Annotated in this window: 49 protein-coding genes and 2 pseudogenes (2 of these 51 cut by a window edge); 19 read left to right on the top strand and 32 right to left on the bottom strand. The window is 45.0% G+C overall.

Going from position 1 to position 57,671, the window contains the following annotated elements:
• Positions 1-2,340, bottom strand: the 5' portion of a protein-coding gene (locus tag FC652_RS12150) for an ATP-binding protein (protein ID WP_176298782.1). 6 nt of this gene lie to the left of the window's left edge; the window shows 2,340 of its 2,346 coding nt (coding positions 1-2,340); it begins with the start codon at positions 2,338-2,340; its stop codon lies beyond the left edge, outside the window.
• A gap of 223 nt (positions 2,341-2,563) precedes the next feature.
• Between FC652_RS12150 and FC652_RS12155 the strand changes: the two genes are divergently transcribed.
• A complete protein-coding gene (locus FC652_RS12155) occupies positions 2,564-4,156 on the top strand; it encodes an ABC-F family ATPase (RefSeq protein WP_011080431.1) in 1,593 nt (530 codons plus the stop codon).
• 109 nt (positions 4,157-4,265) lie between these two features.
• Here FC652_RS12155 and FC652_RS12160 read toward each other — a convergent pair whose 3' ends face one another.
• Positions 4,266-6,128, bottom strand: a complete 1,863-nt coding sequence (locus FC652_RS12160) for a methyl-accepting chemotaxis protein (RefSeq protein ID WP_176298783.1) — start codon at positions 6,126-6,128, stop codon at positions 4,266-4,268.
• A 126-nt stretch (positions 6,129-6,254) separates the two neighbouring features.
• A complete protein-coding gene (locus FC652_RS12165; RefSeq protein WP_101956958.1) occupies positions 6,255-7,082 on the bottom strand; it encodes a formate dehydrogenase accessory sulfurtransferase FdhD in 828 nt (275 codons plus the stop codon).
• Positions 7,083-7,366: 284 nt separating this feature from the next.
• Between FC652_RS12165 and FC652_RS12170 the strand changes: the two genes are divergently transcribed.
• The 11 genes and pseudogenes from FC652_RS12170 (at position 7,367) to cobB (ending at position 18,633) form a co-directional block, all read left to right on the top strand.
• Positions 7,367-7,825 carry a DUF3305 domain-containing protein gene (locus tag FC652_RS12170; protein WP_176298784.1) on the top strand — a complete coding sequence of 153 codons (459 nt, stop codon included), beginning with the start codon at positions 7,367-7,369 and terminating at the stop codon, positions 7,823-7,825.
• Complete coding sequence (locus tag FC652_RS12175) at positions 7,815-8,390, top strand: DUF3306 domain-containing protein (protein ID WP_176298785.1); 576 nt, start codon at positions 7,815-7,817, stop codon at positions 8,388-8,390. The genes FC652_RS12170 and FC652_RS12175 overlap by 11 nt, the downstream gene beginning before the upstream one ends.
• 229 nt (positions 8,391-8,619) lie before the next feature.
• A complete protein-coding gene (locus FC652_RS12180; RefSeq protein ID WP_176298786.1) occupies positions 8,620-10,278 on the top strand; it encodes a 4Fe-4S dicluster domain-containing protein in 1,659 nt (552 codons plus the stop codon).
• A gap of 9 nt (positions 10,279-10,287) precedes the next feature.
• Positions 10,288-10,908 (top strand): molecular chaperone, encoded by a 621-nt coding sequence (locus FC652_RS12185; RefSeq protein WP_176298787.1) that lies wholly within the window; start codon positions 10,288-10,290, stop codon positions 10,906-10,908.
• Positions 10,909-10,970: 62 nt separating this feature from the next.
• Positions 10,971-11,171, top strand: coding sequence for a twin-arginine translocation signal domain-containing protein (locus tag FC652_RS12190; RefSeq protein ID WP_011080438.1), 201 nt, complete (start codon positions 10,971-10,973; stop codon positions 11,169-11,171).
• 12 nt (positions 11,172-11,183) lie between these two features.
• Entirely contained in the window at positions 11,184-14,039 is a 2,856-nt protein-coding gene (locus FC652_RS12195; RefSeq protein WP_101956954.1) for a formate dehydrogenase subunit alpha, read from the top strand.
• A gap of 11 nt (positions 14,040-14,050) precedes the next feature.
• Positions 14,051-14,659 (top strand): formate dehydrogenase FDH3 subunit beta, encoded by a 609-nt coding sequence (gene fdh3B / locus FC652_RS12200; protein ID WP_011150292.1) that lies wholly within the window; start codon positions 14,051-14,053, stop codon positions 14,657-14,659.
• Between the two features lie 95 nt (positions 14,660-14,754).
• Positions 14,755-15,732 (top strand): annotated as a pseudogene (locus FC652_RS12205) (formate dehydrogenase subunit gamma); the annotation flags it as partial.
• Positions 15,716-16,144: a membrane protein gene (locus tag FC652_RS12210; RefSeq protein WP_017420117.1), complete on the top strand. Its 429-nt coding sequence runs from the start codon at positions 15,716-15,718 to the stop codon at positions 16,142-16,144. The pseudogene FC652_RS12205 and the gene FC652_RS12210, both read left to right, overlap by 17 nt.
• 356 nt (positions 16,145-16,500) lie before the next feature.
• The gene (locus FC652_RS12215; RefSeq protein ID WP_130193625.1) at positions 16,501-17,721 is read left to right on the top strand and encodes an ammonium transporter; all 1,221 of its coding nucleotides are present in this window, start codon (positions 16,501-16,503) and stop codon (positions 17,719-17,721) included.
• 174 nt (positions 17,722-17,895) lie between these two features.
• Positions 17,896-18,633 carry a Sir2 family NAD+-dependent deacetylase gene (gene cobB, locus FC652_RS12220; RefSeq protein WP_045596902.1) on the top strand — a complete coding sequence of 246 codons (738 nt, stop codon included), beginning with the start codon at positions 17,896-17,898 and terminating at the stop codon, positions 18,631-18,633.
• A gap of 58 nt (positions 18,634-18,691) precedes the next feature.
• On the opposite strand, the gene FC652_RS12225 is transcribed toward cobB, so the two are convergent.
• The 5 genes from FC652_RS12225 to potA form a co-directional block, all read right to left on the bottom strand.
• Entirely contained in the window at positions 18,692-19,729 is a 1,038-nt protein-coding gene (locus FC652_RS12225) for an extracellular solute-binding protein (RefSeq protein WP_043877169.1), read from the bottom strand.
• A gap of 161 nt (positions 19,730-19,890) precedes the next feature.
• Positions 19,891-20,922, bottom strand: a complete 1,032-nt coding sequence (locus FC652_RS12230) for an extracellular solute-binding protein (RefSeq protein ID WP_011080449.1) — start codon at positions 20,920-20,922, stop codon at positions 19,891-19,893.
• 103 nt (positions 20,923-21,025) lie between these two features.
• A complete protein-coding gene (gene potC / locus FC652_RS12235) occupies positions 21,026-21,796 on the bottom strand; it encodes a spermidine/putrescine ABC transporter permease PotC (RefSeq protein WP_011150281.1) in 771 nt (256 codons plus the stop codon).
• A complete protein-coding gene (potB, locus tag FC652_RS12240; RefSeq protein WP_176298789.1) occupies positions 21,796-22,653 on the bottom strand; it encodes a spermidine/putrescine ABC transporter permease PotB in 858 nt (285 codons plus the stop codon). The genes potC and potB overlap by 1 nt, the downstream gene beginning before the upstream one ends.
• Entirely contained in the window at positions 22,637-23,770 is a 1,134-nt protein-coding gene (gene potA, locus FC652_RS12245; protein WP_176298790.1) for a spermidine/putrescine ABC transporter ATP-binding protein PotA, read from the bottom strand. Before potA ends, potB begins: the two co-directional genes overlap by 17 nt.
• Before the next feature lie 374 nt (positions 23,771-24,144).
• On the opposite strand from potA, the gene FC652_RS12250 reads away from it, so the two are divergent.
• Genes FC652_RS12250 through FC652_RS12260 form a run of 3 tightly spaced genes read left to right on the top strand, consistent with a single transcriptional unit; the run spans position 24,145 to position 26,407 of the window.
• A complete protein-coding gene (locus FC652_RS12250; protein ID WP_176298791.1) occupies positions 24,145-24,942 on the top strand; it encodes a hypothetical protein in 798 nt (265 codons plus the stop codon).
• The gene (locus tag FC652_RS12255; RefSeq protein ID WP_176298792.1) at positions 24,935-25,726 is read left to right on the top strand and encodes a glucosaminidase domain-containing protein; all 792 of its coding nucleotides are present in this window, start codon (positions 24,935-24,937) and stop codon (positions 25,724-25,726) included. The genes FC652_RS12250 and FC652_RS12255 overlap by 8 nt, the downstream gene beginning before the upstream one ends.
• 18 nt (positions 25,727-25,744) lie before the next feature.
• Complete coding sequence (locus FC652_RS12260) at positions 25,745-26,407, top strand: DUF2987 domain-containing protein (RefSeq protein ID WP_176298793.1); 663 nt, start codon at positions 25,745-25,747, stop codon at positions 26,405-26,407.
• Positions 26,408-26,476: 69 nt separating this feature from the next.
• On the opposite strand, the gene ttcA is transcribed toward FC652_RS12260, so the two are convergent.
• The 11 genes from ttcA to ccoN form a co-directional block, all read right to left on the bottom strand.
• Positions 26,477-27,409 carry a tRNA 2-thiocytidine(32) synthetase TtcA gene (gene ttcA / locus FC652_RS12265; RefSeq protein ID WP_176298794.1) on the bottom strand — a complete coding sequence of 311 codons (933 nt, stop codon included), beginning with the start codon at positions 27,407-27,409 and terminating at the stop codon, positions 26,477-26,479.
• Positions 27,410-27,524: 115 nt separating this feature from the next.
• On the bottom strand, positions 27,525-28,472 hold the full coding sequence (uspE, locus tag FC652_RS12270) for a universal stress protein UspE (RefSeq protein WP_176298795.1): 948 nt from the start codon (positions 28,470-28,472) through the stop codon (positions 27,525-27,527).
• A 132-nt stretch (positions 28,473-28,604) separates the two neighbouring features.
• Complete coding sequence (locus FC652_RS12275) at positions 28,605-29,351, bottom strand: FNR family transcription factor (RefSeq protein WP_176298796.1); 747 nt, start codon at positions 29,349-29,351, stop codon at positions 28,605-28,607.
• A gap of 85 nt (positions 29,352-29,436) precedes the next feature.
• Positions 29,437-30,114 carry a sulfite exporter TauE/SafE family protein gene (locus FC652_RS12280; protein ID WP_176298797.1) on the bottom strand — a complete coding sequence of 226 codons (678 nt, stop codon included), beginning with the start codon at positions 30,112-30,114 and terminating at the stop codon, positions 29,437-29,439.
• Positions 30,111-30,284, bottom strand: coding sequence for a cbb3-type cytochrome oxidase assembly protein CcoS (gene ccoS, locus FC652_RS12285; protein WP_176298798.1), 174 nt, complete (start codon positions 30,282-30,284; stop codon positions 30,111-30,113). The genes FC652_RS12280 and ccoS overlap by 4 nt, the downstream gene beginning before the upstream one ends.
• A 2-nt stretch (positions 30,285-30,286) precedes the next feature.
• Positions 30,287-32,656, bottom strand: coding sequence for a heavy metal translocating P-type ATPase metal-binding domain-containing protein (locus FC652_RS12290; RefSeq protein WP_176298799.1), 2,370 nt, complete (start codon positions 32,654-32,656; stop codon positions 30,287-30,289).
• 4 nt (positions 32,657-32,660) lie between these two features.
• Positions 32,661-33,137 carry a FixH family protein gene (locus tag FC652_RS12295; RefSeq protein ID WP_176298800.1) on the bottom strand — a complete coding sequence of 159 codons (477 nt, stop codon included), beginning with the start codon at positions 33,135-33,137 and terminating at the stop codon, positions 32,661-32,663.
• 86 nt (positions 33,138-33,223) lie between these two features.
• Entirely contained in the window at positions 33,224-34,201 is a 978-nt protein-coding gene (gene ccoP, locus FC652_RS12300; RefSeq protein ID WP_176298801.1) for a cytochrome-c oxidase, cbb3-type subunit III, read from the bottom strand.
• On the bottom strand, positions 34,201-34,374 hold the full coding sequence (locus tag FC652_RS12305) for a cbb3-type cytochrome c oxidase subunit 3 (RefSeq protein WP_176298802.1): 174 nt from the start codon (positions 34,372-34,374) through the stop codon (positions 34,201-34,203). The genes ccoP and FC652_RS12305 overlap by 1 nt, the downstream gene beginning before the upstream one ends.
• Positions 34,375-34,384: 10 nt before the next feature.
• Complete coding sequence (gene ccoO, locus FC652_RS12310; RefSeq protein WP_176298803.1) at positions 34,385-35,005, bottom strand: cytochrome-c oxidase, cbb3-type subunit II; 621 nt, start codon at positions 35,003-35,005, stop codon at positions 34,385-34,387.
• Positions 35,006-35,018: 13 nt separating this feature from the next.
• Positions 35,019-36,446 (bottom strand): cytochrome-c oxidase, cbb3-type subunit I, encoded by a 1,428-nt coding sequence (gene ccoN / locus FC652_RS12315; RefSeq protein ID WP_176298804.1) that lies wholly within the window; start codon positions 36,444-36,446, stop codon positions 35,019-35,021.
• Between the two features lie 725 nt (positions 36,447-37,171).
• Here ccoN and FC652_RS12320 point away from each other — a divergent pair.
• Positions 37,172-38,386 (top strand): FIST signal transduction protein, encoded by a 1,215-nt coding sequence (locus FC652_RS12320; protein WP_176298805.1) that lies wholly within the window; start codon positions 37,172-37,174, stop codon positions 38,384-38,386.
• On the top strand, positions 38,358-40,085 hold the full coding sequence (locus FC652_RS12325; protein WP_176298806.1) for an ATP-binding protein: 1,728 nt from the start codon (positions 38,358-38,360) through the stop codon (positions 40,083-40,085). Before FC652_RS12320 ends, FC652_RS12325 begins: the two co-directional genes overlap by 29 nt.
• A 145-nt stretch (positions 40,086-40,230) precedes the next feature.
• On the opposite strand, the pseudogene FC652_RS12330 reads toward FC652_RS12325, so the two are convergent.
• The 5 genes and pseudogenes from FC652_RS12330 to matP all read right to left on the bottom strand — a co-directional run.
• Positions 40,231-40,338: pseudogene (locus FC652_RS12330) on the bottom strand (DUF3693 domain-containing protein); the annotation flags it as partial.
• A gap of 49 nt (positions 40,339-40,387) precedes the next feature.
• Entirely contained in the window at positions 40,388-41,605 is a 1,218-nt protein-coding gene (locus FC652_RS12335) for an HDOD domain-containing protein (protein ID WP_176298808.1), read from the bottom strand.
• 202 nt (positions 41,606-41,807) lie between these two features.
• On the bottom strand, positions 41,808-42,134 hold the full coding sequence (locus FC652_RS12340) for a hypothetical protein (protein WP_176298809.1): 327 nt from the start codon (positions 42,132-42,134) through the stop codon (positions 41,808-41,810).
• Between the two features lie 104 nt (positions 42,135-42,238).
• On the bottom strand, positions 42,239-42,550 hold the full coding sequence (locus FC652_RS12345; RefSeq protein ID WP_176298810.1) for a DUF3634 family protein: 312 nt from the start codon (positions 42,548-42,550) through the stop codon (positions 42,239-42,241).
• Between the two features lie 15 nt (positions 42,551-42,565).
• A complete protein-coding gene (gene matP, locus FC652_RS12350) occupies positions 42,566-43,015 on the bottom strand; it encodes a macrodomain Ter protein MatP (protein ID WP_176298811.1) in 450 nt (149 codons plus the stop codon).
• A gap of 189 nt (positions 43,016-43,204) precedes the next feature.
• On the opposite strand from matP, the gene FC652_RS12355 reads away from it, so the two are divergent.
• Positions 43,205-44,848, top strand: a complete 1,644-nt coding sequence (locus FC652_RS12355; RefSeq protein WP_176298812.1) for a Lon protease family protein — start codon at positions 43,205-43,207, stop codon at positions 44,846-44,848.
• Between the two features lie 71 nt (positions 44,849-44,919).
• Positions 44,920-45,438, top strand: a complete 519-nt coding sequence (gene fabA, locus FC652_RS12360) for a bifunctional 3-hydroxydecanoyl-ACP dehydratase/trans-2-decenoyl-ACP isomerase (RefSeq protein WP_011080474.1) — start codon at positions 44,920-44,922, stop codon at positions 45,436-45,438.
• 139 nt (positions 45,439-45,577) lie between these two features.
• Here the strand turns inward: fabA and rmf are convergent, their stop codons facing one another.
• From rmf to FC652_RS12400, 8 genes are all read right to left on the bottom strand, one after another.
• Positions 45,578-45,751: a ribosome modulation factor gene (gene rmf / locus FC652_RS12365; RefSeq protein WP_176298813.1), complete on the bottom strand. Its 174-nt coding sequence runs from the start codon at positions 45,749-45,751 to the stop codon at positions 45,578-45,580.
• 165 nt (positions 45,752-45,916) lie between these two features.
• Positions 45,917-47,587, bottom strand: coding sequence for a DUF3466 family protein (locus tag FC652_RS12370; protein ID WP_176298814.1), 1,671 nt, complete (start codon positions 47,585-47,587; stop codon positions 45,917-45,919).
• A gap of 7 nt (positions 47,588-47,594) precedes the next feature.
• Entirely contained in the window at positions 47,595-49,514 is a 1,920-nt protein-coding gene (locus FC652_RS12375) for an ABC transporter ATP-binding protein (RefSeq protein WP_176298815.1), read from the bottom strand.
• Entirely contained in the window at positions 49,492-49,734 is a 243-nt protein-coding gene (locus FC652_RS12380; protein WP_176298816.1) for a glutaredoxin family protein, read from the bottom strand. Before FC652_RS12380 ends, FC652_RS12375 begins: the two co-directional genes overlap by 23 nt.
• 14 nt (positions 49,735-49,748) lie before the next feature.
• A complete protein-coding gene (gene rlmKL / locus FC652_RS12385; RefSeq protein ID WP_176298817.1) occupies positions 49,749-51,869 on the bottom strand; it encodes a bifunctional 23S rRNA (guanine(2069)-N(7))-methyltransferase RlmK/23S rRNA (guanine(2445)-N(2))-methyltransferase RlmL in 2,121 nt (706 codons plus the stop codon).
• A gap of 504 nt (positions 51,870-52,373) precedes the next feature.
• Complete coding sequence (locus tag FC652_RS12390; protein WP_039553641.1) at positions 52,374-52,916, bottom strand: cell division protein ZapC; 543 nt, start codon at positions 52,914-52,916, stop codon at positions 52,374-52,376.
• Positions 52,917-53,071: 155 nt separating this feature from the next.
• Positions 53,072-54,082 (bottom strand): quinone-dependent dihydroorotate dehydrogenase, encoded by a 1,011-nt coding sequence (gene pyrD, locus FC652_RS12395; protein ID WP_176298818.1) that lies wholly within the window; start codon positions 54,080-54,082, stop codon positions 53,072-53,074.
• A 296-nt stretch (positions 54,083-54,378) separates the two neighbouring features.
• Positions 54,379-57,671 carry the 3' portion of an NAD-glutamate dehydrogenase gene (locus FC652_RS12400; RefSeq protein ID WP_176298819.1) on the bottom strand. It continues 1,546 nt past the right edge of the window, so the window shows 3,293 of its 4,839 coding nt (coding positions 1,547-4,839); its start codon lies off the right edge, out of view — the gene reads right to left on this strand; its stop codon occupies positions 54,379-54,381.

The following is a 57,671-nucleotide window of genomic DNA, read 5'->3' on the forward strand; positions in this document are numbered from 1 at the left end:
CACCAGCAAATGTTGACGATCGAGAACGTTGGTAATGTAGCGGAACCAATGGTCCGAGACGCGAGCTTTATCCTCGTTCCAGGCAATAAAGCCGCGGCTTTCAAAGAAACGAAGTGTGCCAATCACTTCAGCAATGCTGAGCTGAGTACACTCAGAGAGCTCTTCGGGAGAGGCCACTTCAAGCTGTACAATCGAACGTAACACCGCCAGCATCGGTTTAGGCATCTGCTCCAGCTCCTTGGATTCCGGTGCATGGAACAAGCGCACCACGACACTATCAGACTCTTTATTGCGTCTTAACGACAAACGGAAGAATCGCAGCGCCACTGTTGGGTTACCATCGGAGTAATGCCACAAAATTCGGTAAAAGCCTTGCTTGGCTCGTTCTTCCTCAGAAGTCTCTTCTTGATCCCACTGCTTAGGCACCACAAGGCCATCAAAGCTAAGCGGGTTTTCAATATCGTGATTCACGCGGCTATCGAGTAACGCAGAAATCTGTTTTTCATTCCAACGAGGCAAAAAGGAGACCCAATCAAACAGCAGTCGCTCGCCACGAGCGCGATCGACAAAACGCCAGCTTGCTTTTTCAATCGCCATCACAACGCGGTGATTTTGTTTAGAGCGGCGCAGCAGGTTCGTCAGCTTCATTAGTCCGACTAAACCACCAACCATGGGCTTCACCAAACGCTGTGCGTTATCGACCGCAATCAGGTAAGGCACATTGCTTTTACGCAAGAACGCTAAGATTTGCACTTCTGTCGACTCTTCTGATAGCCCTAGTCCTGTCGCCAATTGTTTCAATAGCTCTGGGTAGCCATCGTAAGGGCAGTTAAGGTAAAGCGGTGTGGCGTTTTTCACTTTGCCAAGAATTTTCTTCAATACCGATGTGGTACCCACACCACGCTCACCTGACAACACGCAAATCGCTGGGCTATCGGTCAACAAATAACGAGAGAGGTTTTGAATCTCATCACTGGCGTAGTCAATCCACTCGCTGTCTTGTTGCGGAGGCAGCACATATTGAAATGCCGCATCACCACGAATGCGTACCAGTGAGTCGTTACCATCTCGGTTGCTGGTTTGCTTGGCCACTTCGATACGGAAGAGGTAAGCAAGTGCCTGACTGAACATAGTGTAGTTTGAGAGAGTCGCAATAATGCGATGTTTAAAGTGGTGGCTAATCAGCCATACTGCCGCTATTGCGGTCGCTGGAATATTGAGAATAAAGCTATCTTGCCGTTTGATTGCCCACTGTACCCAGACCGGACGCTCAGCAATGCGGTCGACTACATTGAATACAGTTGCACGCCACAAGTGCAGTACAGAGATGGTGACCAAAACAAACCAAAAATAGAGCGCACTGTAGATCCAGTAATAGATCGTTCCTTTGCCCAAAGTGCGTACGGAGATTTGTAAAATAACCCCTGCCGCGATCGCACTCCATACATAACGACGAATAGTTGATAGACGCAGTGCAATAACCTTTTTACTCGAACTACGGCTGTTACGATAAGCAAACTCAAGGATAAAACTAATCGCAATGGAGCCACCAAGGATCCACCAGGTGAAAATCTCCAAATAGACCAAATGTTGCAAGCTTGGCAGTGAGGCGAGTATGCGCAGCGACACCGTAATCGCGATCAACCACGCAATGGCTTTGTTTGCGCGGCTGATGTACCAAATCAAACGTACCCAAAGGGCTGGGGCGTTGTTGTTATCAAGTTGGCTTTCACGAAACAGCGTGATGATACGTTTGCTGTTTGCCATCCACCATACCAACAACAAGTATACGGCAAACACCTTTAACCCAGTCCAAATAACAGGCACAGGAGAAATGAAGGTGTTTTTAATCAGTGCGCGAAAGCTTCTTAACTGAAAATGGGCTAAATATTCTAGATTCAATTTCGTTAGTGTCAGCTCTTGGCGAAACTGCGTCACGCCATAAGGGCCAAAACCGGTCAATTGCTCTTTGGTCGCGCTATCAGTGAGCTGTAACAACTTGGCTTTACTGCTGCCTAAGCTATTGAGGGTGAGGTATTGACTCTCAACCGTTTGCCAATGTTCTGCTGTAGGCGCTTGGCGATATTGTTCAAGCAAACGTTTGAAGGCGTCACCTTCAGACTTTTGCATGGCGATAACAGCGGTGAGCATTTGGTTCACCTTCACCTGATCTTTGGCGCTCATAAAGAGCGGGTCAGGCAATCGGGCTAAATCGGACTCAACGCTCAGTGCATGGGCGTTGATCTGAGGTGGTGTTTGCGCAGCATATTGCCATTGGGCAAAGGATGCAGGTGCAAACAGCAGAGTAAAACAAACGAATAGACGTAATATTTTTGGCATAAGTTGATCGTAATCTTTAGACATAACGAAGAGATTGTAGTCTCAAAAACTGTTCATAATTCAGACAAATAGAAATTTGCTGTGAAACTTTATCCATATTCACCTTTCGTATGTCAACGTTTTGTGATTTAAGTCATAAAAATCAAAGCTTGCACTCTTGGGCATGAACAAGTAACGTTGCGCAGTTTTTTCTATTTGTTACTTACTCACTAAGGTAAAAGCTTTGATTTCTACAGCGAATATCACTCAACAATTTGGCGCAAAGCCACTGTTTGAAAACATCTCAGTTAAATTTGGCGAAGGCAATCGCTATGGTCTAATTGGGGCAAATGGTTGTGGTAAATCAACCTTTATGAAAATCCTCAGTGGTGAACTTGAACCAACGAGTGGTAACGTTAGCTACGACCCAAATGAACGTGTTGCAAAACTGAATCAGGATCAGTTTGCCTACGAAGAGTTCACGGTTATCGACACCGTTATCATGGGTCACAAAGAACTGTGGAAAGTGAAGCAAGAGCGTGATCGTATTTACTCGTTGCCAGAAATGAGCGAAGAAGATGGCATGCGTGTTGCGGATCTTGAAGTCGAGTTCGCGGAAATGGATGGCTACATGGCAGAAGCGAAAGCGGGTGAGCTTCTTCTTGCTGTAGGTATTCCAATGGAACAGCATTACGGCCTAATGAGCAGTGTGGCACCAGGTTGGAAACTGCGTGTGCTTCTAGCACAGATTCTATTCGCCGATCCAGACATCATGTTGCTTGACGAACCAACCAACAACTTGGATATGGATACAATCCGTTGGTTGGAAGACACACTAAACGCGCGTAACTGCACCATGATCATCATCTCGCACGACCGTCACTTCCTAAACTCTGTGTGTACCCACATGGCGGACTTGGATTACGGTGAGCTGCGTGTTTACCCAGGTAACTACGACGAGTACATGACCGCGGCGTCACAAGCTCGTGAACGTCTACTAAGCGATAATGCGAAGAAGAAAGCACAGATTGCTGAGCTACAAACCTTCGTAGCGCGCTTCTCTGCCAACGCATCGAAAGCAAAACAAGCGACCTCTCGTGCGAAGCAAATCGACAAGATCAAACTGGATGAAGTAAAAGCGTCTAGCCGTCAAAACCCATTCATTCGTTTCGAACAGTCAAAAGAGTTGTTCCGTAACGCTTTGATTGTTGAAAACCTAAGCCAAGGTTTTGAAGATGACTTGTTCTCAGACTTCAACGCAATTTTTGAAGTGGGTGAGCGTGTTGCGATCATCGGTGAGAACGGTGTGGGTAAAACAACCCTACTGAACACGCTGGCGGGTGTACTCGAACCACGCACTGGTGAATTCAAATGGTCTGAAAACGCCAACATCGGTTATTACGCGCAAGACCACGCGCATGAATTTGCAGAAGACCTAAACCTAATGGAGTGGATGGGCCAATGGCGTCAAGAAGGCGACGATGAGCAAGTGGTTCGTGGTTTCCTAGGGCGTATGCTGTTTGGTCAAGACGACATCAAGAAGTCGGTAAAAGTCCTATCTGGTGGTGAGCAAGGTCGTATGCTGCTTGGTAAGCTGATGATGCACAAACCAAACATGCTGCTGATGGATGAGCCAACCAACCACATGGATATGGAATCGATCGAATCATTGAACAATGCTCTTGAGCAATACAAAGGCACATTGTTCTTCGTCTCGCACGATCGCGTATTTGTAGACTCACTGGCAACTCGCATCATTGAAATTCGTGATGGCAAAATCACCGACTTCAAAGGCACTTACTCTGAGTACCTAAAATCACGTGGTGTAGAAAGCTAATTTCGCGTTGCGTGCTTATAAAGATCAAACAAAGAGCCTCACTGAGGCTCTTTTGCTTTTTCTGCTATCTGTCGTCACTAAGTCGATGAGGGCAAGGAGGTTAGGGCGTTCAATACTTAAATTGGGCGACGATCTTTTCCAGCTTGTGGCTAACATCCGACACTTGTTCGCTGCATCGGACAGAGCCAGAAACGATCTCATAAGTGTCCCCCGCCAGCTGCGCGATTTGCGTAATATTGCGGTCAATTTCTGCTGATACCATTGATTGTTCTTCTGACGCGGTCGCAATCTGCGTGTTCATATCAAACATCTCGGTGATTTGCGTGCTGATACCTTCAATCGCTTCGACCACATGGCGCGTATCCACATTCGTTGTACGAGCTTGATCGACACTGTCTGCCATTTTGTTGACCGTTTGAGCGATCCCTTTGGTCAGTGCTTGTACGGTGGATTCAATTTGTAAGGTGGAATCATTGGTTAGCCGAGAGAGCTGACGCACTTCATCAGCGACCACGGCAAACCCTCGGCCACTTTCTCCGGCGCGCGCGGCTTCAATGGCCGCATTTAACGCCAACAGGTTGGTTTGTTCAGCAATCCCTTGAATGGCAGAGACAACGGCATTGATTTCGCGGCTTTGTGCTTCAAGTGCTTGGATCTGAGCTTGCGACTCTTCGATACTGATGGCCAACGTATCAATTCGCTTACCTGTCGCGTGGGTGAGTTGCAGTGCTTTATCGGCTTCGCTATTCACTCGTTGCGCATTTTGCGCAGCCGATTCAATATTGGCGGTGATCTCATTGGTCGTCATCACCAGTTCATTTACCGCCGTTGCGACAGACTCGGACTCTAACTTCTGCTGCTGCGCGTTTTGCATACTTTTCTGCGCTGCTTGCTCTGAGCTGCAAGAGCTTTCACCTAATACACCCATCACAGACGCCAGTTGTTTGATGTTGTCATGTAGATGGCTGATAAAGAGGTCGAATGAACGGGATAACTGCGCTAGCTCGTCACTGCCTTTGGCATTCATTCGTACCGTTAAATCTCCGCTGCCATTGGCAATGTCATCCATCAAGAGGTTAATGGCTTTGATTCTCGAAAGAATACTACGGCCAATAATGTAGAGCAGTGACGACAACAGCACGACGATCGCCACGCCCATCCACTGTAAGTGGCTGCGAATATCCGCTGCAGTTTGCTCAACGCTCTGCTTGATGGTGGTTTGTAGATCAGCAATCGCCTGTTCGGTTTTGTGCACATTGCTACGGAGCGCGCCTCTTAGGCCTTCGTTTGCGGTCAAGCCAAGCGTTGCGATCGCGCTGATGTATCGAGATAAGGTGTTGGAATAATCGGTAAAAGCGGGAGACAAACTGGTTTCAAACTTGGCAAACTGGCGAAGCCCTTCGAGCAGCGCCACCTTGTATTCTTGCGTTGGTTCGGTGACAAAAGTTAAGTCGTGGTCAAGCAACTGCAAAAACTGCGCGGTAAGCTCTCCATCATTGGCGCTGAGTACATCGGTTTTGAGCACGCGACGTGCTGCAAATAGCTCACTTTGCAACGCGTCAATGCTTGCCAACTGACGCGCCAATTGATGAAACTGAGTTTGATACTGAGATAGAGTGGTTACAATTTGCTGACGTTGATCGTCAATGGCAATCGACTCACTGGCGAGAACGTCTGATAAGTGCGCAATGCGTTGTTGCAGTTGAGAATAGGTAGCATCGAAATTCGTCAGGTATTTTTCGCTGCGACGTGCCAAATAGTCTTTCTCGTGTCGGCGAAGCATCAACAGATCAATGGAACTGCTTAAGTTTTCTGTCGAGGCGTGTTCCAAAGAGGACAAATGCTTTGCGCTGTTGTTCTCATAAAGCGCGTAGGCGGCAACGCCTAACAGCAAAGTCACATTGATGAGCAGCAGCTTGGTTCGGATAGAGAATGAAAAGAAAAAACGTTTTTGAACAGGTGATCCGGACATGGATACCTCCCATTTAGCCAGTGACGTAGTTAACCTATCTCTGCTTTTGTTTCATTTATGTTTCAAATTTATTGCAGGGAATATTCAACTAATAGCGCATGGGAGGCGTTTTGCAAGTAAGGCGATTTAACTCTCTTGACCTTTGACATCAAAAATGATGTTTTCACCGCCGGTAAAGACTTGAAAGCGTAAGCCTTTTGCTCGTGCGATGGTGGTAATACCAAATTGACGTGCTAAATCTAAACCCATCTGCGTGACACCAGAGCGAGAGAGCAAAACAGGGATGCCCATTTGAGCCACTTTGATCACCATTTCTGAAGTGAGACGGCCTGTGGTGTAGAAAATCTTATCCGCGCCCGATTCTTGGTTTAGCCACATTTCACCGGCAAGCGTATCTACCGCGTTGTGACGGCCAACATCTTCGACAAACGAGCGAACTTCATCGCCTTTGCACACCGCACATCCGTGTACCGCGCCTGCTTTTTTGTAGGTATCGTTGTAGTGGGTGAGCGCTTCTAAGGTCTTGTAAATCTCCGACTGTTTGAGTGTCACCTGGGGCACTTTATAGTGTTCTAGTTGTTTCATCACGTTGCCATACATAGTGCCTTGCCCACACCCTGAGGTAACGGTTTTCTTTTTCAAAGCCTGTTCAATGTGTTCTACATTCTCTTTTGTCACTACCGCAGCGCTGTTGGTTTCCCAATCAATGATCACCGATTCAAGAGAGTCAACTTCCGTTAAGAAACTTTGGTTCTTGAGATAGCCCAAAACGAGTGCTTCAGGTCTCGAGCCCAGTGTCATTAGCGTCACCACTTCTTTCCAGTTCAGAAGAACGGTTAAAGGGCGCTCACAAGCAATTTGCTTAATTAACTTCTCTCCATATTCATCGAATACTTCCACTTCAATGGTTTGCAAAGGGTTTTCACTGGTTTTAATAATGTTGGGTTTGACCACTTCTTTTTCCTGCTTGAATGGGTGATATCAAGAATCACCGAAGAAACACGTTTGCCAAAGGCGGGGGAACAAAATCAATTCAAAAGCAATTACCGTTCCAAAGTTATCTACCGTACGGCGTCTCACATCTAACACATGTTACACATGGAAACATTCGCTTTATAACCTTGGCTTAGAATTTGCTTTTAAACGGCACAAAGCGACGCAACAAGTATGCACCAAAGCCTCGAATAGGACTAATGTAGGTTTAAAAGGCAATCGCATAGCAACATGATGGGTGGACCATGTCAAATTCAATAGACACACAAAGTAACATCGAAAAGAGTGACGCTCTGTGGCCAATTGGCTGCAACCTCGTTGCACATGAAATCACAACCGGGATTTGGGTGACCAGACAGTGGCAGTTAACGGGTTTTGAGTTAAAGCCAGAAAGCCACCATAGTCATGTCGTCACGCTTCAGTTGTTCCGTGACGAGCGAACCGACTACCGTTTTAACTTGAGTTCTCAAAACCCGAAACTCTTCGTTGTGCTTGAAAACGTAGAGGAAACGCCAAAGATCACAACCGTCACGGCATCACAATCGGTGGCTGGCCAGTATATGGATGGCGACTATTTAGTACTTTCTTGCGAGATGCCATTGCCAATTCAGGCATGGATGGAAGCGTTTATCGGCCGTCATGGCGAGTTATTGGAAGAGCGTCGCAAGAAACGCAAAGGTGCGGGGCGAGCAAGTGGCAACTGATTTTTTCTCTCGCTGGTCCTCTCGTAAGTTAGCGGGAGAGACGCAAAAGCTGCCAAAACAAAGCGATGAAGATATCGCGGCGTACTCGTCGCTCACCGATGAGCAGAAAAACGCGGTCGAAGAAGACCACGTGTTACTCTCAAAGCTGCCATTGGGTGAAAAAGAGGGTGCTGATGAGCTGACGGAGCAAGAACCTACTATTTCAGCGCTGCTGGCCAGTGAAGCGACGCAAGAAGTTAAAAAGGCGGCACTGCGTAAGCTTTTCCACAGTGAAGAGTTTAACGTGGTTGATAGGCTCAATGATTACGATCACGACTACAAGTCTTCTATTGGTGCTCTCGCACCCAATGTGGCACAGACGTTAAGAGAATGGATGAAGCCAGTAGAGGAAGCGTTGACTGAGGCCGAGCCTGACAGTGCACCTGGTTCAGTAGCCGTTGATAACGATGACAGTATTGAGGCGATCAGTGACACGCTAACGCAATCTGAGACTCAGGCCCTGACTTTATCTCAATCTGATCTTCCTGCAAATGAAACGCGAGATGAGACAAAAGATCCCACATAAAAAATAGGTACATTTTGACGCGGGATAGGAAAATTCAATTAGGACAAAATGTCCCAATTGAATTTCTCGTCATCGATAGTGCCGTAAAACTCAACAAATCCTACGCTAACCGACTGAATAATAAGCGTATAAAAGTTGGTATAGCACTTGCAAATGCTCCACAACAATAACTGAATCATCAGTATGACCTGCCAATCCTTCGCAGTGTTGGCCAGTGTGGAACAGAGCAATGATAAAACAACTATTACAGCAATCGACTTCAACCAATGGCAAAGCGCGACTCTATGCGTTTGAAAACACCGTTGAGTTGGGGAATCTGATACCGCCTACCGTGAGCTATGAAAGCGGTGGTAATACACTCATCGTCGGCCCTAGTGCCATTATTCAAAGTACAGCCGCACAATTGAGCCAAATGACTTCGCTAACTTTGCTTTCAACTGATGGCGAGAAAGGCGATGCGCAAATCCATTACGCCGATTCCGTTCAGTTGAGTGGTTTTTTGGGTACCTTTACGGTGCTGGTTGAAAACCAAGGCCAACGTTTGAATCTGGCAAAGGTGGCCATCAATCACGATGTTTTTGATGTGGTTCTGGATTTATCACTTAACGGCCTCATGTCGGAAGAGGTGCCGGTCCCTGGCTATTATCCTGTTGGGCGTGGCTATCCAAAACTAACGGATGCGCTGCAAGAAATTCCAACCTTAATGGGCACGTTCGATAAGCCAAAATATTTTCGCTTAGATACCGATCTGTGTGCGCACAGTTCCCGTGGCGTTAAAGGTTGTGAGCGTTGTGTTGATGCTTGTCCGGCAGGTGCGTTAAGCAGCCAAGGTTCCGAAAAAACAGGGCATCGAATTGAGATCAATCCGTATCTCTGCCAAGGGGTGGGGACGTGTGCCACCAGTTGTCCGACAGAAGCCATTCATTACGCATTACCTAATCCACAAGAGACACAAAAGTTCATTGAAAGAACGCTGGCGAACTATGAAAGCGTTGGTGGCGTGAACCCCATTATCCTGATTTGCAGCGAACGTCATGAAATGTACAACGTCATGGCTCTTAAGGCGCTACCCGACAATGTGATTCCGATTGTGGTGGAAGATCTGCCCTCTGTCGGCATCGATAGTTGGTTTGCTGCGCTCGTTAATGGTGCAACGCAAGTCTTGTTTGCTGCAAGTCGCCGCATGCCCGCAACGATTCAGCGCGTATTGAATAGCGAAGTCGCGATCGCACAAGAGCTACTTGGTCAATTAGGCATTGCGAAAGAGTGTATCGATATTCTCTATCTCGAATCATTGATGGAAGGTGCTCCAGTCCTCTGTACTGAACATTTCGATCTTGCTCTTGGCGATTTGCAAGGCAACAAACGCCAACGCTTATTTACTGCACTCGATGCGCTTGCAACCTCGCGTGTACCAGTAGAAAACACCGTCGCTCTTTCCAGTCATGCTCCCTATGGCGCCGTGTCGTGTGCAACAACGGGCTGTACCTTGTGCATGAGTTGTGTGGCGGTTTGTCCGACTCGCGCTTTGCACACCGATGGAGAAAGCCCTTCGCTTCAATTTGTCGAGCAAGATTGCGTGCAATGCGGTTTGTGCACCAAAGCCTGTCCTGAGCAAGTGCTGACACTGACTCCTCGTATGAACTGGGATAAAGAGAGCCGACAAGCGGCGGTGGTCATCCATCAAGAAAAAGCCGCGGAATGCTTGCGTTGCCATAAGCCTTTCGCGCCTCAGTCCATGATCACTATGCTACAAGATAAGTTACGTGGTCACTCTCACTTTGCGAATGATGCAGCGCTTAATCGCATCGCAATGTGTGAAGACTGCCGTGTCATCGATGTTTTCGAATCGATGGCGGTAAACCCAGAAAACCAACTGAATTACTAGGGCACACGAATGGATATCCAACCAGAATCGTCATTAAGAGCCGATATTTATTTGCTGCTATCGACGCTATTTCGCCAAGCTCCATCTCCAGCATTGCTTGAGCTATTGACGTTGTTAGACACCGTAGCGGATGGCAGTGAAATGCAAAATGCGTGGTTGCAATTGAAAGCGGCCGCAAGCCGTTATTCCGACGCAGAGCTTGAAGAAGAGTACCAACAACTTTTTATCGGGATTGGTCGTGGGGAAGTGGTGCCATTTGCCTCATGGCACCTTACGGGTTCTTTGATGGAAAAACCACTGGCCGAGATCCGTACCGATCTTGCTCGCCTTGGCTTTGAACGCCAAGAGCATGTCAAAGAGCCGGAAGATCATATTTCAGCCTTATGTGAAGTGATGGCGGCGCTGATGGAAGAGACCGATGTGCAGCAACAGGCGTTTTTCAACCGCCACCTTGCGACTTGGTATGTCTCCTTCACCAAGCAAATCGATCAAGCCGAACACGCCGGATTTTACTTGGCGGTTAGCCAATTGCTCGGCGCATTTTTCAATCTGGAAAAAGTGCGTTTAACGAAAATCACGCCGGACAACAAAACCAAATTAAAAATTGAGATTAAAAACTTGGCGGATTAGCCAAGCGATCTCTTTTAGAGAGGCTTAAGCCTCCAAAAATCTACCTGACAGGTAAGGAAGCAATGATGAAAGAAAAAAATGAGATTAACGAAAGCCGTCGTGACCTTTTGAAAGGTATCGCCACGGCAGCAGTAGCAGGCGCCGTCGTTGCTGGCACCACACAAGTGGCCTCAGCCTCAGAAGTTACTCCTGTAGAAAAACAGGCGAAGAAAAAGGGATATCACGAAACTCAGCATATCCGCGACTATTACGAAACTCTGTAGGAGCCATCGTCAATGAAACTAATTAAACGCTCAGACAGCGTCACGAAAGAGCAAAAACAGCTCGGCATTAGCCGTCGTGTATTTATGCGCAATAGTTCACTCGCTGCTGGTGGCGCGATTGCCGGTGCAAGCTTGTTTGCGCCAGGAATGATCCGTAAAGCGGAAGCGAAAAGTGTCGATGCAAGCGCACCTATCGAAGTAAAACGCACCATCTGTTCTCACTGCTCTGTGGGCTGTGGTATTTACGCAGAGGTGCAAAATGGTGTTTGGACGGGTCAAGAGCCGGCTTTTGATCACCCATTTAACGCTGGTGGTCACTGTGCCAAAGGCGCGGCATTACGCGAACACGGCCATGGCGAACGTCGCTTAAAGTACCCAATGAAGTTGGAAAACGGCAAGTGGAAAAAACTTTCGTGGGATCAAGCGATCGAAGAGATCGGCAACAAAGTATTGGAAATTCGTGAGCAATCCGGCCCGGATTCTGTCTACTGGCTGGGCAGTGCCAAGCACAACAACGAGCAAGCGTACACCTTCCGTAAAATGGCATCGATGTGGGGCACCAACAACGTCGATCACCAAGCGCGTATCTGTCACTCCACCACGGTTGCCGGGGTAGCGAACACCTGGGGTTACGGCGCGATGACCAACTCTTTCAACGACATGCACAACTGTAAGTCGATGTTGTTCATTGGTTCAAACCCTGCCGAAGCGCACCCAGTGGCCATGCAGCACATCCTCATCGCCAAAGAGAAAAACAGCTGTAAGATCGTCGTCGCGGATCCTCGTCGCACACGCACCGCAGCAAAAGCGGATCACTATGTTTCTCTGCGCCCAGGTACCGATGTCGCGTTTATTTGGGGCGTGTTGTGGCATGTCTTCAATAACAAATGGGAAGACAAAGAGTTCATTCGCCAACGCGTATTTGGTATGGACGAGATTCGCGCTGAAGTGGCGAAATGGAACCCGAAAGAAGTTGAGCGTGTTACCGGTGTAAGTGAAGAAGACGTTTACCAAACAGCGAAACTGCTTTCTGATCATCGTCCGGGTTGTATCGTTTGGTGTATGGGCGGCACTCAGCACACCACGGGTAACAACAACACGCGTGCCTACTGCGTGCTTGAACTGGCGCTGGGCAACTTAGGTAAATCCGGTGGCGGTGCGAACATTTTCCGTGGTCACGATAACGTGCAAGGCGCAACAGACCTTGGTGTGTTGTCACATACGCTTCCGGGTTACTACGGCTTGGCAGAAGGCTCATGGAAACATTGGGCGAACGTGTGGGGCATCGATTTCGACTGGTTGAAAAACCGCTTTGACCAGAACAAATACAACGGCAAACAGCCGATGTTCAACATGGGTATTCCTGTGTCTCGTTGGATCGATGGTGTGCTGGAAAACAAAGACAGTATCGAACAAAACGACAACATTCGCGCCATGTTCTATTGGGGCCACGCGGTTAACTCGCAAACCCGCGGCGTAGAAATGAAAAAGGCGATGGAAAAACTCGACATGATGGTGATTGTCGACCCATATCCAACCGTCGCAGCCGTCATGAACGATCGCACCGACGGTGTCTATTTGCTTCCTGCAACAACTCAGTTTGAAACGCATGGCAGTGTGACGGCGTCAAACCGTTCCATCCAGTGGCGTGATCAAGTGATCGAACCGCTGTTTGAATCAAAACCCGATCATGAAATCATGTATCTGTTGACCAAAAAGCTGGGTTTTGCCGATCAACTGTTTAAAAACGTTCGCGTTGTTAACAATCAACCTGTGATTGAAGACATCACTCGTGAGTTCAACAAAGGGATGTGGACCATTGGTTACACTGGCCAAAGCCCTGAGCGCTTAAAAGCACACCAACAAAACTGGCACACCTTCCACAAAACCACCTTGGCAGCGGAAGGCGGACCGGCGAATGGTGAAACCTATGGTTTACCGTGGCCATGCTGGGGCACTCCAGAAATGAAGCACCCGGGAACCCACATTCTTTACGATACATCGAAACCTGTTGCACAGGGTGGCGGCACCTTCCGTACACGTTTCGGCGTTGAGTTTGAAGGCAAGAGTCTGCTGGCCGATGGCAGCTACTCGAAAGACAGTGACATTCAAGATGGCTACCCAGAGTTCAGTGACAAACTGCTAAAACAACTGGGTTGGTGGGACGATCTGACTGCAGAAGAGAAAGCGCTCGCGGAAGGCAAAAACTGGAAAACCGACCTTTCAGGGGGTATTCAGCGTGTTGCGATCAAGCATGGCTGTATTCCTTTTGGTAACGGTAAAGCACGGACTATCGTGTGGGAGTTCCCAGACCGTGTGCCACTGCATCGCGAGCCGCTTTACACGCCGCGTCGTGATTTGATTGCCGATTACCCAACATGGGATGACGCCGCTTCAATCTATCGTCTGCCAACGCTGTATAAGTCAATTCAAGACCAAGATAAGTCGCAAGAGTATCCCATCATCCTCACTTCTGGCCGCTTAGTGGAATACGAAGGGGGGGGGGAAGAAACCCGTTCGAACCCTTGGTTGGCGGAGCTGCAACAAGAGATGTTCGTGGAAGTAAACCCGAAAGACGCCAACGATCTGGGCTTCAAAGATGGCGACATGGTTTGGGTTGAAGGGGCAGAGAAAGGCCGTATTCATGTTAAAGCCATGGTGACACGCCGTGTAAGACCAGGAATGGCATTCATTCCATTCCACTTTGGCGGCAAGTTCCAAGGTGAAGACTTACGCAACAAGTACCCAGAAGGTACGGATCCGTACGTGATTGGTGAATCAGCAAACATCGCCACCACCTACGGTTACGATCCTGTCACTCAGATGCAGGAAACCAAAGTCACCCTCTGTAACATTCGTAAAGCGTAAGGAGTCTTGAAATGGCTAGAATGAAATTCCTCTGCGACACCAAACGCTGCATCGAATGCAACGGCTGTGTGACCGCTTGTAAAAATGAAAACGACGACGCATTAGAGTGGGGCATTCAGCGCCGCCGCGTTGTTACCTTGAACGATGGTGAACCGGGCGAAAACTCCATCTCAGTGGCCTGTATGCACTGTACCGATGCCCCTTGTATGGCGGTTTGTCCTGCAGACTGTTTTGAACATACCGAAGATGGCATTGTGCTCCATAACAAAGATCTGTGTATCGGTTGTGGTTACTGCCTGTTTGCTTGCCCATTTGGCGCGCCTCAGTTCCCGAAACAAGCCTCATTTGGTGAGCGTGGCAAAATGGACAAGTGTACTTTTTGTGCCGGTGGTCCAAACACCGAACCGGGCTCAGAAGAAGAGCGTCAGAAGTATGGTGCCAACCGTATCGCAGAAGGCAAACTGCCAATGTGTGCTTCGCTGTGTTCAACTAAGGCCCTATTGGCGGGTGATGCAGAGAAAATCTCCGACATCTTCCGTCAACGTGTCGTGGAACGTGGTGCAAAAGAGGCCGGTTGGACCAACGGTGAAGATCTATCCTACGATGCAACTCGCAGCTAAGTTTGGAGAGAGTCATGTTACAAGCGCTTAAACGTGGTTCTCTTGCAGTACTGTCTTTTTGGACAGTACTGCTGTTGACCTTAAGCTTTACCACGGTGGCACAAGAAAAAGAGAACTCTGTCGATCAAACGGAAATGACGCAATTAGCGGGGGCCGATTTTTGGCGTCAAGTCAGGGCAGGTGAGGCGGGTTACACCACGTCGACCTTTCCTGAGCATGGCGTGCTTATCAGTACCCCAGGTCAAACTTGGTATCTGTTAAAAGAAAAATGGATGTCGCCTGCCGGGGCAATCGCCATTTTTGGCAGCATTGCGATGGTGATCATGGCGTATGTGTTTGTTGGTCCTTTGATGCTCAGCAAACCTCGCACAGGGAAAAAGATCAAACGCTGGTCACGATGGGATCGTGCGCTTCACTGGTGCATGGCGTTTACCTTTCTCACCCTTGCGTTTAGTGGCTTGATGTTGGTGTATGGCAAGCACTTCTTAAAACCTTACGTTCCTTCTGAAATATGGGGTTTTGTTATTCTGCTTGCCAAGCAATACCACAACTACATGGGGCCACTGTTCTTCATTCTGTTGACCTTTATCTTGCTGAAATGGTGGCGTAAATCCATTCCAACAATGACGGATGTACGCTGGTTTATGAAGCTCGGTGGCATGGTAGGCAAACACAAAGGGACCCATCCATCGGCAGGTTTTTCTAACGGTGGTGAGAAAGCGATCTACTGGTTATTGATTTTCTTTGGTGTGTTTGTCGCAGCCAGTGGACTGATCCTAGATTTCCCTATTTTCGGTCAAACACGCCGTGATATGGAACTTTCTAACCTTGTGCACATGATTTCGGCTTTGATCCTTATCTGTGGATTTATCTTCCATATCTACATTGGCTTGTTTGGCATGGAAGGGGCACTCGAAGGCATGGTGACCGGTGAAGTGGATGAAACATGGGCTAAAGAACATCATGATTTGTGGTATGCAGAAATGATGGAGAAAGAGCAGCAGAGCGGCTCTCAATCCTCTAGCACCAACGAGCAAGCGAAGGTAGGAGGTCATCGTGAACAAACCTCATAAGGGTATTTGGATTGCTTACATCCTCAGCTGTTTAACACCATTTACTTTCTTACTCTCTGGCGTTATCGCGATTGTTTATGCAGGGTATAGGTTGGATAAAAACCAAGATGGTGACGTTGTTAATTCACACTACTATGGATTAATTCGAACCTTCTTCCTTTATCTCACGTTTTTCGTTGTCTTGATCGTCACCGTAGCAACCTCGAACGGTGTACTGGTCGGCGTCAGTGAATACTGGGTCAGCAGTACGGTTTTGGACAACGTACTCAACAGCGTTGCCTACGCGATTCCCTACGTGGGTATGCTGTTTGCAGCGCTAGCGATATTGGTTTGGTTCTTGCGCATGTACCAAGGTATGGTTCAGCTAAGCAACAATCAACCGCATAGACCATCGACAGGTCCAAACTTATAGAAAAGAGCAAACAGAGAAATAGCAAAATCCCCTCAACTGAGGGGATTTGTTTTCTATAGACTATTTTTTTAAGCCATCTGTTGTTGCACGTGGAAGGTGCGCTTTCTTTTGGTGCAACTGAACTAATAAAGTGCACATTTACCTCAGTTCAAGTTCTATTCCGAGTCCTAAATCTCTCAATCAGTGAAATAAATTACGTGTATTCAATTGGATAGAAATTATTTATTAAATTGATAATTGTTGGAATGCTCCTTGCTCTATCTCACATTCGACGTATTTTCTCACCAACATGGTGATATCAAACTTTACTGATGCACAGGATAAGTGCACTACAAAAATAACGGAGAGATCGAATAATGAGCGTTACTGCCAGTCAGGTTCACGGAGCCGTTCAAACCCTGACACAAAGTTCAGACACCTTATTTTTATTGCTTGGCGCTATCATGGTGTTCCTTATGCACGCCGGATTCGCTTTCTTAGAAGTCGGAACGGTGAGACATAAAAACCAAGTCAATGCCCTGGTTAAAATCTTAGCGGATTTTGGCATTTCAACTTTGGCGTACTTCTTTATCGGCTATTGGGTCGCCTATGGGGCGCATTTTTTTGCCGATGCGGAAACCTTAGCTCAAGGTAACGGCTATGAGTTGGTGAAGTTCTTTTTCTTGCTGACCTTTGCCGCAGCCATTCCTGCGATTGTTTCGGGGGGCATTGCCGAGCGAGCGCGTTTTTATCCCGTTTTGATTGCGACATTCTTCACCGTGGGGCTTGTCTATCCTCTGTTTGAGGGCATTATTTGGAACGGAAATTTCGGTGTTCAAGCTTGGTTTGAAGCCACCTTTGGTGTCGGTTTCCATGATTTCGCTGGATCCGTGGTTGTGCATGGTGTCGGAGGATGGATTGCACTGGTTGCGGTGATTTTCTTAGGCATGCGCCGAGGACGTGTGCGTGCAGGGAAACACACTAACTTTGCCCCTTCAAATATTCCTTTTCTCGCCTTAGGAGCATGGATCCTGTGCGTCGGTTGGTTTGGATTTAACGTGATGTCTGCACAAACACTGAATGGCATCAGTGGTTTGGTTGCAATGAACTCGCTGATGGCAATGGCTGGCGGGATTGTCGCCGCGCTCATTGCTGGCAAAAATGACCCGGGCTTTATTCACAACGGACCACTTGCAGGATTGGTCGCTGTGTGTGCAGGATCGGATCTCATGCATCCTCTTGGCGCTTTGGTGACGGGTTCGGTCGCCGGTGTTCTGTTTGTTTACTTGTTTACCTACTTGCAAAACAAAACCAAAATTGATGATGTGTTAGGTGTTTGGCCACTTCATGGTGTCTGTGGCGCTTGGGGCGGGATTGCAGCTGGCATCTTTGGCCAATCATCGCTAGGTGGGCTAGGGGGCGTCAGTTTTACCGTTCAGCTCTTGGGTACGCTTTTGGGCATTTTGGTTGCTCTGATTGGCGCTGGTATTGTTTATGGTGCGATTAACCGCCTCAGCGGCTTGCGACTCTCTCAAGAAGATGAATTTAATGGCGCGGATTTAGCGATTCATAAGATCTCTTCCGTTAACGCTGAATAGAATCAAACGATTTATAAGGGCGGCGGCATTGCGTCGCTCTTTTCTCTCCATTTTTGCCTTATCTCTCAAAACCGTATCTTACTCCGAATATTTAAGACTATGGTCTAATCCTCATAACTACTGTTGTTTTTCGTTCAGTGGTAAGCTGTGACAAAAGAACTACAAGGATAGGTTATGAACTTCCCATATCGAAATATCGTCGTATTGACCGGAGCTGGAATTTCCGCAGAGTCAGGTATTCAAACCTTTCGAGCACAAGATGGACTGTGGGAAAACCATCGTATTGAAGATGTCGCAACACCGGAAGGTTTCGCCAGAGATCCCGATTTAGTCCAAGATTTCTACAATCAACGTCGTAAAAAACTGCAAGACCCCAATATAGAACCCAATGCCGCACACCTTGCACTTGGCCGACTCGAAGCGGAGCTCGACGGTCAGGTAACGATCGTTACCCAGAATATCGACAATTTGCACGAGCGTGGTGGCAACAAGAATATCATTCATATGCATGGTGAGTTGCTCAAATCTCGCTGCAGTGTCTCAAACCAAGTGATTGAGGAAACGGGGAATATTCTGACAGGGGATCTTTGTCATTGTTGCCAGATGCCATCGCAGATGCGTCCTCATGTTGTTTGGTTTGGTGAAATGCCTCTGAGAATGGGGGAGATATACTCAGCGTTAGAAACCGCCGACCTGTTTATCTCAATTGGCACGTCCGGTGTGGTTTATCCCGCCGCCGGATTTGTCCATGACGCTAAAATGCACGGCGCACACACGATTGAAATTAACCTTGAGCCGAGTGCGATAGAAAGTGAGTTTGTGGAAAAACGCTACGGTAAGGCGAGTGTTGAAGTGCCTAAGTTGGTCGAGGAGCTGCTTGCGCATTTAGAGAGTAACGTCGAAAACGCATAATGCTCGTTGAAGGATCAAAAAAGCGGCCACAGCCGCTTTTTCTTTTTAACCAATAAAATTAGTTATTTACTTTGAGCTTTTGGAAGTACTCATCGTAAAGCACACTGGCTTCACCGACTTCGTCTTGCCACACACCGTTATCCATCACAGATTGTGGAGGGAAGATGTTTTTGTCTTCGGCAAACTCTTTAGGGAGCAGTTTGTAAGCGGTTTTCACCGGGGTTGGATAACCGATTTCCATCGCAATTTTTGCTGCATTTTCTGGACGTAGAAGGAAGTCGATCATCTTGTGTGCGGCTTCAATATTTTTCGCACCCGCTGGAATGGCTAAGCTATCCATCCAGAAAATTGCACCTTTCTCAGGCCAGATGATGTCAATTTTTGCACCTTCTTGACGCGCCATATATGCAGAACCATTCCAAAGCATACCCAGTGAAACCTCACCCGCTAGATAGGGATTAGCTGGGAAATCTGAGTTGAACACCAATACATTCGGGATCAGTTTTTTCAGCTCTTCATACGCTGCTTTGATCTCGTCAGGGTTGGTTGTGTTTGGCGAGTAACCAAGCTTTGAAAGCGCGATGTGGAACACTTCACGTGCATCGTCCATCAACATCAATTGACCAGCCCACTGAGTATCCCAAAGATCTCCCCAGTTTTTTACTGAGCTCTTGTCCAGCATGTCAACATTGATACCAATACCAGTCGCACCCCAAATGTATGGAATAGAGTAGTCATTACCTGGGTCAAATGGCTTGTCTAGATAGTTCGCGTCCAGTTCGGCAAAGTGAGACAGCTTGGCTTTATCCACTTTTTGTAGCATTCCTTCTTTACGCATCTTAGAAACAAAATAAGTAGAAGGAACGACCAGATCATAGCCACTGCCTTGAGTCTTTAACTTTGCGTACATGCTCTCGTTAGACTCGTAGGTTGAATAGATGACTTTGATACCCGTTTCTTTAGTGAAATCTTCTAACACTTCACTTGGGATATACTCAGACCAGTTGTAGAAATACAGTTCTTGATCTGCTGCAAATGAAGAAGTTGAAAATAAAGTAGCAGCACACAATGCGCCGGTATACAGTGCTTTTTTCATTACTGTTCCGCTCATATCAGCGTGCCCTAAAGGGCAGGTGGTTATATAAAAACTGACGATGAGGTATCGCCAGAAAAAACAGCCTCGGATTATATCAGCTAAGTAAAAAAATAGGCAGCTTTCCGCTGCCTATATGATGAGTAATGAAGCAATTGTGCTGATTATTGGCCAGCTTTAAGCTTCATGAAGTAGTCTTCGTACTTCACTGTTTTGTCGCCAACGGCGTCTTGCCACTCTACGCGGTCAAGATCTTCTTGTGACGGGAACAGTGGCGCAACATCTTTGAACTTCGCGTTTGACTCAGCAACAGCGGTCAAGTAACCCGTGTCGTTAGAGATTTGCTCTGCAATTTCTGGACGAAGTAGGAAATCGATCATCTTGTGCGCCGCATCCACGTTTTTCGCACCAGAACTAATTGCAAAGTTATCTACCCAACCAATGCCGCCTTCTTTAGGAAAAACAAGCGTTAGAGGTAAACCTTCTTTTTGTGCTGCCGCCGCACTGCCGTTCCAAAGCATGCCAACGCCAACTTCGCCAGACATGTATGGTGCGCCTGGGTTGTCAGAGTTGAATACCAATACGTTTGGCATTAACTTTTGCAGTTCTGCGTACGCTTCATCGATTTGTTTTTCATCGGTGGTGTTACCCGAATAACCCAATTTGCGTAGCGCGATATGGAACACTTCACGAGTGTCGTCCATCAACATGACTTGACCTTTAAGCTCAGGTTTCCATAGGTCTGCCCAGCTTTGGAAGTCATTTGGATCGTACATATCGGTGTTCACAGCAAGACCCGTGATCGCAACAACGTGTGGGATAGAGTAGTCGTTGTTTGGATCGTAAGGTTTATCTAGATAGTTCTTATCTAAGTTTTTGAAGTTTGTTAGCTTCGATTTATCAATCTTCTGCAACATACCTTCATCACGCATCTTAGATACGAAGTAGGTAGAAGGTACTACCAGATCATAGCCTTGGTTGTGCGTTTTCAACTTGGCGTACAAGGTTTCGTTCGACTCGTAAGTCGAGTAAATCACCTTGATACCTGTTTCTTTCGTAAATTGCTCTAGGATATTACTGTTGATGTAAGGACCCCAGTTCATAAACACCAATTCTTTATCTTCCGCTGCAACCGAACCAGAAAACAGTGAAAGCGCACATGCACTACCAGCTAATAAAGTAGCCCATTTTTTCATTTACGTTAGCTCCAAACCAAACGTTGCCCGAAGGCATTCTTATAAAAAAGCAGAATGGTGAATCACCATTCTGCTTCGCGTTTAAACACAACCAGAAGGCGGTTTATTTAACTTTTTCTCTCGCAAGGATTTGCGAGGTGATCACCAATACGAGTGACACGACCAGCATGACGGTTGCCAATGCGTTGACCTCTGGAGAGATACCCACTTTCACCATTGAGTAGATTTTCAGTGGTAGAATCTCGTAAGTCGGGCCCGTCACAAACGAACTGATGATAACGTCATCTAAAGATAGGGTAAAACTCAGCAACCAACCAGCTGCAACAGCCGGTTTTGCCAATGGCAGAATAATTTGCTTTAGAATCACCCATTCGCTTGCACCAAGGTCTTTTGCTGCTTCAAGCATTTTCACATCAAAACCGTTTAAGCGGCTATAAACCGTGACCACAACAAATGGCAAACAGAAGGTGATGTGCGCAACCAAAAGAGTAAAGAAACCCAATTGTGCACCCAGCACAAGAAACAGCGCCAATAGAGAAATAGCCATCACAATATCCGGAGACATCATAACGACAAACAGCATACCGTTGACTGCACTTTTGCCTTTGAACTGGTAGCGGAATAGGGCAACCGCCGTCAAACTGCCGATAATCGTTGCTGCAGTTGCTGAAAAAATCGCAACGTTAAACGAGTGCCATGCAGCTTGCATCAAGCTGTCGTTATTCACTAGCGCGTGATACCACTTGGTGGTGAATCCGCCCCATTTCATACCAAACTTGTTTTCGTTAAACGAGTTGGCAATCAATACGATGATTGGTAAATACAAAAACGCATAAACCAACGTCATAAAGCTAAATCTAACTGTACGTCCCATTAGTCCAGCTCCACTTTCTTATTCAACAATTTACCCGCGCGATAGTAGGCATAAAGCATAATCGCCATTGCAATGGTCAACGCAATACTGGTCGCCGCCCCAAATGGCCAATCACGGGCATTAAGCACTTGGCTCTTAATGACGTTACCAATCAGCAAGTTTTTCGCACCACCAAGCAAGTCTGAAATGTAGAACATGCCCAGAGCAGGGAGGAGAACCAACAAACAACCGCCGATAATGCCAGGCATGGTCAATGGCAGAATGACCTTTGTTAGCGTCTGGAACTTATTTGCACCTAAGTCTTTTGCCGCTTCGATATACGTGTCGTCCAGCTTTTCAATGGCTGAGTACAACGGCAAAATCATGAATGGCAGTAGAATGTATACCAAGCCAATCATAACCGCGGTTTCGGTAAACATAATGCGTATCGGTGTATCAATCAGGCCAACGCTTAGCAGCGCTTTATTGAGAACACCTTGCGTTCCCAACACAACTTTTAGCCCATAGGTGCGGATCAGTGAGTTGGTCCAGAAAGGCACAATCACTAAAAACAGCATAATTGGACGCCATTTGTGTGGCATCTTGGCCACAATGTAAGCGAATGGGTAGCCCACTACCAAACAGATAAGGGTTGCCACAATCGCCATATAGAAGGAGTGCAGCAACACTTTCACGTACAAAGGATCGAGCAAACGCGCGTAGTTATCCAATGTAAACGTCATCTCAATGAGGTTAGCTTCATCACGCGTCAGAAAACTGGTGCCAATGATCATCAGGTTTGGAATCAGTACAAAAAGAACCAACCAACCGACAATCAGCGTGATAATGGCGTTTTGAAGACTAAATTTCTTGCTCATCACTTAGTACCACTTCCCAGCTTTCAACCCAAGTAATGGCGACTTTTTGTCCCAAAGAGTGGTCCACATCAGGATCATCTTCGTTAAAGAACTCGCTTACCATTACACGCATGCCAGATTCCGTTTCAATAACAGAATCAAGAGTCATCCCTTTGTAAGTACGCTCGGTAACGTGACCGACAATACCTTTCTCTTCGGATTCTTTGATCTCTTCAATACGTAAGTCTTCTGGACGAAGTAGTACTTGCAGTTTCTGACCTTCCGTTACCGGCTCATCAAAATAAACCACAGAGTCAACACCTTCAATTTCTGCACGAATGCGTTTTTCGTCAAGGCGTTCTTTTGCTGTTGCTTCAAAAACGTTGATTTCGCCAATGAAACGCGCAACAAATAAATTTTTCGGATCTTCGTAGATTTCGCGAGGTGAACCATCTTGCTCGATAACGCCTGAGCGCATGACGATAATGCGGTCTGACATCGATAGTGCTTCTTCCTGATCGTGCGTGACGAAAATGAAGGTGATGCCAAGCTGGCGCTGTAGCTGCTTAAGCTCAATCTGCATTTGCTTACGTAATTTGTAATCAAGCGCTGATAGGGATTCATCAAGTAATAGTACTTTTGGTTTGTTCACCACAGCACGCGCAATTGCAATACGCTGCTGTTGACCACCAGAAAGCTGATGAGGTTTACGCTGAGCCATGCTTTCAAGGCGAACCATTTTAAGTGCGTCCATTACACGAGGTTCTATCTCAGACGAAGGCACTTTTTGCATACGTAGACCAAATGCGACATTATCAAAAACGGTCATATGCGGGAAAAGCGCATAGCTTTGGAATACGGTGTTGACATGCCTTTGTTCCGCAGGAACATGAGTGACATCCTGATTGTCGATCGTAATTTGGCCGTTATCTGCAGTTTCAAAACCTGCGATCATACGTAAAACCGTTGTTTTACCACAGCCAGAAGGCCCAAGAATCGTTAAAAATTCACCGTGATTAACGTCTAGGTTTAAATTACCGATGATTTCCTTACCATCGAAACTCTTACTGATACCAGATAAACGGATTACTGGTTGTCCTGCGTGTTTTTTAGCGTTCAACGTCTGTATTTCTCCCACATTGGTCACGTAACTCGTATGACCTGTAGTAATTCACAATAAGGCGCGCATGATAATCACCAAAAGTGTGAAATTAAAGTAATTTCTCATGTCAAAACGGAAAAAGTTTTTCAGGTAAAAAACTCGATTAGTTACCATACTAATACATAGGATAAAGTGAATTTTCCAAGTGATTGAATGAATGTCAAAATATCCTGTAACAAACTGTTCTGTCGCCTATAGTTTTCAAGCGGTTAATTATCAATCAATTTGCAAATAAAGCAAGCAGTTGGTTAGCAAACAGAGTTTAGCAAACGTCAGATTTCAGTATAATGAATGCCTTTCTTATCAAGACAAACTTTTACAGCAGATAAGCAAGTCAGCTTAGGATATCTATGAAAAACGAATTCGAGAAAGAGATAAACATCGGCGGCACAGTGGAAAGGGCACTGTCTGGTCAATATGAACTTAAAGCAGGCGCTATTTTTAGTGAAGCCTGGAACAAAACGCTGACACATTTTTTCAGCTTTTCACCCGCCATTGTCGCATTACTGGTTTTGCAGTTGGTGATTTTTTATATTGCTTTACAACTGCAGTTAGGCGATCCCAGCATCATTCTTGACGCAGTTGTAAACCCAGAGTTGCTCAATGAAGAGATCGTTTCCGCAATCTATATTGGCAATTTTAGTTATGAAGTGATTAGCGCACCGATTTTTGCAGGCGTAAGCCTTATGGCGATGAGTCATGCTGCGGGTTTAAACACCAAAACACGCCATATCACAAAAGGGTTGCAGTATACTATTCCAGTTATCTTGGCAACATTGTTTAGTCTTATGTTGCAAGGCGTTCTTGGGATGATATTTCCACTGCTTTCGCTCTATTTATCAATGGCATTTAGCCATTCAATTTTGCTGATCTGTGAGAAACAAATACCTCCAATGCAATCTTTGCTTCTTTCACTACGCGCAATCAATCGCAAGATTCTTGTAGTCTCCGGGCTTTATCTAATCGTCATGCTGATGTTTGCACTTGCCACAGTCTTCTACGGAATTGGATTGATTTTCGTCTTACCATTCTTCTTCCACCTGAAAGGCATCCTTTATCGTGAAATGTTTGGTATCCGACTTAAAGTGATCGCTACCTCAAGCACTGATGATAACAACGACAATAACTCACAGGTTTTTAATGCTTAGTTACCACTCAAAATCTATCTTTCTCAAAACTGCTGCTGTTACGCTACTTGCTGCCTTTTCCTGTATTGGTCCTTATCTACATTACAAAGAGCGAGCCGCAAGCGAGCAAGAAAAGAACATACATTCGCTCCCAGACTTTGCGTCCTTCGACGACGTGACTCAAAAGAAAAAAGCATTTTTTGACTTTTTGCGACCTATGGTTGCGATAGAAAACCAGCGAGTTTTACAGGAGCGCGCATTTCTCGAGTCGTTAGATCTCGAAAACATAACCTCAAAGCAGCGCGACAGGCTAACTAAGCTTGCATTGAGTTACGATGTCACACTATCAATAGAAGAAGCGAGTGAGGACTCTATCAACGAGTTGATGGTAAGGGCGAACGTACTACCTGAAGCGCTTGTCATGATTCAAGCGGCCAACGAATCAGCTTGGGGCACCTCTCGTTTTGCTCGTCAAGCAAACAACCTCTTTGGTCAATGGTGCTATACACCAGGATGTGGTGTGGTTCCGCTTGAACGTAACGAAGGTGCTTTCCACGAAGTGGCGAAGTTTTCTTCGGTTCAAGATTCGGTTCATGGCTATTTTATGAACGTTAATCGTAATCGTGCATACAAAGAACTGCGTGAGATCCGCGCCACTCTTGATATGCAAGGTCGCGATCTACAAAGCGTCTCCGTGGCGACAGAACTGACGAATGGCCTGCTTTCATATTCAGAGAGAGGGCAGGATTATGTTGATGATTTGCAAGCGATGATCCGCCACAATGCAGAATTTTGGACAAACTAAAAAAATAAGAGAAATAGAATGAATAAGATTGGCCTCACCTTACTCTGTACCGCCTTATCCTCTTTCGTGGTAACACCGGTATCTGCGCAAGAATACATGTTTACCTACTCAAAACTCTTTTCTCAATTAAAAAACAATACCAAAGAGGGGCATGAAGACGTTAAGGTCGGCATTTTTTTCGTTAATCCTCAAACCAAACAGCTTTGTAATATTGAAAAAGCATGGATGGAAAAAGAGGGGCATTACGAAGAATTTATGATTCCCGCATCAAAGGAATTACCGCTACCAATAGACAACAACCTTAAGTCAGCAAATCCACTGGTTTTTGTTCAGACACCGCAAGATATGCGCTGTGACTACTCGCTCGTTGTGATGACCAAGCAGCCATTACAAGGAAAAGTGACGTATGAGCAGCTAGAGCCACTCATGCCACAGATGAAAACCTTGTTGGATGATTTGGGCGGCATGTTTTCTAGCTGGTTCACGCCTGATGTAGAAGGGGTGACAATGGAGTTCGCCGATCAATTGAACGACATGATTACCTTCTCCAATGGGCAGAAAAAAGCGATCGTCAACGGTAAGGTGCAAGTGGCACTTAGTGAGATAGGCGAAACTGGCTATATGGTGTTACCGCAGCCCACTATGCGCGTTTTGCCTTACTTACCTGCGGCTAAGAAGTAATGAGTTGAACACTCAAGTGATAAAACAAAGGCTACCAACATGGTAGCCTTTATTGTTTTTGCAAACTGATTAAATATTGGCCACATCTAGCTTTAAGCTTGGATCAAACTCTTGCACCATATCTTCATCTTCGACGGTTGCAACAGGCATTTCTTCTTTGTCGAAACCGATATCACCACCGTTAATCACGCCTGAATCTTTGTTGATCGATTTAAAATCAAACAACTCAAAATCCGCTAAATGGCTTGGCACCACATTCTGCATTGCGCGGAACATTGTCTCAATACGACCTGGGAAACGCTTATCCCAGTCATTCAGCATCTGTTTGATATTTTGACGCTGCAAGTTTGGTTGAGAGCCACATAGGTTACATGGAATGATAGGGTAGCCGGTCATATCTGAATATTTGATGATGTCTTTCTCACGGCAGTAGGCCAGTGGACGAATCACAACGTGTTCACCATTATCTGAAACCAGCTTAGGTGGCATACCTTTCATTTTTCCACCGTAGAACATGTTTAGAAACAAGGTCTCTAGTATGTCGTCACGATGGTGGCCTAGTGCAATTTTTGTTGCGCCGAGTTCTTTTGCTGTACGGTACAAAATACCACGACGTAAGCGAGAACAAAGTGAACAGGTCGTTTTACCTTCAGGAATCTTATCTTGAACGATCGAGTAGGTATCTTCTTCTACGATCTTATATTCCACACCTAAACTTTCTAGGTATTCAGGCAGTACATGTGCTGGAAAGCCAGGTTGCTTTTGGTCAAGGTTAACAGCGACAAGAGAAAAGGAGATTGGTGCACTTTTTTGTAAGCTCATCAGAATGTCTAACATGGTAAAGCTGTCTTTACCGCCAGACAAACACACCATAATACGGTCACCGTCTTCGATCATGTTGAAGTCCGCAATCGCTTGGCCTGTATTACGACGAATACGCTTTTGTAACTTGTTGAAGTTATATTGTTGAGCTTTAGTGCGCTCTTGAATTTGCTCTGTCATCGGCTGTTAGTCTTAAAACACATCAAAATAAATGAAGTGCGTATGATACGGATAAATTTCCAAGATGCCAGTACCGGACAAAAAAATCCCGGGCTTAATTACCCGGGAGTTTAAGTTATGAAGCTGTCGTTGGATCTAATGGACTCACGTAGCCTTTTGGCTTCAGCGCTAATACATCACAGTTGATTTTATCAATCACATGCTCGGCGGTGTTGCCGATAAACACAGCGGAGAGGCCAGTACGTCCCGTGGTTCCAAGAATCACCATTGCGGCATTCAGCTTTTCGGCGGCAGAAGGAATGACATCCTCTGGTAAGCCTTGTTCTACAATAGTGTGTTCTTCATCAATACCATGCTGCTGTCTCAGCGCTTTCATGGCTGTTAGATGATGCCCACGAACGGCATCTGTATAGGTTGTCGGATCAAACTCTGGAAGTTCTATCGTGATATTGGCTGGCGTCACTGGGTACGCATTGACAAGATACGCTTCTGCATCTAAACGGTTCGTGATCTCTTTTAGTCTTTCAACCATACTATTGTTTAACTCAAGGTGAGTTTCGTTTTCAGAACCAACATGAACTGAAGCAAGGATATTGGCATGCTCTGGCCAATCGGCATTTTTGATCAGCAACACGGGGATAGGGCACTTGCGTAATAAATGCCAGTCAGTAGGTGTAAAGATAACCGACTCTAGAACGTCGTGTTTACGAGTTCCTTTAATCAAAATGTCGTGACCACCGCCGAAGACTTCTGCAATGATTGCTTCGTACGGACGGTTATGCCAAACCACTTTTATCTCAAACTCGACGGAATCATCTAAATAGGGCTCTGCAATCTTTTTCAACCACTGCTCGCGCTGAAAAATAACACCACGTCTCATTGCATCACGTTCATCAATAGACAGCATTGACGTCATGTCATATGAGAAATCGTATATCGATAAAAAGAAGGTTATGTGACTTTTAGAAACGCTCTTTTTCGCTAATTGTACTGCTCTTGCCAATGCAGGTTGCTCATCTTTATTGATGTCTGCAACAACGAGGATTTTACTATAAATACTCATATTTCAGCCCACTTATGTTGTAGAACCATATAAATACTTTAGCGTAAAAAAAGGAGAAATATTAGGATATTACGAAGAGAATGAAGAAAAGTATGATGTAGCTCAGGATTGAGCCACATCACCTATAAGGATTTAGTTTTTCGAAACGCCCGCTAGCTCCATCAAAGCATCGTGGTCAAGGATAGTGATGTACTTACCTTTAACACTGAGCATTTCCGATTTCTGAAAACGCCCTAGTAAACGGCTAATGGTTTCAACGGTTAGACCTAGGTAATTACCAATATCACCACGAGTCATCGTAAGTCGAAACTCACGTGGGCTAAATCCACGCTGGGAGAAGCGAGTTGAAAGGTTATACAAGAAAGCAGCCAAACGCTCCTCTGCGTTCTTTTTTGAAAGAAGCAGAATCATCTCTTGATCGCCTTTAATCTCGTTACTCATCAGACGCATAATTTGCTGACGTAACTTTGGCATTTTACCTGAAAGGTCATCTAAAATTTCATACGGGATTTCACAAACCATTGATGTTTCAAGTGCTTGAGCAAAGCTAGGATGGCTATCACCAGTAATAGCATCAAAACCAACCAAATCGCCCGCTAAGTGAAACGCTGTAATCTGCTCATCACCCTGCTCAGTGATCGTGTAACTCTTAATGGTACCCGAACGAATGGCATACAGAGACTTCAATACGTCACCTGCTTTAAAAAGTTCTTGCCCTTTTTGAATCGGTTTTTTACGTTCGATGATCTGGTCTAGTTGATCTAATTCAGCTTCGTTCAATGTAAACGGAATACACAATTGGCTGATACTACAATCTTGACAATGAATCGCACAACCGCCTGACTGGATGCGCTTTGTCGCAGGTTTTTCAGAAATCATAACAACCTTTCACTATTTGATATACGTCAATATTTTAGCATTGCTTAATACTAAAGGATAGTAAAAAAAATGTTCTAGCCCTTAGTTAGTTGACTAATTGTAACAACTTCAGAGCCTCGTAAGCGGTGTAAACGCCGTAAGCAAAAAGGGAAAAAGCCGTAATATGACGAAATGTTAATGACGATTGCAAACGAGTAACAAACTGCGCACCAAACCCAACCAATATCATTGCTGGCAAGGTGCCTAGCCCAAAAGCAAGCATAATCAGAGATCCGTTGATAAAACCGCCAGAAACAGCCGACCAAGTTAAAGCCGAGTAGACCAAACCGCATGGCAACCATCCCCAAACAAAACCGTAGGGAAGAGCTTGTAGAGGATGTTTAATAGGAAGCAGGTGTGCGGTTACTGGCTTAATCCATCGCCAGATGAATTGCCCACCTTTTTCAACGGTCAATAGCGCACTCCATAGTTTGGAGATATACAGGGCTACAAGAATCATAAAAGATGCGGCAATCAATCTTAGCCAAGCTAATGAGTGGTTTAAGCCACTGAGCTCAGTTAATGATGAGACTGCTCCACCAATCAATCCGCCAAATAAGGCATAGCTAGTGAGGCGTCCAAGATTATAAAGGAGGGTATTGCGAATAGGTGAAGCTTGCTGCTGTCCGAGGTTAAGTAAAGAAGCGATACCACCACACATGCCAATGCAATGACCGGCCCCAGCAAGACCGATCATAAATGCGCCAATAAAGTCGGGCGTCATTCCGCTCTCTCAGCTTTAGTACTCTTTTTTTGCTCTTCGTCGAACAAAATATTGCTTCCCTGCCTCTCGAGGTCTTCAAACTGTTCGCTCTTCACCGCCCACAAAAACACCGCCACCGCAATGCACACCAAAACAATTGCAATAGGAATTAGAAGATACAAGCTTTCCATAGTTACTTACCGTGCTCTTTAAGCAGCCTGAGAGAATTTGAAACCACTATTATAGAACTCGCAGACATTCCTACAACAGCAATATAAGGAGCAACCAAACCTGCCACAGCCAACGGCAATATCAAAAGGTTATAACCCAGGGACCAAGCCAAGTTCTCTTTGATGATACGGCGCGTGCGCAAAGCAAGCTCTCTGGCTTCAAGCAGCTTATCTAGTCGGTCACCCAAAAGGGTCATATCAGCAGATGCTTTCGCTACATCCGTACCACTACCCATAGCGACAGACAAATGGGCACCAGCTAAAGTGGGCGCGTCATTGATACCGTCACCAACCATCAGCGTAATGTCGTTGATGTCGAGACCTTTTAGGTAGGCGAGCTTGTCTTCCGGTTTTGCAGAAGCAACAACGTGCTCGATTCCAACGGCTTTTGCGACACTTTCAGCATTGGCTGCCGAGTCTCCCGTCAACAAGGTGGTCTTAATACCCGCTTGAGCAAACTTTTCGATCAGTTTGTGGCTTTCTTTACGAATAGGATCATGGTAGATAAACGTAGCAATGTGTTGGTTATCCAAAGAGAGATACACCGCATTTTGCTCATCGGTTGAAGCACCTAATACATATTCAGCACTGCCAATTTTTACCGTAACGCTATTCCACTTTCCACTAATACCAGAACCAATTACGTTACTCACATCACTGAGCACAAAATCTTGGGTCGAATAAGACTTAAACGCTCTCGCAATAGGGTGGTTTGCATGATTTTCTAAACTCGCCGCCAATTGCAGGCATTGCAGGTCGGTTAAGTGTGCAAACACCTTGGTCTCTTTGATTTCGATATCGCCTTTGGTTAAGGTGCCCGTTTTATCGACAACCAGATGGTTGACCTTACACAGTGTTTCAAAGACATGGCCTTTGCGAAGCAGAATACCAAAATTGCCCATACGTGACGTTGCGCAAGTCAATGCTGTAGGCGTCGCTAGCGAAAGGGCGCAAGGGCAGGTTGCAACAAGCACAGAGAGCATAATCCAAAAGGCATCTTCTGGTTTTGTCTGATGCCAAAAAAACCATGTTGCCGCAGAGATAATAAGAATAGCGCCAACAAAGTAGCGAGCCACAACATCTGCCACTTCAGCGATTTTAGGCTTAGAATGCTGCGCTTCATCCTGAAGCCTAACAATATTAGAAATAACCGAGTCCGCTTTTGAACTGCTCACTTGCAACACGAAGGATTCATCGCCATTCATTGTGCCTGCATATACTGCATCACCTTCGCGCTTCACAACATGGACGGATTCACCAGTTAACATCGATTCATCAATATGAATGCGGCCTTCGATCACTAACCCGTCTGCTGGGATATGCTCTCCCGGAAGTACACGAACCCGGTCACCAATCTTTAAGCTCTTTACTGGCACTTGTTGTCCGTCGAGTGTGGTCGCAATTGCTGGAATCAATTTGAGAAGATTACCGCTCGCTGCCGCTGCTTTTCTTCTCGCTCGCATCTCCAAGAAACGACCTACAAGCAGGAAGAAGGTAAACATAGAGATAGACTCAAAGAACACTTCTCCTTGCTCTGTAACCGTCGCAACAAGACTGGCAAAATAAGCAAAAATCAGTGCGATGGACACTGGCACATCCATACCCAGCGTCCGACCTTTAATACTGCGCCATGCATTGATATAAAAAGGAAGAGCTGAGTAAAGCAAGACAGGGGTAGCAAAAATCAAACTCACCCACCGAAAGTAGTTCTTAAACTCTGGTTCAAGATCGCCAAAAACTTCCAAATACAATGCAACAGCGAGCATCATCACTTGCATTGTTGCCAGTCCCGCTATACCTAATCGATAGAGATACTGCTTCATCGTTGCATGGTATGAAGCCTCTTGTTTGTCAGCCTCGAAAGGCGCAGCTTTGTATCCCAACGCATGAATGCCAGAGAGAAGCTCGCTCAATTTAGTTTTTGACTTATCCCAAGAGAGAAGTGCACGATTCGTGGTAGTATTTACCTTTATTGACACCACACCCACTTGCCCATTCACTTGTTTTTCAATTAGCCACGCGCACGCGGCACAAGAAACGCCCTCTAAAGAGAGCATCACTTCACAGTGATTATCATTACTTCGTACAAACTCAGATTGAACTTCTTCATTATCGTAATGAATGAGTGATTTGAGTTGCTCAGGAACAAGTTCAACTTTTTCAGCGTGAGCCGTTCTATATTGATAGTAGGAAACAAGGCCGTTGTCGATAATGGTCTGTGCCACAGTCTCACAACCGGGGCAGCACATGTCTCGAATCTCACCTAAAATTTCTACTTTAAAATCCGTATTGACCGGTACATCTTCACCACAGTGATAACAGGATTGCGTCATGGTCTTAGTTCATCAAAACAGTTGCAGAAGAAGGGAAAGTCACACGGCCTTGAACTAGCCATTTTTGATCATGTGGTTGCAGTTCAATAAACCAAGGGCCTTCCATTTGGTGCTCTAGTGATAAACGATAGACACCTTTGGCATCCGCCGTGAGTAACTGTGTAAAATCTCGGTCGGGCAGTGTGCGATGCGTAAATGTCGCCGTCAACGCGGGAAAATGAGGCAGTGCACCTTTGTTGAACTCAATAATAATGACATTGTTATCTGAAGAGACGGCGGCATTTAGGCCTAGTTCCTTCGCAACATTAAGCTTGCTAATATCGATGTTGATCCCTTTTCCTTTTTTATAGTAATCCTCAGCAACGAGAGAGACTGAGTTTTGTGAAAATATCACCACTGTTACGACCGTCCACACTACCACTGTCAGTGGCAAAATGATCAGAAACCACGGCCAAAACTGTTTATACCAAGGCTTTACCATAAAAAAGTTCTCAACAACTAAATGAAAGATAAGGGCTTTAATTTAAAGGAAAGACAGCCCCTTAAAAAGGGGCTGTTATTGAAATGTTACTTATTATTCTCGCTGTTGCTTAGACTCCAAACATAAGCGGCAACGAGTTGAACTTTGTCTTCTCCTAGAATATCTTTCCAGGCTGGCATCACACCAGAACGGCCGTTCATTACTGTTTCAGTGACATCCGCACGAGAATCACCAAACAACCAATCATTGTCGGTTAAATCTGGCGCACCAACAGCAGGGTTACCCTTACCATCAGTGCCGTGACATGCTGCACAAACAACGAAACGGGCTTTGCCAGCTTCAGCTTCACGTGCGTTCACTTTACGACCAGAAAGGCTTAGCGTATAACTCACCACTTCTTGAACACCTTGTTCGCCAAGTGCATCTTTCCACGCAGGCATCTGACCGATACGGCCATGCATGATTGTCGTTACGATAGCTTGCGGCTCACCGCCGTAGAGCCAGGCTGTATCTGTTAGGTTAGGGAAACCTTTCAGACCACGAGCGTCAGAACCATGACACTGCGAACAGTTCTGTAAAAACAGTCGTTGACCAACTTTGATCGCTTCATCATCTGTTGCGATCGCTGGAATAGGACGGAGGCCATTTTCGTCAAACGCTAAACGACGGAACGCTTCACCAAAGTAGGCATCCGCATCATCCAACTCTTTGGCGTATTGGTTCAGTTGCTTGTTCGATTGAGCATTAGCAACTGCCAGCTTAGACTCCTCAACTGTACGAACTGTTTGAGCAGAACTCTGCCAGCCCAAAACTCCCTTAAAGTTACCCAAACCAGGGAAAAGGGTTAGGTATACCGCTGCAAAAATAAATGTACCTACGAACAAGTAAGTCCACCATTTCGGTAGTGGGTTATTTAACTCGCGAATACCGTCGTACTCGTGGCCCATGTCTGCACCTTCTTCGACGCCCATTTTATCTTTAGCGCACCAGTAAAGAAGTACAGCACAGCCAACAAGCGTACCGACAGTAATCACAATAATCCAGAGACTCCAGAATGTAGTCATTACTTCGTCACTCCTTGTTTAGTTGGGCTAGATTTCTCTTCGTCAGCAAAAACAAGGTTAGCCGCTTCGTCAAAACTCGCTTTGCGTTTTTTGCTGTAAGCCCAAGCTACAATGCCTATAAAACTGGCGAAAAGTACAACGGTATAAACACTGTGAATTGTACCGAAATCCATCATTGCCCCCTTATTTCATCGCATGACCGAGAGATTGAAGGTAAGCGATGATGGCGTCCATCTCTGTCTTTCCTTCTACATCTTTGGCCGCATTAGCAATCTGTTCATCCGTGTATGGAACACCGAACTGATTACGGAACACTTCCAACTTCTTCTGGGTCAATTTGCCATCAAGTACATTTTCAGCAAGCCATGGGAAACCAGGCATATTTGATTCTGGTACTAGCTCACGAGGGTCTAACAAGTGAACGCGATGCCACTCATCTGAGTAACGACCACCAACACGTGCCAAATCAGGACCAGTACGCTTAGAACCCCAAAGGAAAGGATGTTCCCAAACGCTTTCACCAGCGACTGAGTAATGACCATAACGTTCTGTTTCCGAGCGGAAAGGGCGGATCATTTGGCTGTGACAAACGTTGCAGCCTTCACGAATGTAAATATCGCGACCTTCCATTTCCAACGCAGAGTAAGCACGTAAATTTTCTACCGGCTCTGTTGTTTGCTTTTGGAAAATCAGTGGTGTGATTTCTACGAGAGCACCCCAACTGATTGCAAAAACGATTAAGATAGCCAACAAACCGACATTGCGTTCAATGATTTCGTGGCGATTATTAGAATTAGAACTCATTCTTTAAATCTCCTTATGCCGGTTGAGCAATAGCTTTCAAGCTTTGCTTAGGTGCTGTTACTGTTTTGTACGTGTTGTATGCCATTAAGAACATACCCGATAGGAAGATAAAACCACCTAAGAAACGAACAAAATAGAATGGATAAGATGCTTCAACAGACTCTACGAAACTGTAAGTTAGCGTACCGTCTGAGTTAACTGCACGCCACATCAGACCCTGCATTACACCAGAGATCCACATTGCAACGATGTACAGTACTGTACCAATAGTCGCCAACCAGAAGTGAACATTGATTAGGCTTACTGAGTACATGCGCTCTTGGTTAAATAGGCGAGGGATCAAGTGGTAAACCGAACCAATTGACACCATTGCAACCCAACCCAACGCACCAGAGTGAACGTGACCTACGGTCCAGTCTGTATAGTGTGACAATGCGTTTACTGTCTTAATCGACATCATAGGGCCTTCGAAAGTCGACATGCCGTAGAACGAAAGTGAAACGATCAAGAAACGCAGGATAGGGTCGTAGCGAAGCTTATGCCAAGCACCGGATAGAGTCATAATACCGTTGATCATACCGCCCCATGATGGAGCGAACAGAACCAAAGACATCACCATGCCTAGAGACTGAGTCCAATCTGGAAGCGCCGTGTAGTGTAGGTGGTGAGGACCAGCCCAGATATACAGAGACACTAGTGCCCAGAAGTGAACGATCGATAAGCGGTATGAATAAACAGGGCGCTCAGCTTGTTTCGGTACGAAATAATACATCATACCCAAGAAACCCGCTGTTAGAAGGAAACCTACCGCATTGTGGCCATACCACCATTGAACCATCGCATCAACAGCGCCAGAGTAAATTGAGTAAGATTTACCTAGCGATACCGGGATAGCCATGCTGTTTACAATATGTAAAACAGCCACCGTAATGATGAAGGCACCGAAGAACCAGTTCGCCACATAGATGTGGGACGTGTTACGTTTAACCAAAGTTCCAAAGAACACAACCGCATATGAAACCCACACAACCGCGATTGCAATATCGATAGGCCATTCTAACTCTGCATACTCCTTACCAGAGGTAAAACCTAGAGGTAGGGTGATTGCAGCGGCGAGAATAATTGCTTGCCAACCCCAGAAGGTGAAGGCGACGAGAGGACCACCAAATAGACGAGTTTGACAAGTACGCTGTACAACGTAGTAAGACGTTGCGAACAGGGCACTGGTACCAAACGCGAAAATAACCGCGTTAGTATGCAGGGGACGTAAACGACTGTACGTCAACCACGGCGTATCAAAGTTGAGCTGTGGCCATACTAATTGAGCGGCAATCAAAACACCAACAGCCATACCGACAATACCCCATAAAATGGTCACAAGGGTAAACTGACGAACGACTGTATAGTTGTAGTTTTGTTCAAGCTGCTTTTCTTGGCTCATTTGCATGCTTCCAATTTCTAATTAACTACACTTTACTTCCAACACGACTTGCGTCGTAATGCCACCCAAATCAACTCAAGAAATACTGTGATATCATCACGTTATTACTCTTGCCGACTTTAATAAAAAGTGGCATTTTCAGTGGCACACTATACTTGAATTAACAATTCAATGACAGAGTAGTAACCTTACAGAAGCTCTGGAAATCATCTTTTATTTTAAAACTTTGAAGTTTGTAACAAGGAAAACTGAAAAAATGCCGGCACAAAAGTTAACAAAGGCGAGGCTTGCACAAATAATAATCACGCTAACGATATTAGTCGCCGCGTTTATATGGAGATCATTGAGTTATCAGCCAGTAAAAACCATTGACTGTTCACAAAAATCTCGATGTGAGTTAACACTTGAAGGTGAGAAAATTACTTTTTACCGCATTAACGGGCAAATACAGATCCAAACCGATAAAATGGACACTTTTAAAATTGATCTAGATCAAGGCGCTACATCAAAATTCGTTTCGAACTTAACCATTAGCGATGTGAAGGAGTCGAAACAAAACATTAGGATCTTTAATAGGACGAATGAACTTGTTGCCATCATTATTCTATAAATATGACTTGGTACACGTTGTTTCCGCAATATGACGATTTTTAGAACCAAAACATTATCGACTAGCCTGACTATTGGTATAAAGTAGTCTTAGTTACAAAAACCTATAACTCACGATGCTTTGTCAATCAGTATTTAGCCACATAACTCACGAAAATTTAGCCGTTATAGAACTCAAAGAGCAAATTGTTCATGAGCACTTAGCGATGCTCATTTGTTATTACACTGAAGAGTATTCTTGTGAGCGGCTTAGAGAATCGTTCCAAACGCATTTTCCAGGCATTCCCATTCATGGTTCTAGCTCCTGCCGAGCAATTATGACCGATAAGGGCTACCATAGTGGGCCAGTTATCGGTGTATTCGCAATCTATGATAGTGGCAGCAATGCATATGGAACGGGAATATCCCATATCAACACAGCAGAATGCGACATCACCGCAACCATGTTTTATACGCTAAACATGGCACTTAAAAACGCAGATAGAATCGGTGAAGTACCAAGTCTCATCTTGTTGCACGCCACTCCGGGGCACGAAGAGTCTATCATCAAAGCAATTGATGAAAAATTTGGTACGTTAGTTCCTATTATCGGTGGAAGTGCTGCAGATAACCAAGTAGAAGGGAACTGGTCAATTTTTACCAACCAGGGAACTTCTAAACAAGGGGTTAGCTTAACCGTCTTTTTTTCGTCTCAGTCAATTTTCACCGCCTTCAGCGCTGGCCATACACCGACTGAATTAACAGGTACGGTAACCAAAGTTAGAGGACGAGAGATTCTAGAAATTGACAACCTACCAGCGAGTCAAGTCTATCGAGATTGGACTAAAATCCATCTTGATGAAAGTGAAAGGAATCAGCTAATTTTCGATATCGCAACAGCGTATCCTCTAGGAAGAATCGCCGGACAGCTGTATGACTACCCATATTTTATTCTGTCTCACCCAGTTAGAGAGACAGAAAATCAAGGCATTGAACTCTTTTCAAGTATTGAAGAGGGTGAACAAATTTTCTTAATGCAAGGCTGTAAAGATCAACTTATCAGCCGTGCAGCCAAAGTGATCAACGCTGCCTTTTGGCAAAAGCTTGAAGACTCACAAAAAATTGGGGTTATAAACATCTTTTGTGCAGGTCCCATGATTCATCTACAGCAAGACATAGACAGAGTACTTAATCAACTGATGGAAGAACTCGATGACCGGCCGTTCATTTGTCCTTTCACATTCGGAGAGCAGGGTAGGTTTGTTGGAGGGGAGAATGGACATGGTAATCTGATGATTTCGTCCGCAATCTTTCATTCGCCTGTTGGTGATAAATCATATGACAACGTTTGAAAAAGAGGCTCTACACGACGCATTGGTGGAGCTAAAAAAAAGCAGAGAAATTGAGAAACGCTTAGCTGGAGAGAACAGCGCGATCCTCAGCGCAATTTCTGCAATGAGTGAAGCAAAAAATACACATGAAATATTTTTAGGCCTTCATCGCGTTCTCAATAAGTACATTGATTTTGATGATTTTGTCGTGATTACACGGCACAGTCGTCAGGAAAATTTTAAAACACTGCTCACCACAAATCAGGTTTTCAATGACACCGAATGGAGTGACGGATCCAAGTTCAATAGGGTACTCAATGGTGAATGTATATTACTCTTTGAACCGATTGCATTGACTGAGTTTGAAAAACTCAACAGTTTCGTCAAAAGCCATATCAACTCAGTCTTACTGACCGGTATAAACGCACAAGTCACTCAATCAGTTATCTTATTGATCGGCAGTAAAAAAGGGCAGTTTAGTATTGAATCAAAGGAAACGTTAAAACGCTTTCTTCCCCTTATTGAACGTGCCGTTATTGACATTGAAAATAAAGAAAAGTTACAACGTATCGTCGAATTAAGAACGCGAGAGCTCGCGTTAGCGAGAGAGGAGTCTGAAAGAGCGAACCGAGCGAAATCCGAGTTTCTTGCTATGATGAGTCACGAGTTAAGGACGCCACTGAACTCAGTACTTGGAATGTTAGACGTACTTAAGCAATCAGAGCTGTCGTTTGGGCACAATAATATGCTCTCTCAAATGGAAAACTCTGCTGAGTTATTACTAACCATTATCAGCGATATTCTTGATCTTTCAAGGATTGAATCAGGCGAGTTCTCCCTATCAGAGCAATGGATTAACATAAGTGACACTGTATCTTTTGTAATTTCACAGCAACAGCACTCCGCACTTTCAAAAGGGCTAAAGCTTGATCTAGACATTTGTCTAGACTCCAACCGCCACTATTGGCTCGATCCAAGCCGCCTGTCGCAAGTATTATTTAACCTTGTAGGCAACGCCATAAAGTTTACACAGAAAGGCACCATTCATGTACTCGTTGAACTTGAAAGCGACAACTTAAACATTCAGGTAAAAGACACCGGTATTGGAATCGAAAAAGATAAGCTACCATCTTTATTTACCGCGTTTAAGCAAGCGGACAGTTCCATTACGCGAAAATTTGGGGGAACTGGCCTCGGTTTGGCCATCACAAAGCATCTTGTCGAGTTAATGAGAGGCCAAGTCTACGTATCGAGCGTCTATGGTAGAGGTTCGACATTCACGGTACAAATTCCAGTAAAAAGCAGAAAACTGATCCGACGTAGCCTGATTTCAGATGTACGAAAACAAAGTTGCGCACTGAATGTCCTCGTAGTTGAAGATACGCAATCAAATCAGATGGTTATCCAGTTGCTTTTAAACAAACTTGGTCACAACGTTTTTATTGCCAATAACGGCAGTGAAGCGATCGAATTTATCGAATCGAACACCGAAACACTCGACGTTGTCTTTATGGATGTTTCAATGCCAATAATGGATGGCTTGACTGCAACAAAAATCCTGAGAAAAAACGGGTTCGAAGTACCCATCATTGCGTTAACCGCACACGCACTGGCTAGCGACAAGCAGAAGTGCTTGAGCGTGGGTATGGATAATTTTGTCGCCAAACCGGTTCGGAAACAAGAGTTAGCAAATGCGATAGAAGCTTTAATGGTCTACTAATATAGAACCTTAAATCTTTGATTATAAGGTTCTATATTAGGTATTTTATGGTAAATAGCACTTATGTTTAATTGCATACTTAACACCGAAAATAAAAGCAAAGGGGCGAGTATCGAAATTTCATGAGCTTAGCGTTGTTCTTTATTTAACATAATATACATAATGCGCACTGAGCCAGTGCTTCCGTAGGGCTACCAATCCACATAGCCAAGCCACCACAAGCTATTGAAATTCCGCTTAAACTGAGCCCATCATGCATTTACTGAATCACTCAATGCGGATTGCGTGAAGCTATAACCAACTTACATAGACAGTGTTAAGCGTCCTGGCATTCTCGCTTGAATATCTTTGAGCGATGTTCCGGGCATTTGCACTTGAGCAAACCAATATGGTTTGTGCTTTTCTACAAATGCATTGCTGTGCTGTAATCCATCATAGATTGAGAATGCTCGGCCTTGCGCTAATGCAGCCCCTGCAATACTTCTTTCCTCAACTGGCACTTTATCGATATCTTCCATCACTGCATTTTTAATAAACATCGCATTTGCTGGCCAATCCATAGACTCCAAAACTCGTTTGGCAAGCTGTCCCTCAAGTTCGAAAATGATTTTGGGTAAAAAAGACATATTGGCGACCACCTCAGCGCAAGCGTAATACTCTTCACGCATATCTTGCTCACGGTATTTGAGCATCATCTCAACTAAAGCATCTTCAAATGTATGCGTAAAATGGTTTGATGCGAGAAACTGACCAACCGTTCTCAGTACACCTATTAAAATGCCAGCATCAGGTTCTTTGAAGTTTGCATCTTGTAAGCGCATTCTGGTTACATTTGCGGTAACTATCATATGTTGCCACATTTTAGGAGCAATCAACTTGGTGTTCGCATCGGACCATTTGAGCATCGGCCTAGCCATCAGAACAGGGAAAAGTAAACGGCAATTTTCTATGCCCATCTGCCCTATTGCAATCTTGGCATCGGTTACGCTTTTTGATGATTTCCCTATACGCTCACAGAACTTAGGATTCGTAACCAGATCTAAAATGCTGGAACTAAGCTGATGACTCAAGGTCGTCAAAGTACTTAACTTGGAAAAGCTCAAGGATGGGGAGTAAGCAAACGAAGCGAGATGATCAAAGTTAGGAATGCCATTGAACAATTTGTCTATGGATGTGTTGAGCAGTTTTTCAACCATTAAGTACTCAGCATGACGGGTAACATCCACAACGACGCGTTTATGGGTATTTTGCCTTGCTTTTACCTGTTCACGCCGCTCAACCACTTTAGCCTGTTCACATTCTAATAAAATGCGTTGATTGCGAGTAATACGCTCATCTTCAGAAAAAATAACGTCTTCGCAATAGCGACCTTGTAAACTAAGTAGGTTATCAACGTTAGACTGATCGAGAATGTATTTCATACTCACTAACCATTTGGCATGTCTAACATTAACCTCATTTGCCACTTGTTCCGCTGTTTCAATCGCTTCTTGTGTATACCGTCTGTTGGCGAGTAGCAAATCTGTATCCCTTTAAAGATTTATCACTAGTTTTAGTGTATTCCATAGAGACCAAAAATGAGAAACAAAAGTGATATTGCTTCCATTATTTAATCTTGAAATTGCCTACTCTGTCACTATAAGTCACTGACGATAATCGTTCTTGAACATCACATCGAGTAGTAAACGTTCACAACACACCATGTTTTCAATCAATTATTAATTAGCTCGAGATGTGAATGACAATCATTCGTTCTGGTACCTTATAGCGAAATTTACTGCCGACTTTGATTGTTTGCTTCGCAAAGCGACATATTTTGGCATCCCCCGTCCCATTAACCTTCTCTACCACCGCATGCTTATCAGTGTGATGAAAGTAGACAACAACATCACAGTAGCCCGAATAGTGAACAAGTTGTTTATCGACTTTCTTTTGAACTGACTTTTTTAGCTTTAGCGCTATCGGGTTACGAGTGGAATCATCGGCATAAATTACATTTGGATAGAAAAATAAGAGAGATGCAAGAAGAAAAGTGACACTGTATCGCATGATTTTTCCAAATGAAAATACGATACAGTGCTCAGACCGGATAATATACATCGATTTGATTCAACTGCGTGACAGATTAATGGTAACTGCAATTGATATGTTTGTTAGGCGTGTTTCTTACCTTTGTTAGACTTAAATCCTTGGTGTGGAAATACGTTCCGGATTCTTTGCTGGACTTTCTTTGGCACTTGTTTGCTGAACACCAACTTTGCACCAGTACGTAAGCTGTAAACTTTCATTTCACCATCAAAAGGAGTCTTCTCACCAATCTCCATTAAATTATGGCGAAAAGACGGTGGCAAGTTCCCTTTGACTGAATGAATATGCCCTTCTTTAAAAGAAACCTTCAAAACTGGGCGGTCAATGGCCACTAGCCAAAAGATAACGATAGCGGCAACGATGATGACATACAACATGCGTGTTCTCCTGCACTAATCGGATAATAACTTGCTTAAGTCTTCTTTCAGAGTCGATACGGCTGCACTCGCCTTTTCGCTACGAGAAGCTTCACTCAGTAAATATTCAATCGCGTCGGACAATGTACAACCCAATTCATTCGCACGCGTCGATAGCTTTTCCCATACACGATAATCTAAATCGATGGATTTTTTCTTTGTATGGATCTGCTCTGCATTGAAATGGCGTTTGCGTTTAGCACGAATGGCTTGTTTGAGTTTCTTATCCAACTCTTCCGCCATGTGCAAATCAATCCACTCGAGGACTTTGGTCGGCTCATGTTCTAACTTTCTTAGTTCAGAGACCGCATGGTCAGCTTCACTCGAATCAATATATTTAGTGATGGTTTCTCCATCCTTCCACTTACTGATCAAATACTGCCATTTCCACCCACATTCCAAGTTTTCGAGTTGTTGATATTTCATTTTTCCATGTCCTAGGCGCCGCTTAGGGTGACAGCGTAACCCAGGTGGGTTCATTTCTCAACAAAACGTGTTCGAAGGATAGAGAGAGATCAACTTTTTCCTCCCTCACCCTCCATTTAGCCGGATTTAACTGCAGATTTTGTTGGTTCTGATATACTCCGCTGCAATTAAAGTTTATGAAGAAAGTCAATGAACCAAATTAACTGGCAAGCCGTTACGCCACAATTCGATCAATTTGAATCGTCTTTTGCTAATCTTCACTCTATTGAGTTAACCCATTATTTTGAGCTACAAGAGCGTGCATTAGCAACATTCCGTCACTTTACCCTGCTTTCTGGATTGGCTCGTTTCTTGGTGATTAATTGTTGTGATAACTCTATCTATCGCGGTTTGGTTGAAGAAGGATTGAGCTCTATTGATCCTGAACTGGTGGTATTAAAAACAGAGACGCTGTCTCCTTCTCATCTCTTTGACTGTTATAAGCTTAGTGCTAATGGTGATGTCGAAATTATTACCGGATTGTTCTCGAAAGCTCGTGGTGGCATTGTCACAGTGTCGGCGAATTTGCTGCTTGCGAATCCGGGCTCTTGGCCAGCAATTAAGGCGGCAGTACTAGGCGAACCCCTACCCATATCTCCATTAAAACCCGAGTGGCAATCATCGCACATGGAGCCGACTCACTACGACATAAAATTGGTCATTACGGGTGACCGTGGGCAATTGGCGGATCTTGAGTATCTTGATTCTGACCTCTTCTCATCAATGTCTTTGTTCACTGAGCTCGAAGAAGATTTTCACATTGGTGAAGAAAGTTTGGATTCCTATGTCGGCTACATTAAATGGATATGTGAACGGTACCATCTCCCCAGTTTTGATCAGGATGCACTACGCCGTTTGTTGATTGCCGGCGTTCGTGAAACAGAAGACCAACATTATCTTCCTCTCTCACCAATTTGGCTCCATCAATGGTTATCTCTGGCAGCTCTTGAATCGCAAGGCTATCAGATCAACGGTGAGCACATGGATACGGCCATTGAGGAAAAATATTTCCGTGAGTCTTATCTCCCCCAACGCGCTATCGACGATATCCTTGATGGCCAAGTGATCATTGAAACCACCGGCGAGCAAATTGGCCAGATTAACGGTCTGACCGTGATTGATGTCGCTGGTCACCCGGTTTCTTACGGTGAGCCTGCTCGAATTTCTTGTGTGATCCATTTTGGTGACGGTGATATCTCTGACGTTGAACGTAAAGCCGAGCTTGGTGGAAATCTTCACGCAAAGGGTATGATGATCATGCAAGCACTCGTCAGCAGTGCACTTCAGCTAGACGCGCCATTGCCTTATTCTGCTTCTATCGTATTCGAACAATCTTACAGTGAAGTGGATGGCGATAGTGCGTCGCTTGCTGAATTCTGCTGCCTAGTCAGCGCCCTATCAGAGTATCCTATCAATCAGCAAATCGCGGTCACGGGTGCCGTGGACCAATTTGGCCGTGTACAAGCCGTAGGAGGCCTAAATGAAAAAATTGAAGGCTTCTATCAGGTTTGTAAGCATCAAGGTTTCACTGGCGAACAAGGGGTTATTTTGCCAGAAACGAACTTAAAACATCTGGCACTTCATAAAGAAGTGGTCGAAAGTATTAAGCTCGGTGAGTTTCATATTTGGGCGGTATCCGATGTTGAAGACGTGATCCCTATCATTATGAATAAGCCGTTTTGTGGCGAAGACGAAGATAGCGTGCTCAACAAAATTGCGGAAAGAATCGATAACTTTGCGAAGCATGATCATCCGCAAGGCTTTGTTCAATGGATTAAAAACTGGTTTGTCTAGTACTGATCGGAGTTGTTTAGCGTACACCTGTTCACTAACATGCCACTGTCTAAAATTGGAGTTTACAAACAATGCAGAATAAACGTGAATCATACACTCGTGAAGATCTTCTAGCCTCAAGTCAAGGTGAGTTATTTGGCCCTGGATACCCTCAATTACCAGCTCCAAATATGCTTATGATGGACCGAGTAACCAAAATGTCGGAAACCGAAGGTGATTTTGGTAAAGGTCTTATCCTTGCTGAGCTCGATATCAAACCTGATCTATGGTTCTTTGACTGCCACTTTCCAGGTGACCCTGTAATGCCAGGTTGTCTTGGCTTGGATGCGATGTGGCAGTTAGTTGGTTTCTTCCTTGGTTGGGTAGGCGGCAAAGGTAAAGGCCGTGCTTTAGGTGTTGGTGAGGTGAAGTTTACCGGTCAAATCCTCCCTACAGCGAAAAAAGTGACCTACGAGATCCACATGAAACGAGTGGTCAATCGTAAGCTTGTTATGGGATTAGCGGACGGTCGAGTTCTTGTCGATGGTAAAGAGATTTACGTCGCTAAGGATCTAAAAGTGGGTCTTTTCCAAGATACCTCAGCATTCTAAGTAACACTCTTTGCAGTTATTTTGATGAGACGGCCCTTTGGGCCGTTTTTCTTGAGCCTTCAGTTTTACTCAGCCCTACAATAGAAAAGACCCACATCGTGGGCCCTTCTTTAAAATCCTTCTGTGTTGTATGTGGACATCATTTATAGAGACCAGAAAGTTTGTCACTTCTGGCATCACGCCAACCACCTAACCAATACGAACGAGCGTCCATCTGTTGATAAGGACATTCTTCCTGAGATCTACCGTTTAAGCCTGCCTTGTAGCCTTGGGATTGTGCTCGGTCTAGGCGATCACGCTTTTGTCTCTTCATAATTTCTACCTCATACAGGTCCATTAGAACTAACGTACTACTGTGAAACTTTAGTGGAGCTTTTATGACTCCACTATTAAGAATTGACCAAACGAAGGGATTTCTCAAGCGATAAAAAAAGCACGGCTCCAAAACTGTGAAGCCGTGCTTAGTTTAAAAAATAGCCTATTTTCTGCGGAACCCAACCAAGCCCATGAGTGTCAAAGCCAACCAACCAAGCCCTGCACCATTTCGCACTGCTGAGGCTTTTTCCACTGGACGTGTGTCAATGTTACTTGCCTTGGCATCTGCAATAGGAACTAGCTTAACGGCTACAACCGATTCCTTCTGAGAACCTTCACCACAATAGGAGTTGTGTGCGGTTGTATCGTAGCCACCTTCACACTTAATGGCAGTTGCAGAAATCACACCTGCATCGTTGATATCCGTTGCGTCGATCACTCGATATTGGTTGTTGTGCTGTGAAAACTCACCACCATTTGTCAGATCATCCAAGTACCAAGCTTTATCACCAAATATCGCCCTGCGCTCAGGAGTCGGTGTAGATGTTTTTTCATCGTAATATGGCAGAATAAATCCACGTTTACGACGCGGCTTGCCGTCGATCTCACGAGTATCTTCAGCATCCAGCTGACCAACAATTTCATTGTAGTTGTTAATCCCACCCATTTTGCCGCCAGTACCAGAGAAGAAAATTCCCCCTAGCTGAGGTAGAAATGTAGCCGAGACACTATCTGCTGTAATATCCTTTACCAAGAATAGTCGATTGGCCGCTGAACCTTCAGAAGGCTTACCACCAGCGCGCTTTGCCTCACCAACAGCGATAAAGTTACTGTTTACGTTAGTGACAACAGAATTACTGTGAATGACGTCGCTCCCAATTTTCATTTGAGCGCCATTGACTTGTTTTGTATCCCAACTAGTATTTTCAAATACACCGCTAGGGTCAAACGTACCAACAAACACACTGGCATTGATATAGTTGTCATCTGCATAAGTGTTGTAACCAACACCATAAACTTTATTATTTGTCGCATCGACAACCACATCACGCATGCTGCCTTGCGCTAAACGCTCCCCATCTCTATTACCGCCTTGGGGCCAAGCTAACTGCTTTACAACACCATTATCATCCCAAATCGCAGCCTTGCTTGTGTGGTGTGAACCATTTTCATTAGTTGTACTCGTAGCAATACTACCAACCGTGTAAGTACCATCGGTTTTCCAAGCTCGTGATTGATAAAAAGAGCTTACATCTGTAGGAGATATAGGAGCGACAACTCGATTTCTCGTCTCACCGGCAATGCTTTGATTGCCAACAGGTTGTGCAGATTCCGTGAGACTATTGATAACATTGTTCATCTCATTGAGATAGGCTGAAGCGTCTCCTTCAACATAAGCAAGTGAATTAGAACTCGTGTTGCCATTGAGTTCGCGACTCCATGGTGCCCAGTGAATCGATGCCCACGTTTCACACGTCGAATAACGAAGCTCGTTGTAGCAATAACGCTCAAAGTCATCAAACTCTTGGATATAGCCAAACGTCGCGTCCATCGCAAACGGAAGCTCTTCTCGATAGCTAACACCATCAACCGACACTCTTGTTTCAAAAGCTAACTTAAACTGAGCATCGCTACATGCCACTCCAAAGCACCCCAGTGGCGATGCAACATCACCGGCTTGGATCGCTACACCAAAAGCATCGTTATAAGACGAATTACTACCATTCGATGCAGGATCAACTTCAACAACCTTATACAAGGCGGCGTTGGCATTCATAGCGCTACCAACGAGTAGCGCGACTGTGGTTAATTTGAATCTAATACTGCAATTCATCTACTTATTAACTGTCCTGTTGCATAGCTTCGAGCTCTTCCCATCTCTCGAAAGCAATTTCTAATTCCTGCTCCAGTGCGGCAAGTTGCTCTAACACTGGTTGCGTTGTCTCTACGGGTTGAGCAAAAAACTCTGCGGAGTTTACTTGCTCTTGAAGCGCTTCAATATCCGCTTCCAACTGTTCTAACTTGGCAGGTAGTGCTTCAAGTTCTCGTTGGAGCTTATATGATAACTTCTTAGAGGTATTCTTAGCTGGCGCAGTTTTGGGAGTTTCCTCAACGACTTTTGCTTTAGGCGCTGATTTTTCCATCACTTCACGAGCTTCGATCGCTTGTTTGCGCTGCTGTTGAGCATCATGATAACCACCGACAAACTCTTCGATTTTTCCTTCACCTTCAAAGATCCAACTTGTTGTAACGGTATTATCCACAAACTGTCGGTCGTGGCTGACCAGCAGCAAAGTACCTTGATAATTGGCAAGCAATTCTTCTAAAAGTTCCAATGTTTCGATATCTAAATCGTTAGTTGGTTCGTCGAGAATCAATAAATTGTTTGGTTTTAGGAAGATACGAGCAAGAAGCAGACGGTTTTTTTCACCACCTGAAAGTGCTTTGACGGGTGTACGAGCACGCTTCGGCGAGAAAAGGAAATCCTGAAGATAGCTCAACGCATGGCGTTCTCGCCCACCCACGGTGACTTCTTGTTTACCATCCGCTAGGTTATCAATGACCGTCTTTTCAGGGTCCAAAATCTCTCGATATTGGTCAAAGTACGCGACTTCCAGCTTAGTACCACAATGCAAACGGCCAGATTCCGGTTTTAGCTGATCCAGCAGTAACTTAAGGACCGTGCTCTTGCCACAGCCATTAGGGCCAATAAGCGCAATTCGATCGCCACGCATGATATTAAAACTGAAATCATCAACAATTTTCTTCCCATCGAATGAAAACTGCAGTTTTTCTGCTTCAAAGACGATCTTGCCAGAGCGTGCGGCGTCATCAATTTGGATTTTGGCTTTACCTTGCACGTCAACTCGACTCTGGCGTTCCTCTCGCAGCTTTTTAAGTGCCCGAACACGACCTTCGTTACGTGTGCGGCGCGCTTTGATGCCTTGACGAATCCACACTTCTTCCTGAGCGAGCTTTTTATCAAACTCTGCGTTTTGCATCTCCTCAACACGAAGCATTTCATCTTTTTCAATAAGGTAGTTGTCGTAATCGCTAGGAAAAGAGGCAAGTTTACCGCGGTCAAGGTCAACGATACGCGTTGCCATTGCTTTGATGAAGGCTCGGTCGTGGGAAATAAAAATGATGGAGCCACGGAAATCTTTGAGGAACGTTTCTAGCCATTCAATGGTCGTAACATCGAGGTGGTTAGTTGGCTCATCTAGTAGCAAAACGTCTGGATCACATACTAGCGCTTTCGCCAGCGCAGCTTTGCGTTGCCAACCACCCGACAGATCGGTGAGCTTCGTTTCAGCATCCAGCTTTAATGCCGCCAACACATGCTTAACTCGGTCTTCAAATCGCCACGCGTTGGCGTGATCAAGCTGTTCTTGCACTCTCGCTAAGCGGTTAATGTTCTTTTCCGTTGGCTCTTGAGCAACAAGATCGAGAAGATCATGATAGATCTTTAATTGTTCGCCAACTTCAGCTAGCCCACTTGCCACATAATCGTAAACCGTTCCTGGTTCGTTTCGTGGGGGGTCTTGTTCTAAGCGCGAGACTACGACATCTTGAGTGATCTGTAGCTTACCATCATCAAGAATCACCTCGCCCGCTAGAACTTTCATTAAGGTCGATTTACCCGCCCCATTGCGTCCTACCAAACAAACTCGCTCATGCTCTTGAAGTACAAAATCAGCTTTATCAAGTAGAGGATTATCGCCAAAGGCGAGTTGACCATTATGAATGGTAAGTAATGCCATTATCGTCCAACCATTGTTTTAATTTTTCTAGATCAAAGGGCCAGCCAAGCTCTGACCCTTGAGAATGTAAGACAGGAATCGTGACCCCGTAACGAGAAAATAGCGCGTCATCAAACGCGATATCAGTCACTTGAACTTGTTCAGCAATGCCTGCTTGTTCCAACAACTCGTAAGCCATCTCACACAGATGGCATCCTTCGGTACTGTATAGGGTGATCACGTTCCTTGTTCCTATTACTTGTGGGTGACGACCCAACAGTTATGAATATGTTTGTTTCTTGAGAAATCGAGTGGCAGCGTCTGAGAAGAAATGTTTCTCGCGTCTAAACCCAGCTCTTCCATCGCTTCCATATCCATTTTGAAATGACGTTTATTGTTAGAGAAGACAATAGTACCGTTTTCTCTTAGCAGACGTTTTAAGTTTTTCATCAGTTTGATATGGTCACGCTGAACGTCAAACGAGTCTTCCATACGCTTAGAGTTTGAAAACGTAGGCGGATCAATAAAAATTAAATCGTACTGTCCCTGCGCTTTCTCTAACCACTGTAAACAATCTGCCTGCTCAAACTTATGTTGACGTCCGATACAACCATTTGCAGACATGTTGTCTTTTGCCCACTCAAGGTAGGTGTTCGACATGTCGACCGTTGTTGTCGATCGGGCCCCACCAAGAGCAGCGTGTACCGTAGCACTGCCTGTATAAGCAAACAGGTTAAGGAAATCGGCTCCTTTTGCCATTTCACCCAAACGGCGGCGCGTGATCTTATGATCCAGAAACAACCCCGTATCCAGATAATCGTACAAATTGACGATCAGTTTTGCACCATACTCGTTGACTTCCATTCGCTCAGAAACTTGACCCAATTTTTGATATTGGTTACGGCCTTTTTGTTTCTCACGAACCTTCAGCACAACTTTGTTGGCTTCTACGCCAGTTACCTGAATCGCAGCACGAATAATATCCGTCAGGCGACGCTTTGCCTTCTCTTCTGGAATATTTTTCGGTGCGGCGTATTCTTGAATCACCAAGTGATCTTGATAGACGTCTATCGCCACATTGTATTCTGGCAGGTCGGCATCATAGATGCGGTAACAATCGAGCTGTTCTTTTTGAGCCCATTTGCCTATCTTACCGATATTTTTCTTTAGGCGGTTAGCAAAGTCTGGTGCGATAGAAAGCGGGCCATCCGCACCTTCAATCTGCTCTACACTTCTTTGTGCGATCGTGTAGTTTTTTTGGTGACAAGGTAACGCACCGTTATTCAGTTTAAACTGTTTTTCTGCACGCATGCGAAGACAGCTCAGCAGCTCATCGGAACTGGAAAAAATAGATGCCGTACAACCACCAAACTGTGCTTTTAACTGACCACCAAATGCTGTGTATAGTGCAATCAATCCTGGCTCTGTACCAAGTCGCTCACCATAAGGCGGGTTACAAACAATCACACCATTCTCAAACTCTAGAGGACGTGACACTGTAGCGGCGTCACCCAACTTAAATTCGATAAGATCCGCAACCCCTGCTCTGCGAGCGTTATCTTGGGCGATTTTTAGCACTTTTTCATCATTATCAAAGCCATAGAATCTTGCGCCAACTTTTTTGACACCTCTTCGAGCAATGACATTTGCTTCTGATTTTATTTCTGCCCACACTTCTGGCTCGAAATCTTCAAGTGATTCAAAGACCCACTTTTCGCGTTTTACGCCAGGCGCCATGTTTGCTGCCATCATGGCCGCCTCTATCAACAACGTACCTGAACCACACATTGGATCCAAAAGCGGTTGTTCCTCTGTCCAGCCTGAGCGAAGGATGATGGCAGCAGCCAAGGTTTCACGGAGTGGTGCTTTACCAGATGCAGGACGATAGCCACGTTGGTGCAAGCCATTCCCGACCATATCAACACCAAGAATCGCTTTGTCTTTGTGGAGACGAACATGGATACGTACATCTGGACGCTCTTTGCTGATATTTGGACGTGGTAGGTTTTTCTTTTCGAAACAATCTACGATGCCATCTTTCACTTTCATCGCACCGTACTGGCTGTTACGAATCTCACGGTTCGTGCCGTTGAAATCAACCACAAACTTCTTAGTGCTGTGGAATTGATTTACCCAATTGATAGAGGACGTTGCCAAATACAAGTCCATATCACTTTGACAGGTAAACTCGGACAACACGCGAACAAAACGCGATGCCAACCTACTCCATAGACAGCAACGATAAACCTGTTCATTAGAGGCTTTAAATCTTACTCCAGCCTGTACTGGCTTAGCGTCTGCAATTCCAAGTTTTGTTAGTTCTTCAGCAAGAAGGTTCTCAAGACCATTTGAGGTAACCGCAAGATATTGGTTCATAGTGTTCTTTAGCTATTAAAAATGGCGTTGATTATACCTGACAAATCTACTCCATGCCTCGCATTTCAAGGACTTTTCTCATCTCCCTATGAGCCAGCGTATCAATTGGTCGTTTTATCGTCGTGAATTAATTACACCAACTCAGCAGAGATGAACGAAACGTAAACAAGCCTAAACCAAAATTCGGTTCAAATTGCGATAGTGAATGCTTATTCACGTAAAAATTGGACTATACCAGACTTCATTTATACCGGTAACTTAATTACAAAACCACTTAAAAGAGGGAATTTATTACTCTATCGGTGATATTTCGTCGACAAAAGTGGACATTTTACGTGCTAAAAATGTGTGAAAAATGTCTACCTGATTGCACTACAGGCTCTCATAGTCGCAATATTTAGACGAGGTGGCATGGTGATTAGAGGGGGGATTGGATAGGAAAATGCAAAAAAAAATCGGCCAGAAGGCCGATGAAAAATGTATAGGAACGAAAATTAGGAAAGGTTATCCGACTAACGCCATAGGCATTAGCGTATTCATTCTTGCAGCAGTAGACATGCGATCGTGCATGACTTTGATGGCTTCACCATAACTTAAGCTCTTTGAACTGCTTAGCATAAAGCCTTCAAGCTCTACACAGCTGACTAAGCTTGCATTGTCCCCTGCTTCCAAAACGATAAATAGCCCTTGATTCAAGCCATTTTGCAGCTGTACAAGCTCCCCTTCATTGGGTTGGTAATCCAAACCTGTAGAATGGAAAAACCAACTCTTGGGTTGGACTGGCTTATGAAAGCGCTTAGCAGCAACGCAGTAGAGCGTCAGCTCATCTCTGCGATATTCACTCAAATCAAGCGACGACAGACATTCTTTGAAAGTCTGAAAGGCACTCGCGTCATCAACTGTGAAGTCGTTATAAGAGAAAGCGCAGTCCACCAGCAATTTATCACTAAGATTGGTTTGAAATAGATATCTATCGCCTAAGTCAAGCATTAGACGGCCTGACGGCTTATCAAAATACCAGCTCCATTTATCACTTGGTTTAAGCATCGTTCTATTCTCACACTGACTGATTCACAGAGGTAAACGCTTAATTACCCTCCAACTGTTTTGATTCTACAAACGAATGAATAAAAAAAAAGAGGAAACCAAGTCCTCTTTTTTCTGTTAGAAAAGCTGTTATGTCAGTATGTTAGCGAATCATTCTATAGATTTTTAACAATATCGCGTACTAAGCCAGGGCCGTGATAGATGAAGCCAGAGTATACTTGTACAAGATCCGCCCCTGCCAACATTTTCTCTTTTGCAGCAACATAAGAATCAACACCACCGACGCCAATAATTGGGATGTTACCTTGTAACTCCTTACGAAGTAATCGCACGACCTCAGTAGAACGAGACTGTAGTGGACGACCACTAAGGCCCCCAGCCTCTTGCGCATGTTTCATGCCTTCAACCATCGTGCGATCAAGCGTGGTATTGGTTGCGATCACACCATCGATCTTGTTGTTGATCAATGATTGGCAAATCTGGCTAATTTCATCATCGGTAAGATCCGGTGCGATCTTTAATGCCAGAGGGACATATTTACCATGCTTCTCTTCAAGCTCAGCTTGTTTACGTTTTAACTCAGACAACAACTCGTCTAACGCTTCACCATACTGAAGAGAGCGAAGTCCTGGTGTGTTTGGAGAAGAAATATTCACGGCAATATATCCCGCATACTCATATACCTTTTCCATACAGATGAGATAATCTTCCGCGCCCTTCTCTATTGGTGTATCTTTATTTTTACCAATATTAATACCTAATACACAGTTGTATTTTGCTTTCTTTACGTTCTCAACCAGGTTGTCAACACCTAAGTTATTGAAACCCATACGGTTAATGATCCCTTCCGCCCCTACTAAGCGAAACAAACGTGGTTTATCATTTCCTGATTGTGCTCTAGGTGTAACGGTACCAACTTCAACAAAGCCGAATCCCATTGCGTCAAATGCTTCGATACACTCACCATTTTTATCAAGACCAGCCGCAAGGCCAACTGGGTTTCGGAAAGTGAGTCCCATGCATTCTACTGGTCGATTTGGTAGCTGCTGACGATAGAGGAGATCAAGTGGTGTGCCGGTAAAACGTTTAAAATTTTGGATTGCAAGATCGTGTGCCTTCTCTGCATCCAATTGAAAAAAGCCAGCTCTGGCAAGACGGTAAAGCATTGTGCCTCCGAAAGAAAAAAGCCCCGTGTAAACGGGTTGGTATTATTTACTTAAAATCATCAGTTTTCAAATAAAAAGGTAAAAGTAAATCCAATTTAACGATTAAAAATGACTTATCTCAACTTTATCAATGAGTTAGTTAGGTGTTATTTCAATTAATTTCGACTTCTCTTGTGAACCAAACGTTTGCAGCGACTTCAAAAAGTGACAACGCAACAATGAGCTGTTCGTTTATTGAACTCAAATAGCAGAAAAGCCCCGTTACTGGGGCTTTTTAATCTTAAACAACTAAAACACTAACTGTTTGAGCTGCAATTTAAGTTGAGCAGCACTAATTCTCTTAGCGCGACAGAGAACTTCGCAAACTCGTGTACGGTGCCCACTTTAAACTCGTTTAGGATGCTTTCCCAACGATGTAGTGAGGTTTCATTGCGTTCCATCCACACATCCAGAGCATTCATCACATCACTCTTGCCTGATTCTATGCAATTTAACACCTGTGCCGTCAGCAAACGTTGTTGCCAATCGAGATCTTCGCGGAACGCTGCTCTTGCAAGTGCTTGCCAGTTATTATCAACAGCTTGGCCATTAATTTGCTTCAAGAACCAATGTAGTGATAAACGATCGCCTAAGTTGAAGTACAACTTCGCGGCTTCTTCGACAGTTTTATTGGTTTCACGAGCAACTGAAGAAATATCCAGTGCTGACTGCAAACTGGTCAAACGAGAAACACGGTTGGCCAATGTTGATTCAACACCACGTTGGATCCAGCTCTGAGCAAGTTCATCATGCTCCTCGACTTCCGACTCGACCAACATGGTATCAAGAGATTGCGTAATCACATCCACATCCGCTTGATACTTAGCGATTAACTCACTGACGGTATTCTTACCACTGCGGTTACGAAGCAACCAACGAGCAACCCGACGTAACATGCGACGCACATGGAACATGATCTCATACTGAGCATCTGCACTTGCAACGTTATCCAGTTTGCGTGTTTGATTCAGGACATCACCCAATGCATAAATTTCTCGCGCAGCACCGTAGGCGTTAGCGATATCCACCACCGACGCTCCCGTCTCCTCCTGTAGACGAGTGACGAAGTTACATCCCATTTCGTTCACCATTTGGTTGGCAAGCGATGTAGCAATGATCTCGGCACGCAGTGGATGTGATGACATCTGATCGGCGAACTTGTTACGTAGTTCACTAGGGAAATAGGCGATCAACTGCTTAGCATGGAAATCATCATTGGCAATCTCGTCATTGGCAAGTTGTTCTTTAAGTACCATCTTGCCATACGCCACCAACACTGCTAGCTCAGGACGAGTAAGCCCTTGGCCCAGCTTCTCACGTTCTAGTAGCGTCTCGTCATCTGGGATGTTTTCTAAGACTCGATCAAGATAACCCGCTTTTTCCATAGTATGAATAAAGCGAATTTGCTCTTTAACAACGCTAACACCTTGCTGTTCAGTGACAGAGATAGACTCTGATTGACGGTACGCGTCATCTAAAACAATATCACCCACTTCATCTTGCATCGATTCAAGGATCTTATTGCGTTGTTTGATCGTCATGTCACCATGAGACACCAAACCATTCAAAAAGATCTTGATGTTCACTTCATTGTCCGAACAGTCTACTCCACCCACATTGTCGACAAAGTCTGTGTTTACTCGTCCGCCATTCAGAGCGTACTCGATACGACCTTTTTGAGTCATACCCAAGTTACCACCCTCACCAATAACCTTGGCATTAAGCTCACGTCCATCGATGCGCAAGACATCATTTGCACGATCACCAACATCAGCATGCGTTTCAGTCGATGCTTTTACGTAGGTACCGATGCCACCGTTCCAAAGCAGATCCACCTCCATCTTTAAGATCATTTTGATCAATTCATTTGGAGCAAGAGACGCTTTCTTAATACCCAACATCTTTTGGATTTCTGGCGTTAACGTGATGGACTTCGCTTTACGAGAAAAGATACCTCCACCTTTAGAAATCAATTTTGGATTGTAATCTTCCCAACTTGAACGTGGTAAGTTGAACAAGCGATTACGCTCCTCCCAACTCGTCTCCGAATCAGGATTTGGATCGATGAAGATATGCAAATGGTTAAATGCCGCTTGAAGACGTATGTGCTTTGACAACAACATGCCGTTACCGAATACATCACCCGCCATATCACCAACACCAATGGCCGTGAAGTCTGTTGTTTGGCAATCAACTCCCATTTCACGGAAATGACGCTTCACCGACTCCCAACCACCTTTTGCAGTGATGCCCATTGCTTTGTGGTCATAACCATTAGAACCACCAGATGCAAATGCATCACCCAACCAGAAGTTGTATTCAGCAGACACCGAGTTTGCCAAATCTGAGAAAGTTGCAGTGCCTTTATCTGCGGCAACCACCAAATATGGATCGTCCTCATCGTGTCTTACAACGTTCTTCGGTGGTACAACCTCCCCTTCAATGATGTTGTCAGAGACGTCTAATAGCGCACGAATGAAACGTTTGTAACAACGTTGGCCTTCAGCAAAAATTTCATCACGATTGGTCAACGTGTGCTGACGTTTACAAACGAAGCCACCTTTTGCCCCCACAGGCACGATAACCGTGTTCTTAACTTGCTGCGCTTTAACCAAACCAAGCACTTCAGTACGGAAATCTTCTTGACGATCAGACCAACGAAGACCACCACGTGCGACTTTGCCACCACGTAAATGCACGCCTTCAATGTCTGGCGCATAGACGAAAATCTCAAACGCTGGAACGGGCTGTGGAATTTCAGGGATTTCCCGTGGTTTTAGTTTTAATGACAACCAAGGTTTCGGTTGTTTTTGATCATCAAGTTGGAAATAGTTTGTCCGTACGGTTGCAACGATCATTTCCATGTAACGACGTAAAATACGGTCGTCATCTAAGCTATCAACAAGCTCAAGTTGCTCCGTAATCTTAGTGATCAACTCTTGCTGAGCCTTCTCTCCGCCTTTGTGCTTGGGATCAAAACGTTTTACGAAAAGATCCACCAGCCCTTTTGCAAGAGCAGGATAATGGCTCAACGTGTCTTCGATATATTGTTGACTAAATGGGAAACCCACTTGGCGCATATAACGAGCATAGGCACGTAAAATTGAAATTTCTCGCCCAGTCAGCGAAGCCCCCAATAGCAGACGGTTGAAACCGTCACTTTCAAGTTCACCAGCCCACACGGCAGCAAAAGCTTGTTGGAAGCGATCTCTTGCTTCACTCAGATCAACCACGCTTTCGCTTTTGTGCAACATCGAAAAATCAAGGATCCAAAATGTTTGACCGTTCGTTTTATGGATCTCGTAAGGCGATTCACCAATCACTCGTAAGCCCAAATTTTCCAGCATCGGCATCACATCGGATAGATGGATTGGCTCATCTCTGTGGTATAGCTTCAATCGAACGGCTTTTGAATCTGCTGCCACTTCTTGGGGACGGTAGAAAAGCATACCCAGTTTGTGATCATCGCTCAGCGCTTCCAGTCTTTGGATGTCATCAACTGCGCTGCCTGGCATCATCGCTTCTTTGTATGAACGAGGAAATGCCTTCA

The sequence above is a fragment of the Vibrio sp. 05-20-BW147 genome, assembly GCF_013369385.1.
Classification (GTDB): domain Bacteria; phylum Pseudomonadota; class Gammaproteobacteria; order Enterobacterales; family Vibrionaceae; genus Vibrio; species Vibrio floridensis.

What these genes read in the sequence shown, in the direction of transcription:
- FC652_RS12160 (WP_176298783.1), bottom strand. Translation starts at nt 6,128, where the DNA reads ATGTCCGGATCACCTGTTCAAAAACGTTTTTTCTTTTCATTCTCTATC.
- FC652_RS12170 (WP_176298784.1), top strand. Translation starts at nt 7,367, where the DNA reads ATGTCAAATTCAATAGACACACAAAGTAACATCGAAAAGAGTGACGCT.
- FC652_RS12180 (WP_176298786.1), top strand. Translation starts at nt 8,620, where the DNA reads ATGATAAAACAACTATTACAGCAATCGACTTCAACCAATGGCAAAGCG.
- FC652_RS12185 (WP_176298787.1), top strand. Translation starts at nt 10,288, where the DNA reads ATGGATATCCAACCAGAATCGTCATTAAGAGCCGATATTTATTTGCTG.
- FC652_RS12190 (WP_011080438.1), top strand. Translation starts at nt 10,971, where the DNA reads ATGATGAAAGAAAAAAATGAGATTAACGAAAGCCGTCGTGACCTTTTG.
- FC652_RS12195 (WP_101956954.1), top strand. Translation starts at nt 11,184, where the DNA reads ATGAAACTAATTAAACGCTCAGACAGCGTCACGAAAGAGCAAAAACAG.
- fdh3B (WP_011150292.1), top strand. Translation starts at nt 14,051, where the DNA reads ATGGCTAGAATGAAATTCCTCTGCGACACCAAACGCTGCATCGAATGC.
- FC652_RS12215 (WP_130193625.1), top strand. Translation starts at nt 16,501, where the DNA reads ATGAGCGTTACTGCCAGTCAGGTTCACGGAGCCGTTCAAACCCTGACA.
- cobB (WP_045596902.1), top strand. Translation starts at nt 17,896, where the DNA reads ATGAACTTCCCATATCGAAATATCGTCGTATTGACCGGAGCTGGAATT.
- FC652_RS12225 (WP_043877169.1), bottom strand. Translation starts at nt 19,729, where the DNA reads ATGAAAAAAGCACTGTATACCGGCGCATTGTGTGCTGCTACTTTATTT.
- FC652_RS12230 (WP_011080449.1), bottom strand. Translation starts at nt 20,922, where the DNA reads ATGAAAAAATGGGCTACTTTATTAGCTGGTAGTGCATGTGCGCTTTCA.
- potC (WP_011150281.1), bottom strand. Translation starts at nt 21,796, where the DNA reads ATGGGACGTACAGTTAGATTTAGCTTTATGACGTTGGTTTATGCGTTT.
- potB (WP_176298789.1), bottom strand. Translation starts at nt 22,653, where the DNA reads ATGAGCAAGAAATTTAGTCTTCAAAACGCCATTATCACGCTGATTGTC.
- FC652_RS12250 (WP_176298791.1), top strand. Translation starts at nt 24,145, where the DNA reads ATGAAAAACGAATTCGAGAAAGAGATAAACATCGGCGGCACAGTGGAA.
- FC652_RS12255 (WP_176298792.1), top strand. Translation starts at nt 24,935, where the DNA reads ATGCTTAGTTACCACTCAAAATCTATCTTTCTCAAAACTGCTGCTGTT.
- FC652_RS12260 (WP_176298793.1), top strand. Translation starts at nt 25,745, where the DNA reads ATGAATAAGATTGGCCTCACCTTACTCTGTACCGCCTTATCCTCTTTC.
- ttcA (WP_176298794.1), bottom strand. Translation starts at nt 27,409, where the DNA reads ATGACAGAGCAAATTCAAGAGCGCACTAAAGCTCAACAATATAACTTC.
- uspE (WP_176298795.1), bottom strand. Translation starts at nt 28,472, where the DNA reads ATGAGTATTTATAGTAAAATCCTCGTTGTTGCAGACATCAATAAAGAT.
- FC652_RS12275 (WP_176298796.1), bottom strand. Translation starts at nt 29,351, where the DNA reads ATGATTTCTGAAAAACCTGCGACAAAGCGCATCCAGTCAGGCGGTTGT.
- FC652_RS12280 (WP_176298797.1), bottom strand. Translation starts at nt 30,114, where the DNA reads ATGACGCCCGACTTTATTGGCGCATTTATGATCGGTCTTGCTGGGGCC.
- ccoS (WP_176298798.1), bottom strand. Translation starts at nt 30,284, where the DNA reads ATGGAAAGCTTGTATCTTCTAATTCCTATTGCAATTGTTTTGGTGTGC.
- FC652_RS12290 (WP_176298799.1), bottom strand. Translation starts at nt 32,656, where the DNA reads ATGACGCAATCCTGTTATCACTGTGGTGAAGATGTACCGGTCAATACG.
- FC652_RS12295 (WP_176298800.1), bottom strand. Translation starts at nt 33,137, where the DNA reads ATGGTAAAGCCTTGGTATAAACAGTTTTGGCCGTGGTTTCTGATCATT.
- ccoP (WP_176298801.1), bottom strand. Translation starts at nt 34,201, where the DNA reads ATGACTACATTCTGGAGTCTCTGGATTATTGTGATTACTGTCGGTACG.
- FC652_RS12305 (WP_176298802.1), bottom strand. Translation starts at nt 34,374, where the DNA reads ATGGATTTCGGTACAATTCACAGTGTTTATACCGTTGTACTTTTCGCC.
- ccoO (WP_176298803.1), bottom strand. Translation starts at nt 35,005, where the DNA reads ATGAGTTCTAATTCTAATAATCGCCACGAAATCATTGAACGCAATGTC.
- ccoN (WP_176298804.1), bottom strand. Translation starts at nt 36,446, where the DNA reads ATGAGCCAAGAAAAGCAGCTTGAACAAAACTACAACTATACAGTCGTT.
- FC652_RS12320 (WP_176298805.1), top strand. Translation starts at nt 37,172, where the DNA reads ATGCTTTGTCAATCAGTATTTAGCCACATAACTCACGAAAATTTAGCC.
- FC652_RS12340 (WP_176298809.1), bottom strand. Translation starts at nt 42,134, where the DNA reads ATGCGATACAGTGTCACTTTTCTTCTTGCATCTCTCTTATTTTTCTAT.
- FC652_RS12345 (WP_176298810.1), bottom strand. Translation starts at nt 42,550, where the DNA reads ATGTTGTATGTCATCATCGTTGCCGCTATCGTTATCTTTTGGCTAGTG.
- matP (WP_176298811.1), bottom strand. Translation starts at nt 43,015, where the DNA reads ATGAAATATCAACAACTCGAAAACTTGGAATGTGGGTGGAAATGGCAG.
- FC652_RS12355 (WP_176298812.1), top strand. Translation starts at nt 43,205, where the DNA reads ATGAACCAAATTAACTGGCAAGCCGTTACGCCACAATTCGATCAATTT.
- fabA (WP_011080474.1), top strand. Translation starts at nt 44,920, where the DNA reads ATGCAGAATAAACGTGAATCATACACTCGTGAAGATCTTCTAGCCTCA.
- rmf (WP_176298813.1), bottom strand. Translation starts at nt 45,751, where the DNA reads ATGAAGAGACAAAAGCGTGATCGCCTAGACCGAGCACAATCCCAAGGC.
- FC652_RS12370 (WP_176298814.1), bottom strand. Translation starts at nt 47,587, where the DNA reads ATGAATTGCAGTATTAGATTCAAATTAACCACAGTCGCGCTACTCGTT.
- FC652_RS12375 (WP_176298815.1), bottom strand. Translation starts at nt 49,514, where the DNA reads ATGGCATTACTTACCATTCATAATGGTCAACTCGCCTTTGGCGATAAT.
- rlmKL (WP_176298817.1), bottom strand. Translation starts at nt 51,869, where the DNA reads ATGAACCAATATCTTGCGGTTACCTCAAATGGTCTTGAGAACCTTCTT.
- FC652_RS12390 (WP_039553641.1), bottom strand. Translation starts at nt 52,916, where the DNA reads ATGCTTAAACCAAGTGATAAATGGAGCTGGTATTTTGATAAGCCGTCA.
- pyrD (WP_176298818.1), bottom strand. Translation starts at nt 54,082, where the DNA reads ATGCTTTACCGTCTTGCCAGAGCTGGCTTTTTTCAATTGGATGCAGAG.